The organism is Streptomyces sp. NPDC037242 (assembly GCF_055604165.1).
Genome location: NZ_JBVJUY010000008.1, coordinates 1 through 54,752 on the forward strand (window position 1 = coordinate 1; position 54,752 = coordinate 54,752).

The window sequence follows — 54,752 nt, forward strand, 5'->3', positions numbered from 1 at the left end:
AAGGCCATCGCGCAGCGACGCGACCGCAGGGAGCGCCCTTGACAGGGCGGACCGACGCGGAGAGACGATGGGACTGACGGGAAACCCCCAAACCCGTCAACGCCCCCGGGCAAGAGCACCCCCGCAAACCCACCCCCGACCCGCCCCCGACCCGCCCCCGACCCACCCCCGTCCCGCCCCACCCCTACAAGTAGTCCTCCAGCCGCCCGATCCGGTATCCCTGCTCCTGGATCCGCTGGAGCATGCGCGTCGTCATCTCCACCTCCGTCGCGCCCTTGAGTTCGGACGGGCCGCGGAAGTGGGCCAGGATGATGTCGCCCGGCTTGAGGGCGGAGCCCTCGGCGTACTGGAAGTTGTTGATCTGCATCGACACGCGCCACAGGACGAGCTGTGAGACGCCGCACTCGGAGGCGGCCTTGAGGGTGTCGTCGTTGTAGTTCCCGTACGGCGGCCGGAACCACGGCGGCTTGGTGCCGAAGCGTTTCTCCAGGCGTTCCTGCTGGCCGCATATCTCCTTCTTCTGCGCCGCGAAGGGCAGGGTCCGGAGGTTCGGGTGCGTCAGGGTGTGGTTGTTTATCGTGCTGCCCGAGCCGTTGTCGCGGAGCTTCTCGAAGTGGCCGTAGTCCGCCGAGGCGATGCTGTCCGTCAGGAACATGCTGATCGGCAGTTTGAGATCGGCCGCCATCTTGAGGAACTCGGGGCTCTTCTCGGCGCCGTCGTCGAAGGTCAGGAAGACTATTTTCTCCCCGCCCGGCATGGGTATTCGGTCCGTCACCGGGACCTTGCCCGGCTTGGCCGGCGGGAGTTGGGGTTTGGCGGCCGGCTTGGGGGCGTACTGGACGGGGGCGGTCAGGCCCCATTTCCGGTACGCCTCGTCACCCGGAGTCGACGCCCCCGTCGACCCCGGCCCCGACCCCGACGGCGAGGCGGAGGCGGACGGCGAGTCCGTCTTCTCCTCCATCGCCTTGCGGCCCAGCCTCTCGATGGGTTCGACGCTGTCCCCGCACCCCGACAGGGACAGCGCGAGCGCGCCGGCCATCAGCGTTCCGGCTACCAACCGGCGCGCGTACCTCACAAGTAGTCCTCCAGGCGAGCCACGGCATACCCCTTGTCCGTGACGGTCTTCATGACATGACGGATCATGTCAGGCATCGTGCCCTTCCAGTCCTCCCGACCCCGGAAGTGCGTGAGGATGATGTCACCGGCGTGCAGATCGCGGTCCCACTCGCGCCAGTCCATGCGGTTCGGGAAGGCCTCCGCGTTCCACAGCGGCACGGCCTTGATGCCGCAGGACTTGGCGGCCCGCAGCGTGTCCTCGTTGTAGTTGCCGTACGGCGGCCGGAACAGCGTCGGCCGCTTGCCGAACTGCTTCTGGATGGTGTCCTGCTGGCCGCAGATCTCCTGGCGCTGCTTCTCGTACGAGAGCGCCGGCATGTACCGGTGGTTGAGGGTGTGGTTGTTCAGGGAGACGCCGGCGGCCTGCATCTCCTTGAAGTACGGGTAGTTGTCCTGCACCAGGTAGTCGCTGAGGAACGCGGTGTAGGGGATCTTCAGCTCCTGCATCATCCGCAGGAACTCGGGGTCCTTCTCCGCGCCGTCGTCGATCGTCAGGAAGACGACCTTGTCCTCGGTCGGCACGGTGGTGAAGACCGGCGGGAGGTTCTCCTGGTCCTCGACCTCGAAGCCCTCGCGCGTGGTGATCTCGGGCTTCTCCTTCGGCGCCGCCGGGGCCATCAGCGGCGGCTTGACCAAGCCCCACTTCTTGGCGGCGACGACCCGCGCCGCCTGGGCGGCCTTCATCTTCTCGGCGTAGCTGCCGAGCGCACCGGCCGCGCCCGCCTCGGCGCCCTTGGCGGCCTTGGCCTTCGCCGCCTTGTCCGGCGCGGACTCCGAGGAGCCGCACGCCGTTCCGAGGGCCGCGACCAGCAGTGCGGCCAGTGCCACCCCGAACCGGCCGCGCGGACCCGCCGCGAACCGGTGACCTTGTTGCGTCTTATGTTCCTTTTGTCCGACTAGCTGCATAGCTGCGCATCCTGGCATCCGACACGCCCCCGTTACGGCCGACACCGCGAACGGAATCCGACCTTCCTCCGAGTGGCGCACAGCAGACGACAATGGAGCCGTGACCCCCGAAGACTTCGCCGCGCTCCTCACCCCCGAGGGCCTCGCCCTCCTCGACTCGCTCCGCGACTACGACCCCGCCCAGGAGCTGGCCGTCGCCACCCGGCTGCGCCGCGAGCACCCCGCCGGGCTGGTGTCCGCCGCGCTCGGCCAGGCCCGCCTGCGACAGCGCGCGGTGGCGAAGTTCGGGCCCGAGGACGCGTTCCGGATGTTCTTCACCCCCGGCGGCGGCGAGATGGCCACCCGCGCGTCCGTGGCCTCGTACCGCGCCGAGCGGCTCGCGGCCCTCGGCGTACGGAGCCTCGCGGACCTGTGCTGCGGCATCGGCGGGGACGCCCTCGCCCTGGCCCGGCTCGGCATCCGGGTGCTGGCGGTGGACCACGACCCGCTGACCGCCGCCGTCGCGCGCGCCAACGCCGAGGCGCTGGGGCTGGCGGACCTGATCGAGGTCCGGGAGGCGGACGTGACGGAGGTCGACGTGTCCTCGTACGACGCCGTCTTCATCGACCCGGCCCGGCGCGGCGGCCGGGGCCGGATCTTCGCCCCCGAGAGCTACTCCCCGCCGCTGTCCTGGGCCGTCGAGACCGCCCGTGGTGCCAAGTACGCCGCCATCAAGATCGCACCCGGGATCCCGCACGAGGCCGTCCCCGCGGAGGCCGAGGCCGAGTGGATCTCCGACCAGGGGGACGTCAAGGAGGCTGTGCTCTGGTTCGGCACCTCCCCGGGCGAGATCCGCGCCACCCTGCTGCCCGGCCCGCGGGCCCTGCACACCGCCGACCCGCTGCCCGACCCGGAGGCCGGGACCGTGGGGCGCTGGCTCTACGAGCCCGACGGCGCCGTCATCCGTGCCCACCTCGTCGCCGAGGTGGCCGAGCAGCTCGACGGCCGGCTGATCGACCCGACCATCGCCTACATCACCGCCGACGAACTGCGCGCGACGCCGTACGCGACGGCGTACGAGATCACCGACGTGCTGCCCTTCGGTCTGAAGAAGCTGAAGGCGCTCCTGCGCGAGCGCGGGGTCGGCATCCTGACCGTGAAGAAGCGCGGCTCCGCCATCGAGCCCGAGGAACTGCGCCGGAAGGTCAAGCCGCAGGGGCCCAACTCCGCGACCGTGTTCCTGACCCGGGTGGCCGGGGCGCCTTCGATGCTGATCGGCTCGCCGGCGCCGGTGTCTGCGCCTGCGCCTGCCCCTACGCCGTAGGGCGGCCGCCGCGGAAGGCGCGCACCGCCCACCGGTAGTGCGCGCCCGCCTTGCCCAGCCCCAGCAGGCCCGTGATCCACAGGATCAGGCCGAGTCCCATGTAGTACGCGACTTCGGCGTACGTCTCCTCGCCCGGCCGCGCCGACACGGCGACCCCGAAGGTCACCCAGAGCCCGAGCACGCCCAGCGCGAAGGAGGCCAGCAGCCAGGCCAGGCTCCGCCCCGGCGCGCGGACCCCGGAGTCGGCGGCCGGATCCCGGCACAACTCGGCCCAGGCGCACAGCAGTTGCCGGACCTGGCGGTCGCGCCGGGCGCCGGAGGCGAGCCAGAACCCGGCCGGGACCAGGACGCCCACGCCGAGCGTGACGAAGACGAGGCCGAGGAGGAAGGAGACCGGGTCCCCCTCCTCGAAGGCCATCAGGCCCATGCCGACGAAGGACCAGCCGAGCGCGAAGACCGCCGACACCGTCCAGAGCAGCAGCAACCGCCCGAGCCCCAGGCTGCGTTGGCCGAGCTCGCGCAGGAACCGGGCCCGGTCGGCCCGTACGGCGGCCTCGTCCATCCAGTCGCGCAGGTGCGCCGGAGGGGGCGGCGGCGGCAGGTCACGGGAAGGCATGAGCATGACCATAGCGGCAGGCGTTCGAGATTCACCTGAAGCCCAGCTCCGGACCCCGGCCCCGGGCTCCGCCCGCCCGACCGCCCGCCGCCCGTGCCACCCGGAGGCTCAGCTCCCGCCGGACTCCACCGACTCGAACCGCCAGCGGTGCACCGCCCGCGTGATCAAGTCGGCCGCGGGCTCCGGGAGTTCGGGAAGGTCCGCCGCCACTCCCTCGGGCGCCTCCCACCACGTGATCACCAGCACCCGGTCCTGCGGGGCCCGGAACACCTCGCGCCGCACCGGCTCCCGGGCGAGCACCTGCGAACGGGCCCACTCCAGCAGCTCGTTGCCCCGGCCCGGTACCGCCCGGGCCTCCCACATCAGCGCGACCGTGCTCATGAGTACAGGTTGTCCTTGCTCAACTCGTGTACGTGGTCGTGGTCGTGGCCGTGACCGTGCGAGTGGCCGTGCGCGTGGCCCGCGGCGTGCGCGGTTCCCGGCACATGCGGATCCGTCACCGGCAGCGAGGAGTCCGCCGACAGGTCCCAGTCCGAGGCCGGCCGGTTCCGCTTGACCATCTCCGCACCCAGCGCCGCGACCATCGCGCCGTTGTCGGTGCACAGCTTCGGCCGCGGCACCCGCAGGATGATCCCCGCGTCGTCGCACCGCTCCTGCGCGAGCGAGCGCAGCCGTGAATTGGCCGCCACACCGCCGCCGATCATCAGGTGGTCGACGCCCTCGTCCTTGCACGCCCGGATCGCCTTGCGCGTGAGCACGTCCACCACGGCCTCCTGGAAGGACGCCGCCACATCGCGCACCGGCACCTCCTCGCCGGCCTTGCGCTTCGCCTCGATCCAGCGGGCGACCGCCGTCTTGAGCCCGGAGAAGGAGAAGTCGTACGCCGCGTCGCGCGGCCCCGTCAGCCCGCGCGGGAAGTTGATCGCCTTCGGGTCGCCCTCGCGCGCGAGCCGGTCGATGACCGGGCCGCCCGGGAAGCCCAGCTGAAGCACCCGCGCGATCTTGTCGAAGGCCTCGCCCGCCGCGTCGTCGATGGTCGCGCCCAGCGGCCGTACGTCGCTCGTGATGTCCGGGGCCAGCAGCAGCGAGGAGTGCCCGCCCGACACCAGCAGCGCCATCGTCGGCTCGGGCAGCGGCCCGTGCTCCAGCTGGTCGACGCAGATGTGCGAGGCCAGGTGGTTGACCCCGTACAGCGGCTTGCCGAGCGCGTAGGCGTACGCCTTGGCCGCCGAGACGCCCACCAGCAGCGCCCCCGCGAGGCCCGGACCCGCGGTGACCGCGATGCCGTCGAGGTCGCGGGCGCTGACCCCGGCCTCCTTCAGGGCGCGCTCGATGGTCGGGACCATCGCCTCCAGGTGCGCGCGGGAGGCCACCTCGGGCACGACGCCGCCGAAGCGCGCGTGCTCGTCCACGCTCGACGCGATGGCGTCCGCGAGCAGGGTCGTACCGCGGACCACGCCCACGCCGGTCTCGTCGCAGGAGGTCTCGATGCCGAGGACGAGGGGTTCGTCAGCCATGGGTCTCACTTCTTACGGTGCTCAGGGAGGTGGCGGGATCGGAAAGGCGCATCACGAGCGCGTCGACGTTGCCGGGCTGGTAGTAGCCGCGCCGGAAGCCGATGGGCTCGAAGCCGAAGCGCTCGTAGAGCTTCTGGGCCCGGGTGTTGTCGACCCGTACCTCCAGCAGCACCTCGGCGCACTCGAACGCGGTGGCCGCGCGCAGCAGGTCGGTCAGCAGCCGGGCGCCGAGCCCGGTGCCCCACTGGTCGCGGGCGGCCGCGATGGTCTGTACGTCGGCCAGGTCACCGGCGGCGGCCAGCCCGGCGTAGCCCACGAGGCGGCCCGTCGGGTCCTCGGCGACGACGTAGCGACGGGTGGCCCTGGGGCCGCGGGCCTGTGCGAGCTCGGACCAGAACATGCCGGCCGACCAGGCGTCCTCGGGGAACAGCTCGTGCTCCAGCTCCAGCACCGGGTCGATGTCCCACCAGCGCATCTCGCGCAGCACCACGGTCGGGGAGGTCACTTGGGGGTGACCACCTTGTAGTTCTTGGGCACCTCGGCGTCGGGCCTGCGCAGGTAGAGCGGGCTCGGAGGCATGCCCGCGGCGTTCTCGAACTCGGCGCCGGCCGCCAGGCGCTGCGCGGCGAGGGCGGCCAGCGCCCCGGCCGACTGGTGCTCGGGGGCCCGCGCGTCCGGGAACACCTCCGGGTAGAGCAGCGCTCCCTGCCCGACGGCGGGCAGGCCGGCGACCCGTTCGGCGATCTCGGCCGGCCGGTCCACCGAGGGCCCGTCGACCCGGGTGCAGGGGTCCTCGTAGCGCGCCCAGTAGACCTCCTTGCGCCGCGCGTCGGTGGCGACGACGAAGGGGCCCTCGACTCCTGCGAGACCCGCGGCGTACGCGAGCCCGTCGAGCGTGCACAGCCCGTGGACGGGCACGCCGAGCACGGCGGCGAAGGTGGAGGCGGTCACGAGGCCGACCCGCAGCCCGGTGTAGGGGCCGGGACCGACGCCGACGACGATCCCGGTGACGGCGTCGAGTTTCAGCCCGGCCTCGGCGAGCACCTTGTCCACGGAGGGCAGCAGGAGCTCCCCGTGGCGGCGGGCGTCGACCTGGTTCGACTCGGCGACGACGGACTCCCCGTCGTGCAGGGCGACGGTGACGGCGGGCGTGGCGGTATCTACGGCAAGCAAGAGCACGCGAACAGCCTACGACTCCGGGGGCGGGCAGCCTTGCGGCCGGTGTCCGGGCGACCCGGCTGCTACCTTCGACGCAGGTGTTCCAGGGGAAGCGCGGAGAGGTGGAGCAAGGTGGCACGCAGTAGCTCGGGAATCGTGGCCGGGCTCACCGCCGCGGCAATCGCCGCCGTCGGCTTCCTCGGCTACCAGGCCTCCGCCACCGCACCCGCGCACCCGCCGAAGGCCGCCGAGCAGAGCCAGGCCCCCGCTCCCAGCCAGGCCCCCGCCAAGCAGGACCCGGCGAAGCCGGTGCCGTTGCCGGCCGGATCGGGCAGCGGGGTGCGCGTCGTGTACTCGGTGGGCCTCAAGCGGGTCTGGCTGGTCAGCGACGCCGCGGGTCAGGAGCCCAAGTCCTTCGCGGTGATGCCGAGCACGGTGCACCCGAAGCCGGGCACCTACGCGGTCGCCTCCCGCTCGGGCGCGGTCACCGGCTCGGACGGGGTGCCGATCGAGCACGTGGTCCGCTTCGCGACCCCGGAGGGCGTCGCGGTCGGCTTCAGCGCCCGGGTGGACGGCCAGTTGCCGGAGCCCGACCCGAACAAGAAGACCGGCGGCATCCGCATGGCGCGTGCGGACGGCGACGCGATGTGGAACTTCGCGACGATCAACTCGAAGGTGGTCGTCGTCCCCTGACGCCCTGACACTTCGGCGCCCTGACACCCCGGGGACCGCTCCGTGCGGACTTCACCCGGACGTGGGACCTCAGGCGGCCTCGGACTCCGAGGCCGCCTCTTGCGCGTCCGGCCCGTCCGACGGGCCCTGCACGCCCGCGAGGTCTTCCGGCTCGTCGAGGTGCCGGCGCGCGGGCGGGGTCGACACCGCGCTCGCGGCGGCGCCCGCGGCGAGCAGCGCCCCCATGGACACGGCGGACGGGCGGGGGTCGCGCTGTACTCCTGCGGCTGCCGACATGGTGTGCCTCCTGGCCCGGGCCGGCCTGTACTTAGGTAGGCCTAACCAGCCCTCGGTACCATGTCACCACGTGCGCCTCTGTCAGCGCAATATGTTGCCGACGAGTTGTCGGTACGTTCGGGGCTACTCCGCCTGCGCGGGGGCCAGGGCCGCCAGGGCGTCCGCTCCGGACCAGCGCGCTCCGACGCCGCGCACCACGACCTCGCGTACGTCGTCCAGGACCTCCTCGTGGCCGACCGCGCGCGCGATCACCACGTGCAGCCGGTCGTCGGACAGCTCCTCGACCTTGCCGTCGCCCCATTCGACGACGACCACGGACTCGGGCAGCGAGACGTCGAGGTCCAGGTCCTCCATCTCGTCCAGGCCGCCGCCCAGCCGGTAAGCGTCCACGTGCACGAGCGCCGGACCGCCGACCAGGGACGGGTGCACCCGGGCGATCACGAAGGTCGGCGAGGTCACGGCCCCGCGGACGCCGAGGCCTTCGCCGAGGCCCCGGGTCAGGGTGGTCTTGCCCGCGCCGAGCTCGCCGGTCAGCAGGACGAGGTCGCCGGGGCGCAGCACCCCGGCGATCCTGCGGCCGAGCTCCTGCATGGCTTCGGGGGAGTCGACGGTGATGTGGGTCTCGGCGTCAGGCCCCTGCGCCTGCTCCGGAGCCGGGCTGGGCTGCGCTTCCCGCGGTACTTCTTCCATGCCCGCCAACGTTAGCCGGTACGGAGACCGCCCCGGTGCGCGCCAGCAGGTCGGTCAGCAGTCCCGTCACGGTGTCGGGGTGCTCCAGCATCATCAGGTGCCCGGCGTTCTCCAGGACGACCAGTTCGGCGGAGGGCAGGGCGTCCTTGATGGCCTGGCTGTGGGCGGCCGGGGTGACCATGTCGTGGTCGGCGGCGATCACGGTGACGGGGATGTCCGCGAACCGCTGGAGCGCGGCCGTCTTGTCGTGGGCCTGGAAGGCCGGGTAGAACTCGGCGACGACGTCGATGGGGGTGGCCTCGATGAGCCGTTCGGCGAACCGGGCGACGCCGGGGTCGACGTCGCGCGAGCGGAACGAGTACATCTTGATCATGCCGGCGAAGAGGTCCGCGGTGGCCCGGCGGCCCTTCTCCACCAGCTCCACCTGCGAGCCGAGCGCCTTGAGCACGCCCGGCAGGAAGCGCCGTACCGCGCCCATCCCGACGGCGGGCAGCCCGTACGTCACTTCGCCGAGGCGGCCGCTGGAGGTGCCGACGAGCGTCACTCCGACCACGCGGTCGCGTACGAGCTCGGGGAACTGCTCGGCGAATCCCATGATGGTCATTCCGCCCATCGAGTGACCGACCAGGATCAGCGGACCCTCGGGGGCGGCGGCGTCGATGACGGCCTTCAGGTCGCGGCCCAGCAGCTCGAAGCTCACCGGTTCGCCGTCGGCCTGGCCGAGGCCGCGGGCGCTGCGGCCGTGGCTGCGCTGGTCCCAGTAGACGGCGCGGACCAGGCCGCGCATGGCCGCCCGCTGGAAGTGCCAGGAGTCCTGGCCGAGGCAGTAGCCGTGGCAGAACACCACGGTCGGCGGGACGGCGGCCTTGCGGAGCAGCCGGCGCCGCTTGCCCTCCTCGGGCAGTTCGTCGACCTCGTAGTACAGCTCGGTGCCGTCCTCGGCCCAAGCGGAGCCCTCGGCCCCGCGCAGGGACCCGTAGTCCCCGGTGGAGTCCAGTGCGAGGCGCGCCTTCATGCGCATGCCCCTTCCGACGGTGATCCGTTCGACCGCGACACCGGCGGCCGCGCCTGCGGCTATCACTCCGATGGCGGCGCCGGCCCAGCCGGCCTTGCGCCAGTTCTCGCTCACGCCGTCCTCACTCAGCCGTCGACTCGGCCATTTCACCCGTTGCGGTACACCCGGGGTACGCGGCTCCCGATACGAGTGACGATCTCATACGCGATCGTGTGTGCCGCTTGAGCCCAGTCCTCGGCGGTGGGCTCGCCGCGCAGGGCGTCGCCGAAGATGACGGCCTCGTCGCCGGCCCGCACGTGGTCGTCGCCGTCGAGGTCGACGACGAACTGGTCCATCGCCACGCGTCCGGCGGCCTGCCGGATCCTGCCGCCGACCAGGACCGGGCCGCTGCCGGAGGCGTGCCGCGGGATGCCGTCGGCGTACCCGGCGGGGATCAGCGCGAGACGGGTGTCGGACTCGGTGACGTAGTGGTGCCCGTAGCTGACGCCGTGCCCGGCGGGAACCTCCTTGACCAGGGCCACGGAGGCCTTCAGGGCCATGGCCGGGCGCAGTCCGAGCTGTTCGGGGGTGCCGAGCTCCGGGGCGGGCGAGACTCCGTAGACGGCCAGCCCGCAGCGCACCAGGTCGAAGTGGCTCTCGGGCAGGGTCAGGGTCGCGGGCGAGTTGGCGATGTGCCGGACCTCGGGCTCGACGCCCTCCTTCTCGGCGTACGCGAGCATGTCGCGGAAGGCGGCGAGCTGGAGCGTGATGGAGGGGTGGCCGGGTTCGTCGGCGCAGGCGAAGTGCGACCAGACTCCGGTGACGTTGACCGTGCCCTCGGCCTGCGCGGCGACGGCGGCGCCGACCAGCTCGGCCCAGTCGGCCGGCTGGCAGCCGTTGCGGCCGAGGCCGGTGTCGGCCTTGAGCTGGATCCTGGCCGTACGGCCCGTCGCGCGCGCGGCGGCCCGTACCTCCTCCAGGGCCCACATCCCGCTGACGGAGACGTCCAGGTCGGCCTCGACGGCCTCCCGCCAGGGCCCGCCGGGGGTCCAAAGCCAGCACATGACGCGCCCCTGGATCCCGGCGGCGCGCAGCGCGAGCGCCTCCTCGGGGGTTGCGGCTCCGAGCCAGGTGGCGCCGGCTTCGAGGGCCGCCCGGGCGCAGGGGACGGCCCCGTGCCCGTAGGCGTCCGCCTTGACGACGGCCATCACTTCGGCCCGGGGCGCCCGCTCGCGCAGTGCGCGTACGTTCCCCCGCACAGCGTCAAGATCGATCTCGGCGTACACGCGCGTCGGTGTCTCGTTCATCCCCCACAGTCTCTCAGAACCCACCGCCGGGCCCTGCGGGGCCGCGCCCCACGTACGGGGCCCGCCGCGCCCGCCGTGCGTCCCCCGCGCGCCCGCGGCCGGCGCCCGCGTCAGCGCGCGACGTCGCGCCACGCGTCCGGGAGGGCCTGCGCGACCTCGTGGGCCAGCAGGGGCGCCCCCGAGGCGCCGCGCCGGGCCGCCAGCCCGTGGAGGTACGCCGCCACCGAGGCGGCATCGGCTCCGGACAGCCCCGCCGCCAGCAGCGAGCCCCCCAGGCCGGACAGCACGTCCCCGCTGCCGGCGGTGGCCAGCCACGGCGTGCCCGTCGGGTTCACCCGCACCGCACCGGTGCCGGAGGCGACCAGCGTGGTCGACCCCTTCAGCAGCACCGTCGCGCCGTAGCGCCCGGCCAGTTCCCGTACGGCGGCCAGCCGCCCCGCCTCCACCGACTCGCGCGGGGCCCCCAGCAGCGCCGCCGCCTCGCCCGCGTGCGGGGTCAGCAGCGTCGGCGCCGCCCGCTCCCGCAGCGCCCCGGCGTCCAGGCCGCGCAGCCCGTCCGCGTCCACCAGTACCGGCACCGGCTCCGCGAGGCACCGCGCGACCTCCCCCGCACGCCCCTCGCCGAGCCCCGGCCCGACCACCCAGGACTGCACCCGCCCGGGCCCGATCAGCACCTCGGGGTAGCGGGCCAGCACCGCGTCGGCCGCCGGTCCCACGTACCGCACCGCACCCGCGCCGCCGCGCAGCGCGCCCGCCACCGCGAGCACCGCGGCCCCCGGGTACTGCGCCGACCCGGCGACGACCCCGACCACGCCCCGCCGGTACTTGTCGCTCGACGCCGTCGGCACCGGCAGCAGCCGCGCCACGTCGGCGTGCTGCAGGGCCTGCGCGTCGGGCGCGCCGAGGGTCAACCCGATGTCCACCAGCCGCAGCGCCCCGGCCCGCGACGCCCCGGGGTCGATCAGGAGTCCCGGCTTGTACGCCCCGAAGGTCACCGTGACGTCGGCCCGTACGGCCGCCCCCGACACTTCCCCGGTGTCCGCGTCCACCCCGCTCGGCAGGTCCACGGCGACCACGAGCGCGCCCGGGGGGATCTGCTCCACCAGCGCGGCCGCCGCCGGCCGCAGCCCGCCCCGGCCGCCGATCCCGACGAGCCCGTCCATCACCAGGTCCACCCTGCCGCCCGGCACCCGCTCCGCCAGTCGGCCCCCGGCGGCCCGCAGCGCCGCCAGCCCGCCGGCGTGCACGCGCTCGGGGTCCATCGCCACCGCGGTCACCCCGGCCCCGCGCCGCGCCAGGCGCGCACCGGCGTGGAGTGCGTCGCCGCCGTTGTCCCCGGGGCCGACCAGCAGCACCACCCGCGCCCCGTAGACCCGCGTCAGCAGCCCCGCGCAGACGGCGGCCAGCCCGGCCGCGGCCCGTTGCATCAGTGCCCCGTCCGGCAGCCGCCGCATCAACTCCCGCTCGGCGGCCCGGACCTTCTCCACGCTGTAAGCAGTACGCATGCCACCACCCTGCCCGCTACCCCTCCGCGATCACCACCGCGGAGGCGACCCCGGCGTCGTGGCTCAGCGACACGTGCCAGGACTTCACGCCCAGCTCCGCGGCGCGCGCCTCGACCGTGCCGGAGACCCGCAGGCGCGGCTGCCCGGTCTCCTCCAGGTACACCTCGGCGTCGGTCCACAGCATCCCGCCGGGCGCGCCGAGCGCCTTGGCCAGGGCCTCCTTGGCCGCGAACCGCGCGGCGAGCGAGGCGACTCCGCGCCGCTCGCCGCTGGGCAGCGTCAACTCGGCATCGACGAACAGCCGCCGTGCGAGGTTCGGCGTGCGCTCCAGCGCACCGGCGAACCGATCGATCTCGGCAACATCGATACCCACACCAATGATCACGACCACAAACCCGCTTCGCTCAGTCCACCGCTCACTCCACGGTGACGGACTTTGCGAGGTTACGCGGCTGGTCCACCTCGTTGCCCCGCGCCGTCGCCAGCTCGCAGGCGAACACCTGCAACGGCACCGTCGCCACCAGCGGCTGCAGCAGCGTCGGTGTCACCGGGATGCGGATCAGGTGGTCGGCGTACGGGACGACGGCCTCGTCGCCCTCCTCGGCGATGACGATCGTGCGGGCCCCGCGCGCGCGGATCTCCTGGATGTTCGACACGATCTTGTCGTGCAGCACCGACCGCCCGCGCGGCGACGGCACGACCACCACCACCGGCAGGTCCTTCTCGATCAGGGCGATCGGCCCGTGCTTGAGCTCGCCCGCCGCGAAGCCCTCGGCATGCATGTACGCGAGCTCCTTGAGCTTGAGCGCGCCCTCCAGCGCCACCGGGTAGCCCACGTGCCGCCCCAGGAACAGCACGGTGTCCTTGTCGGCGAGGGAGCGCGCCAGCTCCCGGACCGGCTCCATGGTCTCCAGTACGGTGTCCACCGCCGCGGCGATGTCCGACAGCTCCCGGATCACGGCCCGGATCTCGTCGCCCCACTTCGTACCCCGTACCTGCCCGAGGTAGAGGGCGACCAGATAGCAGGCCACCAGCTGCGTCAGGAACGCCTTGGTGGAGGCGACGGCGACCTCCGGACCGGCGTGGGTGTACAGCACCGCATCCGATTCGCGCGGGATCGTCGAGCCGTTCGTATTGCAGATGGCCAGCACCTTCGCACCCTGCTCGCGCGCGTGCCGCAGCGCCATCAGGGTGTCCATGGTCTCGCCGGACTGCGAGATCGCGACGACCAGCGTGCGCTGGTCCAGGATCGGGTCGCGGTAGCGGAACTCGCTCGCCAGCTCCGTCTCGCAGGGGATGCGGGTCCAGTGCTCGATGGCCAGCTTCGCGATCATGCCCGCGTGGTACGCCGTACCGCACGCCACGATCACGACCTTGTCGACCTCCCTGAGCACCGAGGCGGGGATGCGCACCTCGTCCAGGGTCAGCGAGCCGCTCGCGTCGATCCGGCCCAGGAGGGTGTCGGCGACGGCCTTCGGCTGCTCGGCGATCTCCTTGAGCATGAAGTAGTCGTATCCCCCCTTCTCGGCGGCCGAGGCGTCCCAGTCCACGTGGTACGCCCGCACCGACGCGGCCGAACCGTCGAAGTTGGTCACCGTGACACCGTCGCGGCGGAGCTCGACGACCTGGTCCTGCCCCAGCTCGATCGCGGACCGGGTGTGCGCGATGAAGGCGGCCACGTCCGAGGCGAGGAAGTTCTCGCCTTCTCCTACGCCCACCACCAGGGGCGAGTTGCGGCGCGCGCCGACGACCACGTCGGGCTGGTCGGCGTGCGCCGCGACCAGTGTGAACGCCCCGTCCAGGCGTCGGCACACCCGCCGCATGGCTTCCGCGAGGTCCCCGTCCGAGGACGTGAAGTGCTCGGCCAGCAGGTGCGCCACGACCTCGGTGTCCGTCTCGGACTCCAGCCGGTGCCCGCGCTCGGCCAGTTCGGCGCGCAGCGCGGCGAAGTTCTCGATGATGCCGTTGTGCACGACGGCCACGCGCCCCGAATTGTCGAGGTGGGGGTGCGCGTTGGCGTCGGTGGGCCCGCCGTGCGTCGCCCACCGGGTGTGCCCGAGCCCCGTGGAGCCCGCGGGCATCGGGTGCCCGACCAGCTCCTTCTCCAGGTTGACCAGCTTGCCGGCCTTCTTGACGGTGGCGAGCTTCCCGTCGGCGAGCACGGCGACGCCTGCCGAGTCGTAGCCGCGGTACTCCAGCCGCTTGAGTCCGGCGATGACCACATCGAGCGCCGACTGCGCTCCCACGTAACCCACAATTCCGCACATAGGCCGCAGCGTACGCCGTAGTTGGGCTCCTGCCCCGTACCCGAACAAGACGAAACCCCGCTCCGGCGAATGCGCCGGAGCGGGGTTGACGTTCGTCGGGGAAAGCTCGGAAAGCTCAGCCGAGCTTCTTCAGCTGCGCGTCGATGTAGCCCTGCGGCAGGTCGGTCTTGCCGCTGAAGCTGATCGCGTGGAAGATCACGAGGTTGTTGCCCTTGCGGATCGCGACCATCTGGCTGTTCATGCTCTCGCCCTCGGACTCGCTGTTGATCGTCCACGCCGCCGAGTCGTCGCCGCCCGTCACGGTGCTGGGCGCGATCGACGTGACCTTGGTCTTGTCGGCCTTCACGGTCGTGTTGAACCCGCCGGCGCAGGCCGTGCCGGCCGCCTTCAGCGAGGCCAGTGCCTCCTCGGCGCCCTTGCCGTCGTAGGAGGCGAGCTCGACGGAGGTCATGGTGATGCTCATCGGGTTGGTCGCGTCGGTGGGGGCGCCGGTGCCGATGCGCTCCGTGGTGGTGACGACCTTGCCCACCGGGGCCAGTCCGCCGGCCTCGGCGATCGGCTGGCACTCCGGCTTGTCCGAGCTGATCTCGGAGACCTTGGCCACGTCGTCGGCGCCGGCCTTCGTGATCTTGGTCTTCGCGACGTCGCCGTCGACCAGGCTGAGCTTCTCCAGCTCGGCGGCGCCGAGCGCCTTGGCCTCGGGAGTGGGCGAGGGCGAGGGCGCAGGCGCGCTCGCGGACGGCTTGGCATCCGCCTTGGTGTCGGTCTTCTCGGAGCCGCACGCGGTGGCCAGCAGGGCCAGGGACGCCACGGAGGCGGTCAGGACGGCACGACGGACAAGGGCGGTACGCAACGTAGATCTCCCACGGAACAGGGCAGCGGCAGGGCAGCCCGAACACCGCCCCGTCCCGCGGGGCACACGTCTGAACTGCGGTGATGAGCACTGTACGGCCGCGTCGGCCGTTCTCCAGCGGTTCTGAGGGGCAGCCACCGATTGTGACCATGGCGAGACCCCCACTGCCCCGAATCGAGACCGGCTCCCCGCCGCGGCCCCTGCCCACGTGACCGACCACACCACCCACAACCGGCCCCGACCCCCGACAATGGCCGTGTGATCACTTCGCCGCCACGAAGCACGCCGGACAGCGCAACGGAGCGCACCGACCGGGCCGCGCGTCCTGCCCACCGCCGGGCCGACGCCTCCCCGTACGTCGACCTCACCCGCGCCGAGTGGAGCGCCCTGCGCGAGCGCACGCCCCTGCCGCTGACCGCCGACGAGGTCGAGCGGCTGCGCGGCCTCGGCGACGTCATCGACCTCGACGAGGTCCGCGACGTCTACCTGCCGCTCTCGCGCCTCCTCAACCTCTACGTCGGCGCCACCAGCAACCTCCGGGGCACCCTCAACACCTTCCTCGGCGACGCCGGCAACGGCCACGGCGCCCAGCAGGGCACCCCCTTCGTCATAGGGGTCGCCGGCTCCGTCGCCGTCGGCAAGTCGACCGTGGCCCGTCTGCTCCAGGCCCTCCTCGCCCGCTGGCCCGAGCACCCCCGCGTGGAGCTGGTCACCACCGACGGCTTCCTCTACCCGATGAAGGAGCTCCAGCGTCGCGGGCTCACCTCCCGCAAGGGCTTCCCGGAGTCCTACGACCGCCGCGCGCTCACCCGGTTCGTCGCCGACATCAAGGCGGGCAAGGACGAGGTCACCGCGCCCGTCTACTCGCACCTGATCTACGACATCGTCCCGGGCGAGCAGCTCGTCGTACGCCGCCCGGACATCCTGATCGTCGAGGGCCTCAACGTCCTGCAGCCCGCCATGCCCGGCAAGGACGGCCGTACCCGCGTCGGGCTCGCCGACTACTTCGACTTCAGCGTGTACGTGGACGCGCGCCCCGAGGACATCGAGCGCTGGTACCTCAACCGGTTCCGGAAGCTGCGCGAGACGGCGTTCCAGAACCCCTTCTCCTACTTCCGCAAGTACACCCAGGTCTCCGAGGAGGAGGCCCTGGAGTACGCGCAGACGATGTGGCGGACCATCAACAAGCCCAACCTCCTGGAGAACGTGGCCCCCACCCGCGGCCGCGCCACGCTCGTCGTCCGCAAGGGCCCGGACCACAAGGTGCAGAAGCTGAGCCTGCGCAAGCTCTAGGGCGCGCAAGCTCTAGGGTGCGGGCATGCTGCATCTGCGGATCATCACCCCGCACCACCTCACGGACCAGGTGGTGTCGCTGATCGACCAGACGGTCGGAACCACCCACCTGGTCGTACTGCCCGGCGTCGCCCGCAATCCCGAGGGCGACGTCGTGCTGTGCGACGTGGCCCGCGAGGCGGCGGACGAGCTGCTGCAGGAGCTGCGGTCCCTCGGCATCGACAAGAGCGGGTCGATCGCGGTCGAGAACATCGACCTCTCCATCTCCAAGCGCGCCGACGAGGCGGAGGAGGAGGCCCCGGGCGAGGCCGCCGACGCGGTCATCTGGGAGCAGCTCGCCGAGTCGACCCACGAGGAGTCGACCCTCACGATCACCTACAGCGCCTTCCTGATCATCGCGACGATGATCGCGGCCTGCGGTGTGGCCCTGGACAACGCGATCCTGATCGTGGGCGCCATGGCGGTCGGCCCGGAGTTCGGCCCGCTCGCCGGCATCTGTACGGGCCTGGTGCAGCGCGAGCCGCGGCTCGCCGCGCGCTCTCTGGTCGCCCTGCTGGTCGGGTTCGCCGCGGCCATCGTGGCGACGACCGTGTTCAGCCTGGTGATGGACGCGATCGGCCAGTTCCAGCCGGGGATGCTCGACAAGCCCCGGCCGAACACCAGCTTCATCTGGCAGCCGGACCCGTTCTCGTTCGTCGTGGCGGTGCTCGCCGGCATGGCGGGCATGCTGTCGCTGACGTCGGCGAAGTCGGGCGCGCTGGTCGGCGTGGCGATCTCCGTGACGACCGTCCCGGCGGCCGCCAACGCCGCCATCGCCCTCAGTTACGGCGAGTTCGGCCAGATGTGGGGCTCGGCCGAGCAGTTGCTGCTCAACCTGTTCGGCATCATCATCGCCGGGACGCTCACCCTCGTCGCCTGGAAACTGCTGTGGCGCACCCAGCAGAGCCGGATGATCCGGAAGCCGGGCGCGCCACGGGGCGGTACCAACGGGTAGGGCCGGCGGGGCCCGGGGGACGACCTAGCCGAGGGCCGATTTCACGACGTCCGCGAGCCGCCCGGCCACCGCGCGGGCCTGCTCGATGTCGGCGGCCTCGACCATCACCCGAACGAGCGGCTCCGTACCGGACGGACGGAGCAGCACCCGGCCGGTGGTGCCGAGCTCGCGCTCCGCGTCGGCGACCGCCGCGGCCAGCTCGCCCGAGGTCGCGACCCGGGACTTGTCGACGTCGGGGACGTTGATCAGCACCTGCGGCAGCCGCCGCATGACCCCGGCCAGCTCCGCCAGCGACTTGCCGGTCGCCGCGACCCGCGCCGCCAGCAGCAGGCCGGTCAGCGTGCCGTCACCGGTGGTCGCGTGGTCGAGGATGATCACGTGGCCGGACTGCTCGCCGCCCAGCGCGTAGCCGTTCTCCTTCATCGACTCCAGCACGTAGCGGTCGCCGACCCCGGTCTGCACGACCTGGATGCCCTCGGCCTCCATGGCCAGCTTGAAGCCCAGGTTCGACATCACGGTGCCGACCACGGTGTTCTCGCGCAGCTGCCCGGCCTCGCGCATGGCCAGGGCCAGCACCGCGAGGATCTGGTCGCCGTCGACCTCGGCGCCGGTGGCGTCCACGGCCAGGCAGCGGTCGGCGTCGCCGTCGTGCGCGATGCCGAAGTCGGCGCCGTGCTCGACCACGGCCGACTTGAGCAGCCCGAGGTGGGTGGAGCCGCAGCCGTCGTTGATGTTGAGGCCGTCCGGCTCCGCGCCGATCGTGACGATCTCGGCGCCGGCCCGGGCGAAGGCCTCGGGCGAGACGTACGCGGCGGCGCCGTGCGCCTCGTCCAGGACGACCTTGAGGCCTTCGAGGCGGTTGGGGAGGACCCCGATGAGGTGGGCGACGTACCGCTCGAAGCCCTCGGTGTAGTCGGAGACGCGGCCTACGCCCGATCCGGTGGGCCGGTCCCAGGGAGCTCCGGTGCGGTGCTCCTCGTAGACGGACTCGATCCGGTCCTCCAGCTCGTCGGCGAGCTTGTGGCCGCCGCGCGCGAAGAACTTGATGCCGTTGTCGGGCATGGCGTTGTGGCTGGCCGAGAGCATCACGCCGAGGTCGGCGCCCAGCGCACCGGTGAGATACGCCACCGCCGGGGTGGGCAGCACACCGACGCGCAGGACGTCCACGCCCGCGCTCGCGAGGCCCGCGACGACCGCGGCCTCCAGGAACTCGCCGGAGGCCCGGGGATCTCGGCCGACCACGGCGGTCGCGCGGTGGCCCGCGAAGGTTCCCGCCTCGGCCAGTACGTGTGCGGCCGCCACGGAGAGGCCGAGCGCGAGCTCAGCCGTCAGATCCGCGTTGGCGACGCCTCGTACACCGTCCGTCCCGAAGAGTCGTCCCACTGTTGTCCTCCCGAGTTCACGCTTCGCTTGTGACCGCTTGTGACAGTAATTTGCCGCTTGTGGCGGTAAACGAACCGCCCCGACAGCACGGAGAGTGCTGCCGGGGCGGTTTGTTGCAGAACAGCAGGCGCAGATTAACGCTTGCTGTACTGCGGAGCCTTACGGGCCTTCTTGAGACCGGCCTTCTTGCGCTCGACCGCACGGTCGTCGCGGGAAAGGAAGCCGGCCTTCTTCAGCGCCGGGCGGTTGTTGTCCACGTCCGCCTCGTTCAGCGCACGGGCCACACCGAGGCGCAGGGCGCCGGCCTGGCCGGAGACGCCGCCACCCGAGATGCGGGCGATGACGTCGTAACGGCCGTCAAGCTCCAGGAGCTTGAAGGGCTCGTTGACTTCCTGCTGGTGCACCTTGTTGGGGAAGTAGTCCTCAAGGGTGCGACCGTTGATCTTCCACTTGCCGGTGCCCGGAACGATCCGGACGCGGGCGATGGCGTTCTTGCGACGGCCCAGGCCGGCGGCCGGCTGGGGGTCGCCGAAGCGACCGGCAAGGGACTCGGAGGTGTAGTCACCCTCGACTACGGACTCGCTGGTGTACTCCTCGACGTTGCCCTCGAACTCTTCGACGGTCGTCTCGGCGGTGGTCTCGGCCACGATGCTCCTCAGAATTTTCTACGTCTTAGGGGGTGGCCGGAACTACTGCGCGACCTGGGTGATCTCGAACGGCACCGGCTGCTGGGCAGCGTGGGGGTGCTGGTCGCCCGAGTAGACCTTCAGCTTCGAGAGCATCTGACGGCCCAGGGTGTTCTTGGGGAGCATGCCCTTGATGGCCTTCTCGACGGCCTTCTCCGGGTTGTTCGCCAGGAGGTCGTCGTAACGCACGGAGCGGAGACCACCCGGGTAGCCGGAGTGGCGGTACGCCATCTTCTGGGACGCCTTGTTGCCGGACAGGTGAACCTTGTCGGCGTTGACGATGATGACGAAGTCGCCCATGTCCATGTGGGGGGCGTAGGTCGGCTTGTGCTTACCCCGCAGGAGGGCAGCGGCCTGGGTCGCCAGACGGCCGAGGACAACGTCCTGGGCGTCGATGACGAGCCACTGGCGCGAGATGTCGCCGGGCTTGGGGCTGAACGTACGCACGCGTATGCCTTCGCTTCTTCAGTGGTGGTATCCCATAGGGCACAAGCCCAGCGGGAAGGTCCTGACAGGGTCACCACGGACGATCACGACAGCCCTCATACACGGGGACGCAACCCGTGTGAACTGCTGGTCATCGGTCCGGTGGACCGGCGCAAGGCCCTTTCACGTGAGAATGAGAAAGCCAATACGCATAACAAACCAGCAGGATACCCAAGCAGACCCATACGGGTCAAAACGCGGTCCGCGATGCCGGTTCTACTGGCTTCGTGGCGCACTCCGGTTCGGTCCTGGGTGGGGACCCCGCAGTTGTTACCGGGTCCAGAGTAACCCGACCTGAGCGCAGTGCACGACGCGCCAGCACAATCGTGAGCCCGCACAGGGTGGCGCAGTCCTTGAAGGCCCGCCGCTTCTGGGCCAGCTCCGAGGGCCACGGGACCAGGGCCATCTGGGGCGTCAGGGCCAGCCAGAACCAGGGCGAGCGCGGCATCGAGCCCGCCCGCACCCCCGACGCCAGCAGCAGCGGAAGCACCACCAGCAGGTAGTGGTCGAAGGACGGCCGCGACACCAGGAATGCGGCGAGCATCACCATGCAGGCCGTCTCCACGAGCCTCAGCTCGCCCCCGTCGGTGTCCTCGTCCGTACGCCGCCACCGCCGCCAGGCCCCCCACAGCGCGACCGAGGCCCCGCCGAAGGCGAGCAGCACCGCCGGCAGCCCGGCCATCCCCAGCCGGGGCAGCACCGCGATCGGCGAGGCGTCCCAGGGCAGGGCGTAGTCGTCCTGCCCCTGGAGCAGGAAGGGCAGCGTCTTGGTGAAGAACAGCGTCGGGCTCGGCATCAGCAGCGCCCCGGCCAGCGACAGCCCCACGGGCACCAGCACCGTCGCGGCCAGCCCCCGCCACTGCCGCGCCAGCAGGAACAGCAGTGCGATCGGCACCAGCATCGGCTTGCAGGCGATGGCCAGCCCCACCACCAGCCCGGCCACCCCCCACTGCCGCCGGTGCGCCAGCAGCAGGGCCACCGGCAGCGCGGCCGCCGAGATGGCCGTCCAGTTCCCGATCAGCACGAGGTTCAGGTACGGCTTGTAGAGCAGGGCGAACAGCGCGAGGCCGCCGACCGCGAAGCGCGAGCACACCGGCACCGAGAACAGCTTCAGCGCGGCCCACCAGCCGGTGCCCACGAGCCCGGTCATCCCCAGCGGAAGCAGCCACCGCAGCAGGGTCCGCGGCAGCAGCGCCTCCGGGATCGCCATGATCACGGCGCTGGGCAGGTAGAGGAAGCGCTTGTCGTCGTACGGCGAGACGCCCGCCAGCAGCGCGTCCGCGGCCTTCACGACGAAGGCGTTGTCCGAGCCCCAGTTCGCCCGCAGGCTCACGGAGACGGCGATGGAGACCAGGATCGTCAGGGACACCGCCCGCCACACCCGCGACGCCGGCCGCAGCAGCCACTCCACCAGCCGGTCCCCGCGGGACCGGCCGTCCCACCTCATGAGCCAGATACTCGGCCGCAGCCCCACGACGCCTCCCCCTCGGCATGCTCGCCGGGGCGGTCTCCCCTAGCGCTTGCGCTCGACCCTACGTTCGTCCCAGACGGGTTCCTGAGTCTCCCGCACAACACCGTCCGAACCGAAGACCAGGTAACGGTCAAAAGTGCGCGCGAACCAGCGGTCGTGCGTGACGCACAGCACAGTGCCCTCGTACGCCTCCAGCCCGTCCTGCAGCGCCTCCGCCGATTCCAGGTCCAGGTTGTCCGTCGGCTCGTCCAGCAGCAGCGCCGTGGTCCCTGCCAGTTCCAGCAGCAGGATCTGGAATCGCGCCTGCTGGCCGCCCGACAGCCTCTCGAAGGGCTGGTCGCCCTGTCGCTCCAGCTCGTAGCGGCGCAGCGCGCCCATCGCCGCGCCGAGCGGCTTCGCGGCCTCCGTCCACAGGATGTCGACGAGGGTGCGCCCGAACAGCTCCGGGTGGGCGTGGGTCTGCGCGAAATGGCCGGGAACCACCCGGGCGCCCAGCTTCCACGTGCCGGTGTGCTTGACGTCCTCGCCCGCCAGCATCCGCAGGAAATGCGACTTGCCGGAGCCGTTCGAGCCGAGGACCGCGACCCGCTCCCCGTAGAAGACCTCCAGCGAGAAGGGCTTCATCAGGCCCGTGAGCTCCAGGTTCTCCACGGTCAGCGCGCGCACTCCGGTACGGCCGCCCTTGAGCCGCATCCGGATGTCCTGCTCCCGCGGCGGCTCCGGCGGCGGGCCGGCCTCCTCGAACTTCTGGAAGCGGGTCTGCATCGCCTTGTACCGCGAGGCCATGTCGGGGCTGCTCGCGGCCTGGCCGCGCAGCCGCAGCACCAGGGCCTTCAGCCGGGCGTGCTCCTCGTCCCAGCGCCGCTTGAGCTCCTCGAAGCGCGCGAAGCGCTCCTTGCGGGCGTCGTGGTAGGTGTCGAAGCCCGCGCCGTGCACCCAGACGTCGGAGCCCGTCGGGCTCGCTTCCAGGCTGATGATCTTCTCGGCCGCCTGGGTCAGCAGCTCCCGGTCGTGCGAGACGAAGAGCACCGTCTTGCGCGTCGCCTTCAGCTGGTCCTCCAGCCACCGCTTGCCCGGGACGTCCAGGTAGTTGTCCGGCTCGTCGAGCAGCAGCACCTCGTCCGGCCCGCGCAGCAGCGCCTCCAGCACGAGCCGCTTCTGCTCACCGCCCGACAGCGTGCGCACCTCGCGGAACTGCGCGCTGTCGTACGGGATGGCCAGCGCGGCCATCGTGCACACGTCCCACAGGGTCTCCGCCTCGTAGCCCTGTACGTCGGCCCAGTCGCTGAGCGCCTGCGCGTACGCCATCTGCGCGGCCTCGTCGTCCACCGTCAGGATCAGCTGCTCGGCCGCGTCCACGGCCTTCGCGGCCGCCCGGATCCGCGGCTGCGCGACCGAGACCAGCAGGTCCCGTACGGTCGTCTCGTCCCGGACCGAGCCCACGAACTGCGACATCACGCCGAGCCCGCCGCTGACCGTGACCGCGCCGCCGTGCGGCTGGAGCTCGCCGGAGATCATCTTGAGCAGGGTGGTCTTGCCGGCCCCGTTCGCCCCGACCAGGGCGACGACCGACCCCTCCCCCACGCGGAAGGAGACGTCGGGGAGCAGGACCCGCCCGTCGGGAAGGTAGTACTCCAGGTGGCTGGCTTCGAGATGTCCCATGCGGGGCATTGTCCAGGCCCGGCGGCGATACGCCCAAACCGGTTTCCCGGAGGTCAGCAGCAGCCGGCTCCGGGCAGGGTGCGCATGTTGCGCGCCTCCTTGCTGCGGGCGGCCAGCAGCTCGTCGGCCGGGTAGCCGACCTCCTCCAGGGTCAGCCCGTGCGGCTTGACCACGTGCACCGAGGAATCCCGTACGCCCGCGGCCAGCACCTTCCCGGGCCAGTCGGTCGGCCGGTGGCCGTCCCCGACGTGCAGCAGGGCCCCGACGAGCGAGCGGACCATGTTGTGGCAGAAGGCGTCGGCGCGGACGGTCGCGGTGATGATCCCGTCCTCGGCGCGCTCCCAGCTGAGCTGCTGGAGCGTACGGATGGTCGTGGCGCCCTCGCGCTTCTTGCAGTACGCGGCGAAGTCGTGCTCCCCCACGAGTGCGGCGGCGGCCTCGTTCATGGCGTCCACGTCCAGCGGCCACTGGTGCCAGAGAACGTGCCCGCGGCGCAGCGGATCCACGCCGGCCTGGTGGTCGCCGACGCGGTAGGCGTAGCGGCGCCAGATCGCGGAGAACCGCGCGTTGAAGCCCTCGGGGGCCTCGGCGGCCTTCCACACCCGTACGTCGTGCGGCAGCCTGCCCGCGAGCCGGCGCAGCAGCTTGTCTTGGTGCTCGGCCCAGACCTCCTCGGCCAGGTCGAACTGTGCGACCTGCCCGCGCGCGTGCACACCGGCGTCGGTGCGCCCGGCGACGGTCAGCTCGACGGGGTCCGGCAGCCGCATCACGGTCTGCAGGGCCGACTCCAGCTCCCCCTGCACGGTCCGCAGCACGCGCTGCTTGGCCCAGCCGGAGAAGTCCTTGCCGTCGTAGCTCAGGTCCAGCCGCACCCGGACGTGCCCGGGCTCCACCTCGTCACTCACGTGACAGATCCTCTCAGCTGCGTCTTGCGGACGAACGGCAAACGGGCCCGCCCCGGAAGGGGGCGGGCCCGTTCAGAGCCGTTCAGCGTGATCCCGAAGCGGGATCAGGCCTCCTTGGTCTCCTCGGCGGCGGGAGCCTCGGTGGCCTCCGCCTCCTTCACGGCGCGCTTGGTGGCGGCCTCGGCCTCACCAGTGGCCTGCTGGGCGACCGTAAGGGCCTCGACCAGCTCGATCACGGCCATCGGGGCGTTGTCGCCACGACGGTTGCCGATCTTGGTGATGCGCGTGTAACCACCGGGGCGGTTCTCGTAGCGCGGGGCGATCTCGGTGAACAGCGTGTGCACGATGCTCTTGTCCGTGATCGTCTGCAGCACCAGGCGACGGTTGTGGATGTCGCCCTTCTTCGCCTTGGTGACCAGACGCTCGGCGTAGGGACGCAGGCGACGGGCCTTGGCCTCGGTCGTGGTGATGCGGCCGTGCTCGAAGAGCGCCTTCGCGAGGTTCGCGAGAAGGTGCTTCTCGTGCGCGGCGGAGCCGCCCAGACGGGCACCCTTTGCGGGACGCGGCATGGTGTTACTCCTTCATATCTGCACCGGCCGTGTCAGGTACCGGTGTCAGTTCCCCCGAGGCGGATGCCGCGGGAAAGATCTACGGGTGCTGCTTAGTACTGCTCGGTCTCGACGAAGCCGGCGTCGGCATCGTCATCGGCGCCGAAGGCGTCAGCCGCGGCGGTCGGGTCGAATCCGGGCGGGCTGTCCTTGAGCGCCAGGCCCATGCCGGCCAGCTTCGCCTTGACCTCGTCGATCGACTTCGCACCGAAGTTGCGGATGTCGAGCAGGTCGGCCTCGGAGCGGGCCACGAGCTCACCCACGGAGTGGATGCCCTCGCGCTTGAGGCAGTTGTACGAGCGGACCGTGAGCTCGAGCTCCTCGATCGGCAGCGCCAGGTCGGCGGCCAGGGCCGCGTCCGTCGGCGAGGGGCCCATGTCGATGCCCTCGGCGTCGATGTTGAGCTCGCGCGCCAGACCGAACAGCTCGACCAGGGTCTTACCGGCGGACGCCATGGCGTCGCGCGGGCGCATGGCCTGCTTGGTCTCGACGTCGACGATCAGCTTGTCGAAGTCGGTGCGCTGCTCGACTCGGGTCGCCTCGACCTTGTAGGTGACCTTGAGGACCGGGCTGTAGATGGAGTCGACCGGGATGCGGCCGATCTCCTGGCCCAGCTGCTTGTTCTGGACGGCGGAGACGTAGCCGCGACCGCGCTCGACGGTCAGCTCCATCTCCAGCTTGCCCTTGCCGTTGAGCGTGGCGAGGACCAGGTCCGGGTTGTGCACCTCGACACCGGCCGGGGGCGCGATGTCAGCAGCGGTGACCAGGCCGGGACCCTGCTTGCGCAGGTACATCACGACCGGCTCGTCGTGCTCCGAGGAGACGACCAGCTGCTTGATGTTGAGGATGATGTCGGTGACGTCTTCCTTGACGCCCGGCACGGTGGTGAACTCGTGCAGGACGCCGTCCACGCGGATGCTGGTGACAGCGGCACCCGGGATGGACGACAGGAGCGTACGGCGCAGGGAGTTGCCGAGGGTGTAGCCGAAGCCCGGCTCCAGCGGCTCGATCACGAACCGCGAGCGGTACTCGTCGACGACCTCTTCGGTCAGCGAAGGACGCTGAGCGATAAGCATGTCTGTGTTCCTTCATTCGTGGACGCCCACTATTTGACGCCCGACGGGATGCCGTACCGGAGTACGGCTACTGCAAGGGTACGGGCGGCACGGCCCCCGAAGGGGTCGTACCGCCCGGACACTCAAGAACGCACAGGTGCGTCCGCTGCGTCAGACGCGGCGGCGCTTCGGCGGGCGGCAGCCGTTGTGCGGGGTGGGGGTGACGTCCTGGATCGAGCCGACCTCGAGGCCAGTGGCCTGGAGGGAGCGGATCGCGGTCTCGCGGCCGGAGCCCGGACCCTTGACGAAGACGTCAACCTTGCGCATGCCGTGCTCCTGCGCGCGACGGGCGGCCGACTCGGCGGCCATCTGCGCGGCGAAGGGGGTGGACTTGCGCGAGCCCTTGAAGCCGACGTGGCCGGCGGAGGCCCAGGAGATCACGTTGCCCGAGGGGTCCGTGATCGAGACGATGGTGTTGTTGAACGTGCTCTTGATGTGGGCGTGCCCGTGAGCGACGTTCTTCTTTTCCTTGCGGCGCACCTTCTTGGCAGCGCCCTGACGACCCTTGGGGGGCATCTAAATCTCCTACGGGAGGTGGTCGGTCCTACAGCGCAAGACCGCTGAACAGGACTACTTCTTGCCCGGCTTCTTCTTACCGGCGATCGCGCGACGCGGGCCCTTGCGGGTACGCGCGTTCGTGCTGGTGCGCTGACCGTGCACCGGGAGGCCGCGACGGTGGCGGATACCCTGGTAGCACTGGATCTCGACCTTGCGACGGATGTCGGCCTGGATCTCGCGGCGGAGGTCACCCTCGGTGCGGAGGTTGGCGTCCACGTACTCGCGGATCTTGACCAGGTCCTCTTCGGCCAGGTCACGAACGCGGGTGTTCGGGTTCACGCCGGTGGAGGCGAGGATCTCCTTGGACCGGGTGCGCCCGATACCGAAGACGTAGGTGAGTGCGATCTCCACACGCTTTTCGCGCGGGATGTCAACACCGGAAACGCGTGCCATTCAATGGCTCCTGTGTGTTCGGGGGTCTTCCGCAGAACCGACCCCGACCGCCGACCACACCTGATGGGTGGTGGTACGTCCGGGTCCCCGGCCCCCGCCGGAGGTGCCGCCGGCCCTTCTCAGGGCTGGGCGGGTTCTGCGTATGTACGTTTTCTTACGTCGCGCGAAGAACTGCGTAGTGCAGGTCGGTCGGCGTGCGTCAGCCCTGGCGCTGCTTGTGGCGCAGGTTGTCGCAGATGACCATGACCCGGCCGTGACGGCGGATCACCTTGCACTTGTCGCAGATCTTCTTGACGCTCGGCTTGACCTTCATGTTGGTGAGGTTCTCCGGGTCAGTGCCACCACCCGCGCCGGACAAGACGCCCGGACGGAGTGAAAGCAAGATCTACTTGTATCGGTAGACGATCCGGCCACGCGTCAGGTCGTACGGGGAGAGCTCCACGACAACCCGGTCATCGGGCAGGATGCGGATGTAGTGCATGCGCATCTTGCCGCTGATGTGCGCGAGGACCTTGTGACCGTTCTGGAGTTCCACCTTGAACATCGCGTTCGGGAGGGACTCGATCACGGTGCCCTCGATTTCGATGGCACCTTGCTTCTTGGCCACGCTTCGCCTTTCGAATCGGCTACCTTGATCAGCTCCCTGCTTCACATGAGGACATGCGGGTGCAAAGGAGCCGACGAGTCAGTCTACGTCAGGGCACCCAGAAAGACGAATCCGGAAAGTTTGCCCCACAGACTAGATCATTAACCAAGCGGGTCGGGCGCGGTGGACACGCCGTACTCCGCCAGCTTCGCCTTGCCGCAGTCCGGGCTGGTCAGGACGATCGGGCCCGCCTCGGTCAGCGCGATGGAGTGCTCCCAGTGCGAGGACCAGGTGCCGTCGGTCGTGATGACCGTCCAGTCGTCCGCCAGGACCTCGGTCTGCGCCGTGCCCAGGGAGACCATCGGCTCGATCGCCAGGCAGACGCCCGGGACGAGCTTGATCCCCTTGCCCCGCTTGCGCGAGACGTAGTTCAGCAGGTGGGGGTCCATGTGCATCTCGGATCCGATGCCGTGGCCGCCGTAGTCCTCGATGATCCCGAACTTGCCGAGGCTGTGCTCACCGGTCGTCGGCCGCGGCTGGCGCTTGATGTACGTCTCGATCGCCTTCGAGATGTCCACGAGGCGGTTGCCGAGCTTCATGGCGGCGATGCCGGCCCACATGGACTCCTCGGTCACCCGGGAGAGCTCCAGGAGCTCAGGCGCGTGCCCAGTGCCCACGAAGGCGGTGTACGCGGCGTCGCCGTGCCAGCCGTCGACGATCGCGCCGGCGTCGATCGAGATGATGTCGCCGTCCTTGAGGACCGTCTTGTCGTCCGGGATGCCGTGGACGACGACCTCGTTCACCGAGGTGCAGATGGTCGCGGGGAAACCGCCGTACCCGAGGAAGTTCGACTTGGCGCCGGCGTCCGCGATGACCTTGCGGGCCACCATGTCCAGATCGCGCGTCGTGGCGCCGGGGACGGCCGCCTCACGGGTCGCCGCGTGGATCGCCGCGACGACCAGCCCCGCCTCGCGCATCTTCGCGATCTGCTCGGGGGTCTTGATCTGCACCATGCCGTGCCTTCCACCTTCTGAACCGGGGTCTGCTGGGTCTGCTGGGTCTTCTCAACAGTACGGCCGCGGCGCCCGAAGGACACCGCGGCCGTACTTTCACAGCAAGGGAACTACTTGTTGAGGGCGTCCATCGCGCGCTGCGTCACGTCCGCGACCTCACCGAGCGCCGGGATCGTCGACACGAGGCCCTGGGCCTTGTAGTAGTCGATGATCGGCTCGGTCTGCGTGTGGTACACGTCCAGACGGTTGCGGACCGCGTCCTCGGACTGGTCCTCACGCACGTACAGCTCGCCGCCGCAGATGTCACAGACACCCTCGGTCTTCGGCGGGTGGTACGCGACGTGGAAGACGTGCGCGCCGTCGTTGCGGCAGGTGCGCCGGCCGGCGAGGCGCTTGACGACCTCGTCCTCCTCGACCTCCAGGTCGAGGACGGCGTCGAGGTTCATGCCCTCGGCCTTCAGCATCACGTCGAGGGCCTCGGCCTGCGACACGTTGCGCGGGAAGCCGTCGAGCAGGAAGCCGTTCGCGGCGTCCGGCTGCTCCATGCGGTCCTTGGCCATGCCGATGGTGATCTCGTCGGGGACGAGGTCGCCGGCGTCCATGAACGCCTTCGCACGCTGGCCGAGCTCGGTGCCCTGGCTGATGTTGGCCCGGAACAGGTCGCCCGTGGAGATGTGCGGGATGGACAGGGTCTTGGCAAGGACGGTGGCCTGCGTTCCCTTGCCCGCACCGGGCGGTCCGACGAGGACGATTCGCATCAGCGGAGGAACCCTTCGTAATTACGCTGCTGGAGCTGGCTCTCGATCTGCTTCACGGTTTCCAGACCCACACCCACGATGATCAGGATGCTCGTCCCGCCGAACGGGAAGTTCTGGTTCGCTCCGAAGCCGGCCAACGCCATCGTCGGCACAAGAGCGATCAGACCCAGGTACAGCGACCCCGGCCAGGTGATCCGGTTGAGTACGTAGCTCAGGTACTCGGCGGTAGGTCGACCGGCGCGGATACCCGGGATGAACCCACCATACTTCTTCATGTTGTCTGCAACTTCCTCGGGGTTGAAGGAAATCGCCACGTAGAAGAACGCGAAGAAGACGATCAGGAGGAAGTAGGCCGCGATGTAGTACGGGTGGTCGCCCTTGACGAAGTGCTTCTGGATCCAGGTGGCCCAGCCGGCCTGCGAACCGCTGAACTGAACGATCAGCGCCGGGATGTACAGCAGCGACGAGGCGAAGATGACGGGGATGATGCCCGCCTGGTTCACCTTGAGCGGGATGTAGGTGGACGTACCGCCGTAGGCACGGCGGCCGATCATGCGCTTCGCGTACTGGACCGGAATCCGGCGTTGCGCCTGCTCGACGAAGACCACCAGGCCGACCATCGCGAGGCCGACCAGCATGACCACGCCGAACTCGACCCAACCGTCGGCGATCTTGCCCTGGAGCTTGATCTGCCAGAGGGCGCCGATGAAGCCGGCGGCGATCGAGATGAACATGAGGATCGACATGCCGTTGCCGATGCCGCGGTCGGTGATGAGCTCACCGAGCCACATGACGACACAGGTACCGGCGGTCATGGTGACGACCATGACGACGGTGGTGAAGATCGATCGGTCCGGAACGATCTCGCGCGCGGCGGGGCAACCCGCGAACAGGGCGCCGCTGCGGGCCGTGGCGACGAGGCCGGTGCCCTGCAGGATCGCGAGCGCGACCGTCAAATAGCGCGTGTACTGCGTGATCTTCGCCGTGCCGGACTGACCCTCTTTTTTGAGGGTCTCCAGCTTCGGGATGACCACGGTCAGCAGCTGCAGGATGATGCTGGCCGTGATGTACGGCATGATGCCGAGCGCGAAGATCGTGATCTGCAGCAGCGCACCGCCACTGAACATGTTGACGAGCCCGAACAGGCTGTTGCTGCTGCCCATCGAGTCGACACAGATCTGAACGTTCTTGTAGCTCACGCCGGGAACCGGGATGTGGGACCCGAGCCGATACAGCACGATGATGCCGAGCGTAAAGAGCAGCTTGTTGCGCAGGTCGGGCGTCTTGAACGCCCGGGCGAACGCGGTGAGCACGGTGCCTCCTGCGACCCCCGCGCTACTGCGTCAGAGGTGACGGTCTGAGGGATCGACGTATACGACAAAGCTAAAGGTGCAGGCCACCTTACCGGCGATACTGCCCCCCGTGGAACGACCAACCGGGGATGCCCCAAATGTGAGGCATCCCCGGTCGGGTTTCAGCTATTAATCACTGAGTTCGTCTTAGACGAGCTCGGTGACGGTGCCGCCTGCGGCAGCAATCTTCTCCTTGGCGGAGCCGGAGACGGCGTCAACCGAAACCTGCAGCGCAACGGAGATCTCGCCCTGGCCCAGGACCTTGACGAGGCTGTTCTTGCGAACCGCGCCCTTGGCGACCAGGTCGGCCACCGTGACTTCTCCACCCTCGGGGTAGAGAGCGCCGAGCTTGTCCAGGTTCACGACCTGGAACTCGGTGCGGAACGGGTTCTTGAAGCCCTTGAGCTTCGGCAGACGCATGTGGAGGGGCATCTGCCCACCCTCGAAGCGCTGCGGGATCTGGTAACGGGCCTTCTGGCCCTTCGTACCACGACCGGCCGTCTTACCCTTCGACGCCTCACCACGACCGACACGGGTCTTCGCGGTCTTGGCGCCGGGGGCGGGACGGAGGTTGTGGGCCTTCAGCGGGCTGCTCTCAGCCATGTTAGTCAACCTCCTCAACCGTCACGAGGTGGCGGACGGTGTGCACCATTCCGCGGAACTCGGGGCGGTCCTCCTTGACGACGACGTCGTTCAGGCGCTTGAGCCCGAGCGAACGCAGCGTGTCGCGGTGGTTCTGCTTGCTGCCGATGTACGACTTCGTCTGCGTGATCTTGAGGCGAGCCATTACGCACCCGCCCCAGCACGTGCACGAAGCAGAGCCGCGGGGGCGACGTCCTCGAGGGGCAGACCACGGCGAGCCGCGATCTCCTCGGGACGCTGCAGGCCCTGGAGGGCCGCCACGGTCGCGTGCACGATGTTGATCGCGTTGTCGGAGCCCAGGGACTTCGACAGGATGTCGTGAACGCCGGCGCACTCCAGAACGGCGCGCACCGGGCCACCGGCGATAACACCGGTACCGGGGGAAGCAGGCTTCAGCAGGACAACGCCGGCCGCCTTCTCGCCCTGGATCGGGTGCGGGATGGTGCCCTGGATGCGCGGAACCTTGAAGAAGTTCTTCTTGGCTTCCTCGACACCCTTGGCGATGGCCGCGGGAACTTCCTTGGCCTTGCCGTAACCGACACCTACGGTGCCGTCACCGTCGCCCACCACGACCAGCGCGGTGAAGCTGAAGCGGCGACCACCCTTGACAACCTTGGCGACGCGGTTGATCGCGACAACGCGCTCAACGTAAGCGGTCTTCTCGGCGGCAGGGCCACCGTCGCGACCCTTCCGGTCCCGCCGCTCGCCGCCACCGGCACCGCTTCCGCGGCGCTGGGGTCCAGCCATTGGATTACCTCTCTCTGTTACGTCCGTGAGTCCCGGAACCGGGGCTTAGAACTTCAGCCCGGCTTCGCGGGCGGCGTCAGCCAGAGCGGCAATGCGCCCGGCGTATCGGTTGCCACCGCGGTCGAACACGACGGTCTCGACACCCGCAGCCTTGGCACGCTCGGCGACGAGCGCGCCGACAGCCTGGGCCTGGGCGCTCTTGTCGCCTTCGCCACCGCGGATCGAAGCGTCCAGGGTCGACGCCGACGCCAGGGTGTGACCCTGGAGGTCGTCGATGACCTGAGCAACGATGTTGCGGTTGGAACGCGTCACGACGAGGCGCGGACGCTCCGCCGTACCCGAGACGTTCTTGCGGATGCGGATGTGGCGGCGAGCCTTGGCAGCGCGCTTGTACGCGTCGCCCTTGGCGATCTTCACACCGTATGCCATGGCTACTTACCAGCCTTTCCGACCTTGCGGCGGATGACCTCGCCGGCGTACTTGACACCCTTGGCCTTGTACGGGTCGGGCTTCCGCAGCTTGCGGATGTTGGCGGCGACCTCGCCGACCTTCTGCTTGTCGATGCCCTCGACCGAGAACTTGGTGGGCGACTCGACCTTGAAGGAGATGCCCTCGGGCGCCTCGATCAGGATCGGGTGGCTGTAGCCAAGCTGGAACTCCAGGTCGGAGCCCTTCGCGGCGACGCGGTAACCAACACCGCTGATCTCGAGAGCCTTGACGTATCCCGTGGTCACACCGGTGATCATGTTCGCCACCAGCGTGCGGGACAGGCCGTGCAGGGCCTTGTTCTGACGCTCGTCGTTCGGGCGGGTGACGTTCAGAACGCCGTCCTCACCCTTGACGATCTCGATCGGCGCCTTGACGACGTGCGTGAGGGAACCCTTGGGGCCCTTCACGGCGACCGTCTGGCCGTCGATGGTGACGTCCACACCGGCGGGAACCTGGATGGGGAGCTTGCCGATTCGCGACATTGCTTTTCCTCCGTTCCCGACTACCAGACGTAGGCGAGGACTTCCCCACCTACGCCCTTCTTGCCTGCCTGCTGGCCGGTCAGGAGACCGTGGGACGTGGAGATGATCGCCACGCCCAGGCCGCCGAGGACCTTCGGCAGGTTGGTGGACTTTGCGTACACGCGCAGACCGGGCTTCGAGATCCGCTTGATGCCCGCGATGGAGCGCTCACGGTTCGGCCCGAACTTCAGCTCGAGGACGAGGTTCTTGCCGACCTCGGCGTCCTCGACCTTCCAGCCGGTGATGAAACCCTCCTGCTTGAGGATCTCCGCGATGTGCGACTTGATCTTGCTGTGCGGCATCACGACAGTGTCGTGGTACGCCGAGTTAGCGTTACGCAGACGGGTCAGCATGTCTGCGATCGGGTCAGTCATGGTCATGAAGTGGCCTTCGGCCTCTCTCGCCGGGGTTTCCTGTATGCGCCATCCCTCTCCCCACTCAGTGGCGGGACGGGTGCGGTGCGGGGACCTACGGCGTAGTAAGTCGTTATGGGCGGCGGACGCCCAACCACACAAGCCTAAGGCATGCGCGGCCGGGCATCCGCCGACCAGATGCTTACCGAGAGTGCCTGGTACTTCCCAAGTCCTTGCGGACGAGGGGGATTTACCAGGAGCTCTTGGTCACGCCCGGCAGCTCGCCACGGTGAGCCATCTCACGAAGGCACACGCGGCACAGGCCGAACTTGCGGTACACGGAGTGGGGACGACCGCAGCGCTGGCAGCGGGTGTACGCACGCACACCGAACTTGGGCTTGCGGGCAGCCTTCGCGATGAGAGCCTTCTTCGCCATCTCGCTTACGCCTCCTTGAAGGGGAAGCCGAGGTGACGAAGGAGCGCGCGGCCCTCAGCGTCGTTGGTCGCCGTGGTGACCACGGTGATGTCCATACCCCGGGTACGGTCGATCTTGTCCTGGTCGATCTCGTGGAACATGACCTGCTCCGTGAGACCGAAGGTGTAGTTGCCACGGCCGTCGAACTGCTTCGGCGACAGACCACGGAAGTCACGGATACGCGGCAGCGCGAGCGACAGCGTACGGTCCAGGAACTCCCACATGCGGTCACCACGGAGGGTGACGTGGCAGCCGATCGGCTGACCCTCGCGAAGCTTGAACTGCGCGATGGACTTGCGGGCCTTCGTGACGGCCGGCTTCTGACCGGTGATCGTCGTCAGGTCCTTGATGGCGCCGTCGATCAGCTTGGAGTCGCGGGCGGCGTCGCCCACACCCATGTTGACCACGATCTTCACGAGGCCGGGGATCTGCATGACGTTCTCGTAGGAGAACTCCTCACGCAGCTTGCCCGCGATGTCCTCGCGGTACTTCGTCTTGAGACGCGGAGTGGTAGCCATCAGATGTCCTCACCCGTCCGCTTGGCAACGCGGATCTTGTTGCCCTCGTCGTCGAAGCGGTAGCCGACGCGGGTGACGACCTTCTTGCCGTCCTTCTCCACAACCAGCTGAACGTTGCTGACGTGGACCGGGGCCTCGGTGATCACAATGCCACCGGCCTGGTTCTGCGCAGCCTTGGTGTGCTTCTTGACCCGGTTGACACCCTCGACGAGGACGCGGTTGTCAGCGGGGAAGGCAACGATGACCTTGCCCTGCTTGCCCTTGTCCTTACCGGTGATGACCTGAACCAGGTCGCCCTTCTTGATCTTCATGCTTACAGCACCTCCGGCGCGAGCGAGATGATCTTCATGAACTTCTTCTCGCGCAGCTCACGGCCCACCGGGCCGAAGATACGGGTGCCGCGAGGGTCGCCGTCGTTCTTCAGAATGACGGCGGCGTTCTCGTCAAAGCGGATGTACGAGCCGTCCTGGCGGCGACGCTCCTTGACGGTGCGAACGATGACCGCCTTGACGACGTCACCCTTCTTCACGTTGCCACCGGGGATCGCGTCCTTGACGGTGGCGACGATGACGTCACCGATGCCCGCGTAGCGGCGACCGGAACCACCGAGAACACGGATGCAAAGGATTTCCTTGGCACCAGTGTTGTCGGCGATACGCAGTCGCGACTCCTGCTGGATCACGTGTATCTCCTGTTTGTCTGCCGGTTCCCGGCGGGGGCCTCACTCCGAAGAGCTACCGCCCCCACCGAGCCTGGCGGAACGAACCTAAGGGAAACCCCTCAGGTGCTTACTTGGCCTTCTCGAGGATCTCGACGATGCGCCAGCGCTTGCTCGCCGACAGCGGACGCGTCTCCATGATGAGGACGCGGTCGCCGACGCCGGCAGCGTTCTGCTCGTCGTGCGCCTTGAGCTTGTTCGTACGGCGGATGACCTTGCCGTACAGGGCGTGCTTGACGCGGTCCTCGACAGCGACGACGACGGTCTTGTCCATCTTGTCGCTGACAACCAGACCCTCACGGGTCTTGCGGAAACCGCGCGCGGTGTTCTCAGTCACGTTGTTCTCGCTCATCAGGCGCTCTCCACCGTCTCGATACCGAGCTCACGCTCGTGCATCAGGGTGTAGATGCGAGCGATGTCCTTACGGACGGACTTGAGCCGGCCGTTGTTCTCCAGCTGACCCGTGGCCGCCTGGAAGCGGAGCTTGAACAGCTCCTCCTTGGCCTCGCGCAGCTTGCCAACGAGCTCCTCGTTGCCGAGCTCACGCAGCTCGGACGCCTTGGTTCCCGTCGCCATCACGACTCACCTGCCTCGCGCCGAACAATCCGGCACTTCATCGGAAGCTTGTGAGCAGCGCGGGTGAGCGCCTCACGAGCAATCTTCTCGTTCGGGTAGGACAGCTCGAACATGACCCGGCCCGGGTGCACGTTGGCGATCCACCACTCGGGAGAACCCTTACCGGAACCCATGCGGGTCTCGGCAGGCTTCTTGGTGAGCGGGCGGTCCGGGTAGATGTTGATCCAGACCTTGCCGCCACGCTTGATGTGGCGGGTCATCGCAATACGAGCCGCCTCGATCTGGCGGTTCGTCACGTAAGCCGGGGTCAGCGCCTGGATGCCGTACTCGCCGAACGTGACCTCAGTACCGCCCTTGGCCATACCGCGGCGCTTCGGGTGGTGCTGCTTGCGGTGCTTGACCCTACGAGGGATCAGCATGTCGGTCAGGCCTCCGTTCCGGTGCTCTCAGCCGGAGCGGCGGCGGGAGCGTCGGCCTTGGGGGCCTCGACACCAGCAGCCTGCTGCGGCTTGCGGCCACCACGGCCGCCGCGCTCGCCACCACGGCCACCACGGCCGGCGGGACGGTCGCCAGCGCCCTGCGCGCCACGGGCCGGGCGGTTACCCGCACGGGCCGCAGCGTTCTCGGCGCGAACCTCGGCGATGTTCTTGACGTCGCCCTTGTAGATCCAGACCTTCACACCGATACGGCCGAAGGTGGTCTTGGCCTCGAAGAAGCCGTAGTCCACGTTCGCGCGGAGGGTGTGCAGCGGCACACGGCCTTCGCGGTAGAACTCGGAGCGGGACATCTCGGCGCCGCCGAGACGGCCGCCACACTGGATCTTGATGCCCTTGGCGCCGGCCTTCATCGTGCCCTGCATGCTCTTACGCATGGCGCGACGGAAGGAGACGCGGGAGGAGAGCTGCTCGGCAACGGCCTGAGCGACCAGCTGGGCATCGAGCTCGGGGTTCTTGACCTCGAGGATGTTCAGCTGGACCTGCTTGCCCGTGAGCTTCTCGAGGTCACCGCGGATGCGGTCGGCCTCGGCGCCACGGCGGCCGATGACGATGCCCGGACGAGCGGTGTGGATGTCCACACGCACGCGGTCACGGGTGCGCTCGATCTCAACCTTCGAGATGCCGGCGCGCTCCATGCCGGACGTCATCATCCGACGGATGGCGACGTCTTCCTTGACGTAGTCCTTGTACAGCTTGTCGGCGTACCAACGCGACTTGAAGTCGGTGGTAATGCCGAGTCGGAACCCGTGCGGGTTTACCTTCTGGCCCATTACCGGGAACCTTCCTTGCTGCTGACGACCACGGTGATGTGGCTGGTCCGCTTGCGGATCCGGTAGGCACGGCCCTGGGCACGCGGACGGAACCGCTTCAGGGTCGGGCCCTCGTCCACGTACGCCTCGCTGATGACCAGCGTGGAGGCGTCCGGGTGGTTGTAGTTGTGTGCTGCGTTGGCGATGGCGCTGTCAAGCACCTTGCCAACCGGCACGCTCGCGGCCTGCGGGGCGAAACGCAGGACCGCCTGAGCCTCCGTGGCATCCATGCCACGGATAAGGTCCACCACTCGGCGGGCCTTCATGGGCGTGACGCGGATGTACCGCGCCTGGGCCCTGGCTTCCATGGTTGTCCCTTCGGTGTAAGTCATAGTCGTAACCACCCCGCCTTTAGCGGCGCTTCGACTTCCGGTCGTCCTTGACGTGGCCGCGGAAGGTGCGAGTCGGCGAGAACTCGCCGAGCTTGTGGCCGACCATCGACTCGGTGACGAACACCGGGACGTGGGTCTTGCCGTTGTGCACCGCGATGGTGTGACCCAGCATGCTGGGGATGATCATCGAGCGACGGGACCAGGTCTTGATGACGTTCTTGGTGCCGGCTTCGTTCTGGACATCCACCTTCTTTACGAGGTGGTCGTCGACGAAGGGCCCCTTCTTGAGACTGCGCGGCATCTAAACCCGCTCCTAGCGCTTCTTGTTCGTCTTGCGGCGGCGGACGATGTACTTGCTCGAAGCCTTCTTCGGCGAGCGAGTACGACCCTCCTTCTGACCCCACGGGGAGACCGGGTGGCGACCACCACTGGTCTTGCCCTCACCACCACCGTGCGGGTGGTCAACCGGGTTCATCGCGACACCGCGGACGGACGGGCGAACGCCCTTCCAGCGCATACGGCCGGCCTTGCCCCAGTTGATGTTCGACTGCTCGGCGTTGCCGACCTCGCCGACCGTGGCGCGGCAGCGCGCGTCGACGAGACGGATCTCACCGGACGGCATACGAAGGTGGGCCATGGTGCCCTCCTTCGCCAGCAGCTGCACGGAGGCACCGGCCGAACGGGCGAACTTCGCGCCGCCACCGGGACGGAGCTCGATCGCGTGGATCGTGGTACCGACCGGGATGTTGCGGAGCGCGAGGTTGTTGCCCGGCTTGATGTCGGCCGTGGGGCCGTTCTCAATCCGGTCGCCCTGCTTCAGGCTCTTCGGCGCGATGATGTAGCGCTTCTCGCCGTCCGCGTAGTGCAGGAGCGCGATGCGCGCGGTGCGGTTGGGGTCGTACTCGATGTGCGCGACCTTGGCCGGCACGCCGTCCTTGTCGTGACGACGGAAGTCGATCACACGGTAGGCGCGCTTGTGTCCACCACCCTGGTGGCGAACGGTGATCCGGCCGGTGTTGTTACGGCCGCCCTTGCTGTGCAGAGGGCGAACCAGCGACTTCTCCGGCGTGGACCGCGTGATCTCGACAAAGTCGGCGACGCTGGAGCCACGACGGCCCGGGGTCGTCGGCTTGTACTTGCGGATACCCATTTCTCAGTCCTCGTCCGATTCCGGACGACTAGACCTCCGTTAGGAGGCCTGGCCGCCGAAGATGTCGATTCGGTCGCCCTCAGCGAGGGTCACGATGGCGCGCTTGGTGTCAGCGCGCTTGCCGAAACCGGTCTTGGTGCGCTTGCGCTTACCCTGACGGTTGATCGTGTTGACCCCGGTGACCTTGACCCCGAAGACCGCTTCCACGGCCTGCTTGATCTGGGTCTTGTTGGAGCCGGGCGCGACGATGAACGTGTACTTGTTCTCGTCCAGCAGCGCGTAGCTCTTCTCCGAGACAACCGGCTTGATCAGCAGGTCGCGCGGGTCGGTGAAGGTCTTGCTGGTAACGGTCGCCTCAGACATCAGGCGTCGCTCCCTTCGGTCTCGTCGGCCTTGGGGCCAGACACGAAGGACTCGAAAGCGGTCTGAGTGAAGACCACGTCGTCAGAGACGATCACGTCGTACGTGTTCAGCTGGCCCGGCTCCAGGATGTGAACCTGGGGCAGGTTGCGGGCGGACAGCCACGCGGCCTCTTCGGAGCGGTCGACGACCAGGAGCAGGTTCTTGCGCTCCGAGATCTTGCCGAACAGCGTCTTGGCGGCCTTCGTGGAGGCGGCACCCTCGACCACGCCGGTGACGACGTGGATGCGGGAGTGACGCGCACGGTCCGAGAGGGCACCGCGGAGGGCGGCGGCCTTCATCTTCTTCGGGGTCCGCTGCGAGTAGTCACGCGGCTGCGGGCCGTGGACAACGCCACCGCCGGCGAACTGCGGAGCGCGGGTCGAACCCTGACGGGCGCGGCCGGTGCCCTTCTGGCGGTACGGCTTGCGGCCACCACCACGGACTTCGCCACGGGTCTTGGTCTTGTGCGTGCCCTGACGGGCAGCAGCCAGCTGAGCGACAACGACCTGGTGGATCAGCGGAACGCTGGTCTTGGCGTCGAAGATCTCCGCGGGGAGCTCGACGGTACCGGCCTTGTCGCCTGCCGGCGAAAGGATGTCAATGGTGCTCATTACCTCAAGCCCCCTTGGCCGCGGTACGGACCAGGACGAGGCCGCCGTTCGGACCGGGGACCGCACCCTTGATCAGGAGCAGACCCTTCTCCGCGTCAACCGCGTGGATGGTCAGGTTCTGGGTGGTGACACGCTCGTTACCCATGCGACCGGCCATGCGCATGCCCTTGAAGACACGCCCAGGGGTGGCGCAGCCACCGATCGAACCGGGGGAGCGGTGCTTGCGCTGCACACCGTGACCGGCGCCGAGGCCCCGGAAGTTGTGCCGCTTCATGACACCGGCGAAGCCCTTGCCCTTGCTGTTGCCCGTGACGTCAACCTTGACGCCGGACTCGAACACCTCAGCAGTGATCTCCTGGCCGAGCGTGTACTCGCTGGCGTCGGAGGTGCGGAGCTCCACCAGGTGGCGGCGGGGGGTCACGTCGGCCTTGGCGAAGTGGCCCTTGAGGGGCTTGTTCACCTTGCGCGGGTCGATCTCGCCGAAGGCGATCTGGACCGACTCGTAGCCGTCGATGTCGTTCGTACGGACCTGGGTAACGACGCAGGGCCCGGCCTTGACAACGGTCACCGGGACGACACGGTTGTTCTCGTCCCAGACCTGGGTCATGCCGAGCTTCTCGCCCAGGACGCCCTTGATCTGCTTTGCCATCTTCTCGACGCCTCTCAGAGCTTGATCTCGATGTCAACGCCGGCCGGAAGGTCCAGGCGCATCAGCGAGTCAACGGTCTTGGGCGTCGGGTCGAGGATGTCGATCAGGCGCTTGTGCGTGCGCATCTCGAAGTGCTCGCGCGAGTCCTTGTACTTGTGCGGCGACTTGATGACGCAGTACACGTTCTTCTCAGTGGGCAGCGGCACCGGGCCCGCGACCGACGCACCAGTGCGCGTCACCGTCTCGACGATCTTCTTCGCCGAGGAATCGATGACCTCGTGGTCGTAGGCCTTGAGCCGGATGCGGATCTTCTGTCCCGCCATGGCTACTCCGTAGTCCTGTCTGTTGTGGAAACGCTCTGGCTCTCGGTCGGCTGCGGATGACTCCGCGGCTTTCCTCCGACCCACGCGGTCGGGCGTGTCGCACTCCCTCTAGAAAAAATTCCCATACGGAAATTCCCTCATCCAAGGGGGTGCGGTCCCAAGACCGCGCATCGGGGGAAAACACCCACCGAGTGCCTGGCCGGGACCGTGCTGACGCTTCCCAGAAGATTCCCGTACGTCCGCCCCATTGCTGCCCCGAGGGGCAGGTAGAGCGACGAGTACTGTGGGACTCGCTTCCGGTCCTCCCGGCGGGAGGCGCGCAGCATCGGCACTCAGCCGAGCAACTTGAGTAGTCTGCCATACGAGGCACGTACCTGGCCAATCGGGCCGAAGAGAATACCCCGCCACGCTGAGTGGTCAAACTGCCGCACCCGTGTCCCCCGGTCAGGATCGCGTGATGTGCCTGCACCCTTCGCCCTTGATGTCCTGGCTCCGGTCATACGGGTCCGACGCGGGCCCCGTGGGCTCCGGTCCGTCCGCCACGTCCTGCGCGAAGTACGGGTGCAGGAATCCATCGGCCGCCTCGCACTCCACGTTCGACCACTCCGCGGTGTAGCTCCGCGCCTGCAGGCGGCCCCGGGTGGTCTCCCAGCGCGCCGGGTCGAGCAGCGCCAGGGTCACCTGCCGGCGCACGATGGTCCGCTGCACGCTCACGCCCCCCTTGGTCAATGGGTGGACGAAGGTGTAGTCCGCCACCACCAGCAGTTCCCCCCGGTCCCCCGGCTCCGCGCGCATGCTCCCCCGCACCTTGACGACGTCGCCCACCGGCGTGACCTCGGCCGGGTCGAAGCGGGTGAAGAGCTCCACCGGGGTGTCCTCCGCGCTCGGATGCGTCAGCGACCGCTCCAGCCGCTCCGGAACCTCCGGCTGCCGGGGGTCCAGCAGGGCGAGGGCCGCGGCCGGACGCTCCCCGCGCAGGGTGGCCGCGTCCAGGTTGGCCGCGATCAGGAACTGCCGGGTCTTCGCCAGCGCGTCGGCGACCTGCTCCTTGGACATTCCCCCGACGGCCGTCGCCTCGGGCAGCTCAATCCCCGCCGCCCCGTCTGCCCACTGGAGCGCCGGGGAGCCCTTGAAGGGGTCCTGGAGCGTCGGGCGGTCCGGGTACTGCTCCGGGGGTGCGGCCGTCGGCCGCGCGGTCTCGGGGGCCAGCGGAACGCTGACCTTGGCGTCCTGCTCGGCCTTGCCCGTGACCTTGTCGATCAGCAGCTCGGGCCGTACGACGATCAGCGCCAGCCCCGCGATGAAGACGACGGCCAGGGTGGCCTTGAACCGCCGCTTCGCCCTGCCGCGGCCCTCCATCTCCTGCCAGGCGGGACCCGTGCGCCACCCCGGGGGCTCGGTGGGCACGGGCTGCGCCCTGCCGAAACGCTTCTTCTGCCCCGCGGCGCGCTGCTCGTCCTCGCGCCGCAACCGCTCGGTCACCATCCGCGCCCGCGCGGACGGCTCCTCGGGGGCCTCCCCCGCACCCCCCTCCGCCTCCTCGACGAACCGCGCCCACTCCTCGTCGGAGACGCCCGGTCTGCCGTCGTCGTTCTGTGCCATGTTCCCCACCCTGAGATGTCCCGTCACACCATGCGGAGCGGAGCTTCTCACAGCCCTCCGACAGCCGGCGCACAGCCCCCCACCTGGGGATACGGCCCGCCCGGACCGGGTCGCGACAGCCGCGTCGCGGTGGACCGCGAAGCGGTCGCGGGGGACGTATTGGTTCAAGTACCGGGGAACCAAAGAACCCTTGCCAGACCCCTCCAGCCTCCCGTCGGCGGCCGGTACCTCACATGGGTGAACTACGCCAACTCGGCTGGCTTTCAAGGGGGTTCGCTGGCATATGCTCGCCGCGACCACCCCAGAAATACGTCGGCCCCCGACGGGACTCGCAATCCCGGCCGAGGGCCTACCAGCCAGGAAGCAAGACCTTCCCGATGGATGCTGCACAGCCTAGCGCCCACGCGCGCGCCTCGGTCCTGAATCCCGCCGAGACCCCCCGATCCGGTGTAGTCCACGTCAACGTGAAGCACGCCCGTAGCTTCACGGTGATCGGCAACCACCTCGCCCAGCACCCCGAGCTGTCGCTCACCGCCCGCGGGCTGGCCCTGTACATCCAGTCCGTCCCGGCCGGCACCCGCATCGGCATCAAGGACCTGGCCCCCCACTTCGCCGAGAGCGAGCACCGCATCGCCGGCGCCCTGCGCGAGCTGGAGGTCCACGGCTACCTCAAGCGCACCCGCGAACGGCTGCCCGGCGGCCAGGTCGTCACCCACACGGTCTCGTACAACCGCCCGGGCCACGCTTCGGCCGCCGCCGGGGGCGCCACGGATCCCGGGGCGCGCGGGGCTCCCAAGGGGCCCATGGTGCGCGGCGCACCCGGATCCGGCGCTCCCAGCACTGCCGGGACTTCCCTGGCCGCCGGGAGTCCTGCGCCTTCCGGGGCTGCCGGGGGCCCTACGAATCCCAGGTCGCCCGGGACCAGAGACCTCGGGGCTTCCGGCGCTGCCGGGGTGTCCGGGGCTCACGGCCACCACGCACCCGCGGATCCCGCTCCGGCCCCGGCCTGGAGCCCCGACGAGGACGTCGCCCCGGCTCCACCAGCGGCCCCCGCCGCGGCCGCCCGGGACGCGGCGGCGGGTTGCGACCCGGACCCCGAACCGCCCCCGGCGCAGGACCCGTACGGCGGCCTGCCGCGGCCCCGGAACGGTGGGAACCACTGGCGGGTGGCCGCCGCCGGAGGCATCCTCGGCGAGCTGCGCGGCATCGACCCGCGCCTCGTGCTCGGCCCCCGGGACATCGAGCGGCTCACCCCCGCCGCGGAGGCCTGGCTGGAGCGCGGGGTGAGCCCCGCCGCCGTCATCGCGGCGCTGACCTCGAACCTTCCGCCACAGCCCCGCAATCCCGCCGGCCTCATCGCGTACCGGCTCACCGTCGGGCTGCCGCCCGAGCTGGTCCCCGTACCGCCCAGAGCCGCCTTCGTGCCGCCGGATCCGTTCCAGAACTGCGAGGGCTGCGGCCGCGCCTTCCGCTCCCCCACCCCCGGGGGCCACTGCCTCGACTGCGGGGACGGCGGCGGCCGGCCCGCCGGAGCCGCCGCCTGACACGACGAAGGGCCCCTGCCCGGCCGCCGAAGCGACAGGACAGGGGCCCCTCTGTCAAACATGGTGCCCGCTCGCGCGAGCTACCAGGTCAGAGCACGAAATTACTTCGTGATCTTGGTGACCTGGCCGGCGCCCACGGTACGACCACCCTCACGGATGGCGAACTTCAGGCCCTCCTCCATGGCGACCGGCTGGATCAGCTCGACCGTCATCTCGGTGTTGTCGCCCGGCATGACCATCTCCGTGCCGGCCGGCAGGGTGACGACACCCGTGACGTCCGTGGTACGGAAGTAGAACTGCGGGCGGTAGTTGTTGAAGAACGGGGTGTGACGGCCACCCTCGTCCTTCGACAGGATGTAGGCCTGGGCCTCGAACTGGGTGTGCGGCGTGACCGAACCCGGCTTGATGATGACCTGGCCGCGCTCGACGTCCTCGCGCTTGATGCCACGGAGGAGCAGACCGACGTTCTCGCCCGCCTGGCCCTCGTCGAGCAGCTTGCGGAACATCTCGATGCCGGTGACCGTGGTGGTGGTCTTGGCTTCCTTGATGCCGATGATGTCGACGGTCTCGTTGACCTTCAGGACACCACGCTCGATACGGCCGGTGACGACCGTACCGCGACCGGTGATCGTGAAGACGTCCTCGACGGGCATGAGGAACGGCATCTCGGTGTCACGCGGCGGGGTCGGGATGGCCTCGTCGACGGCGTCCATCAGGCCGAGGAGCTTGTCGCCCCACTCCTTGTCGCCCTCGAGCGCCTTCAGCGCGGAGACGCGGACGACCGGCAGGTCGTCGCCCGGGAACTCGTACTCGGAGAGCAGCTCACGGACCTCGAGCTCGACGAGCTCCAGGATCTCCTCGTCGTCCACCATGTCGGCCTTGTTCAGGGCGACAACGATGTACGGAACGCCGACCTGGCGGGCCAGGAGCACGTGCTCCTTGGTCTGCGGCATCGGGCCGTCGGTGGCGGCGACCACGAGGATCGCGCCGTCCATCTGCGCGGCACCGGTGATCATGTTCTTGATGTAGTCCGCGTGACCCGGGCAGTCGACGTGGGCGTAGTGACGCGCCTCGGTCTGGTACTCGACGTGCGCGATGGAGATGGTGATACCGCGCTGGCGCTCCTCAGGAGCCTTGTCGATCTGATCGAAGGCCGAAGCCGCGTTCAGGTCCGGGTACTTGTCGTGCAGCACCTTGGTAATGGCGGCCGTGAGGGTCGTCTTACCGTGGTCAATGTGACCGATGGTGCCGATGTTGACGTGCGGCTTAGTCCGCTCGAACTTCGCCTTCGCCACGGGGGTCCTCCTGAGAGTGGTTCTGTACGCCTTACAGATCGGCGCCAGGTGATCTTTGCTGGAAAGCCGGCCGGTCCCCGGGGCAACGGGAGTGTTGCTCCTGTTGCCCCAGAGGCTGCCGGTGACAAGCCTAAAGCGTGTACTCCGAAGAGTTACTCGCCCTTGGCCTTCGCGATGATCTCCTCGGCGACGTTCCGGGGAACCTCGGCGTAGGAGTCGAACTGCATCGAGTAGCTGGCGCGACCCGAGGTCTTGCTGCGGAGGTCTCCGACGTAGCCGAACATCTCCGAAAGCGGCACGAGGCCCTTCACGATGCGAGCACCGTGACGCTCCTCCATGGCCTGGATCTGGCCACGGCGAGAGTTGATGTCGCCGATGACCTCACCCATGTAGTCCTCGGGCGTGGTGACCTCAACGGCCATCATCGGCTCAAGGAGCACGGGGGAAGCCTTGCGCGCGGCCTCCTTGAAGGCCTGCGAACCGGCGATCTTGAACGCGAGCTCGGAGGAGTCGACCTCGTGGTAGCCACCGTCGAGAAGGATGACGCGGACGCCAGTCATCTCGTAGCCGGCGAGGATGCCGAACTTCATGGCTTCCTGCGCACCGGCGTCGACCGACGGGATGTACTCCCGCGGGATACGACCACCGGTGACCTTGTTCACGAACTCGTACGCCGCTTCGCCGCCCTCGATGGGCTCGATCGCGATCTGCACCTTGGCGAACTGACCGGTACCACCGGTCTGCTTCTTGTGGGTGTAGTCGTGACGCTCGACGGCCTTACGGATCGTCTCGCGGTACGCGACCTGCGGCTTGCCGACGTTCGCCTCGACCTTGAACTCGCGACGCATGCGGTCGACGAGGATGTCGAGGTGAAGCTCGCCCATACCACCGATGATGGTCTGGCCGGTCTCCTCGTCCGAGTGAACCTGGAAGGAGGGGTCCTCCTCCGCGAGACGCTGGATGGCAACACCCAGCTTCTCCTGGTCACCCTTGGACTTGGGCTCGATGGCGACCTGAATAACCGGGGCCGGGAAGTCCATGGACTCCAGGATGACCGGGTTCTTCTCGTCACACAGCGTCTCACCGGTGGTGGTCTGCTTGAGGCCCATGACGGCGACGATGTCGCCGGCGCCCACCGACTCGATCTCCTCACGCTTGTTCGCGTGCATGCGGTAGATCTTGCCGATGCGCTCCTTCTTGCCCTTGACGGAGTTCAGCACCGCGGTGCCGGCCTCCAGGCGACCGGAGTAGATCCGGACGAAGGTGAGCTTGCCGAGGTGCGGGTCGCTCGCGATCTTGAACGCGAGGGCCGACAGCGGCTCGGCGTCGGACGGCTTGCGCTTCACGACCACCTCGGCGTCCTTGACGTCGTGGCCCTCGATGGCCTCGACGTCCAGGGGGGAGGGGAGGTAGCGCACGACGGCGTCGAGCAGGGGCTGAACGCCCTTGTTCTTGAACGCGGTGCCGCAGAACACGGGGGTGACAGTGGTGTCGCCGCCCTTGCCGGACGCGATGGTGATACGACGAACAGCGGCGTAGAGCTGCTCCTCGGTGGGCTCGACGCCCTCCAGGAACAGTTCCATGATCTCTTCGTCGTTCTCCGCGACGGCCTCGACGAGCTTGCCGCGCCATTCCTCGGCGAGCTCGGTGTGCGAGGCCGGGATGTCGACGACGTCGTACATCTCGCCCTTGGAGGCTTCGGCGGACCAGACGAGCGCCTTCATGCGGACCAGGTCGACAACGCCCTGGAAGTCCATCTCGGCACCGATCGGCAGCTGCATGACGATCGGGGTCGCGCCGAGGCGGTCCGTGATCATGTCAACGCAGCGGAAGAACTCGGCGCCGGTACGGTCCAGCTTGTTCACGAAGCAGATGCGCGGCACGCCGTAACGGTCGGCCTGACGCCAGACCGTCTCGGACTGCGGCTCCACACCGGCGACACCGTCGAAAACGGTGACGGCACCGTCGAGGACGCGGAGCGAACGCTCCACCTCGACCGTGAAGTCAACGTGACCCGGGGTGTCGATGATGTTGATGGTGTGGTCGACCTCTTCAAGAGGCCAGTGGCAGGTGGTCGCGGCAGACGTGATGGTGATACCACGCTCCTGCTCCTGCTCCATCCAGTCCATCGTGGCGGCGCCGTCGTGGACCTCACCGATCTTGTACGACACACCGGTGTAGAACAGGATGCGCTCGGTGGTGGTCGTCTTGCCCGCGTCGATGTGGGCCATGATCCCGATGTTGCGGACCTTGGCCAGGTCAAGCGAAGTGGTAGCCATAAGGCTTCGGTCTTCTCTCGGTCTCGATGTGGGGTGGGACTACCAGCGGTAGTGCGCGAAGGCCTTGTTGGACTCGGCCATCTTGTGCGTGTCCTCGCGCTTCTTGACGGCAGCGCCAAGACCGTTGGAGGCGTCGAGCAGCTCGTTCATGAGGCGCTCGGTCATGGTCTTCTCGCGGCGGGCGCGGGAGTAACCCACGAGCCAGCGCAGCGCGAGGGTCGACTGGCGGCCCGGCTTGACCTCAACCGGAACCTGGTAGGTCGCGCCACCGACACGGCGGGACTTGACCTCGAGGGACGGCTTGACGTTCTCCAGCGCGCGCTTCAGCGTGATGACCGGGTCGTTGCCGGTCTTCTCGCGGAGGCCTTCCATGGCGCCGTAAACGATGCGCTCGGCGGTGGAGCGCTTGCCGTTCAGGAGGATCTTGTTGATGAGCGAGGTCACCAGAGGAGATGCGTAGACCGGGTCGATGATGACCGGGCGCTTCGGGGCGGGGCCCTTACGAGGCATTCTTACTTCTCCTTCTTGGCGCCGTAGCGGCTGCGGGCCTGCTTGCGGTTCTTGACAGCCTGGGTGTCAAGCGCACCGCGGATGATCTTGTAACGAACACCCGGCAGGTCCTTCACACGGCCACCACGCACGAGCACGATCGAGTGCTCCTGCAGGTTGTGTCCCTCACCCGGAATGTAAGCGGTGACCTCGATGCCAGAGGTCAGACGCACACGCGCGACCTTACGCAGCGCCGAGTTCGGCTTCTTCGGGGTGGTCGTGAACACACGCGTGCAGACGCCGCGACGCTGGGGCGAAGCCTCAAGCGCGGGGGTCTTTGTCTTCTCGACCTTGTCCTGCCGGCCCTTACGGACCAGCTGCTGGATCGTAGGCACTACTTCTCCGGTTTCTGTGTGCCGTGTAGTGAAGCTAACCTGGAACTTTGCCGACCCACGCGGTCGGGTGTGTCGGATCCGGCGGACCTCCGCGCAAGCACGGAGACGCATGGATCGCGGTGGCGGATACGGGCTCCAGTGCGGTTGGTGGACACGCACGTGAGCCCAGGCACACCCCAGGCACAAGGTCTGAGCGTACCTACCGCATCCACTCCGGTCAAAACAAAAGCCCCGGCCCCGGGCCCGGCGGACCCCCACAGCCCATGCGCCGCACGGGCGAGGCCCCCCTTCGGCCCCGCCGATGTCGCGGCGACGCGCAGATGTGGTACGGACGCCTCCGCAACCCGGCCGCGAACCCGGCCCGGACCCCCCGCCCGAAGCGCCCGAGCGGGAATGCGCGGGCGCCCCGGCCACTAAACTGCCCTGCGATTCAGCCCACGATTCGACCCAAAGGGCACGACCACATCAGGGAGCGGGACATTGGGGACGGCCACGACCGATCCGACGGACACGGACGCCCCGCCCCACCCCTCAGCAGGGCGCCGCCGCCTCTCCGGGCTCACCCGGCTCCCGCGGCTGCTCCCCCGGCCCTCCCGGCTGTACGGGCCCCTGCTCGCCTTCCTGGTCACCTCGGGCGCCTTCTGTACCTCCTGGGTGCTGCGCGGCACCTTCCCCTTCGGCAACACCGGCCGGGCCGTCAACGACCAGGCCAACCAGTACGTGCCCTTCCACCGGGCCCTGTGGGACCTGGTCCACGGCCAGGCCGCCGGCGACGTGCTCTTCACCTGGCGCGGCGGCTTCGGACAGCAGTTCCTGTCCGACTACTACACGTACCTCGGCAACCCCTTCTCCTGGCTCGCCGTGCTCGTCCCCCGCGCCCGCGTCGACCTCGCGGTCTTCGCCATCACCCCGATCACCATGGGCACCGCCGCCGCCCTGATGACCGTGTACCTCGGGAAGCTGAAACCCGGCCCGTGGTGGCAGCGCGGCGTGCTCGGGGCCACGTACGGCCTCTGCGGCTGGGCGCTCAGCGACGCCTCGTACATTCCGATGTGGCTGTGGGGCCTCGTCGCCCTCCCCCTCCTCGGCATCGCCGTCGAGTGGTGCCTGGAGGAGCGTCGCTGGCCCGGTGTGGCCGCGCTCGTCGCGCTCGCGTGGTTCGGGAACTTCTACACCGCGATGATGGCCACGATGGCCGCCTGCGTCCTCCTCGCCATCCGCCTCGTCACCCGTGACATGACCGGCGCGCAGCGGCTGCGGGCGCTGTGGCGGGCCGCCACCGCCGCGACGACGGGCATCCTCCTCACGCTGCCGCTCCTGCTGCCGTCGTTCCTGTCCAGCGGCTCCGCGCAGCCCACCCAGGCCGGCGCCTTCGACCCGGTGCGCATCGAGGTCTTCCTGACCGGCATGCTCCCGGCGACCTACCTGTGGGGCGGCCGGCCGCGGCTGTACGTGGCCTCGCTCGGGCTGATCCTGGCCGGCGCCTTCGTGCTGAACTCGGGCATCGCGAAGCGGACCCGCCTGGTGTGGGCGGCGGCGACGCTGCTGGTCGTGGCCTCGTTCCAGTTCCCGCCGACCCAGTACGCGTGGCACGGGCTGGCGGTGCCGAACGGCAACCCCTACCGCGAGGCCTTCGTCTTCAGCGGGATGGTCGTCGTCGTCGCCTGGCTCTCGCTCGCCCATCGCCCGCGTCCGCTGCACCTGGCCCTGGTCGCCGCGCTGCTCGTCGCAGCCACCTTCGTGCTCCGGCACACCGACGACTTCGGCGGCTGGACCTGGCCCGCCGTGCTCGGCGGCGGATCGGTCTCGCTGCTGGCGCTGGTGCTGCTGGCGCTGGGCGAGAAGCGCCGCGCACTGATTCCCGTGGCGGCCGTACTGATGATCGGCGTCGTCTTCGCGGAATCCACGGTCGCGGCGCTCAACGCGGACTCCCGGCGGGCCCGCGAACGCTGGGCGAAGCCGGCCGCCACCTCGAACCAGTCGATCACCAACCAGTTCGCCGCCGTCCGGGGCGTGGACGGCTGGCCCGCGTACCGGACCGACTCGGGCGCGCCGCAGACCTCGTACAACGACGCCCTCGCCCTGCGCGCGGAGGGCCCGCAGTACTACAGCAGCTACCTGCCCGAGGTCACCTACCGGGCGCTGGAGCCGCTCGGCTACGGCTTCAAGAACGACGGCCGGACCTTCTTCGGCGCCGACAACCCGGTGCTCGACGCGATCTTCTCCATCGGCGCCCGGGTCGAGCCGGGCCCGGCGAAGAACAGCTGGGCGGCCCGCCTCTTCCCCGCCCCTCCCCTGGTGACGGTCCGCCCGGGCCCGTACACCTCCCCCAACCCCGCCGACAGCGTCTACGCCCGCCAGGAGAGCGTCCTGGGCGCCACCGTCTACGGGGTCCCGCCCGTCACCCGCGGCGGCACCCCCACGGAGCAGACGTACGCCGCCCAGTGCGCCCCCGGCTCCGAGGCGTTCTGGTTCTCCCCCGAGATCTACGGCAGCCTCCGCACCGGCGGCGGCGCCGAGCAGGCCCTCCAGGACCGCATGTCCGGCGTCCTGCGCCTCGGCCCGGTCCCGGCGTCGGGCCGGCTCGACATCACGGTCAGGACCGCCACCCAGGGCGCCACGGCCGGCGAGCACCCCATCGGCTGCCTGGACCCCGCCAAGCTGGACGCGGCGGTGACCCACCTCAAGACCACGGGCGCCACCCACGTCGACGCGGGCGGCCACACCATCGGGGCCACCCTCCCCCAGGGCTCCCGGGGCACGGCGGTCGTCGCCACGACGGCCGTCCCCGGCTGGCAGTGCTCGGCCCCGACGAAGGACTTCCACGGCCTGCTCGCCCTGGACCTGCAACCGGGCACGGACAAGATCTCCTGCACCTTCACCCCGAAGGGCCTCAAGCCCGGCCTCGCCGGCGGCGCCCTGGGCCTGCTGATCCTGACCGCCGCCTCAATCCCCCCCCTCCTCCGCCGCCGCCGCGCCTGAGGCGGGCCCGCCCGGGCCCGCCCCGGACACGAAGAAGCCCCCCGCCGCTCCTCTCGGAGCCGCGGGGGGCTTCTTGCTTGCTACCTGTGACCTCAGCCGTTGTACGGGCCGTAGTCGTAGTCCTCCAGCGGGACAGCCTGGCCGGAGCCGGTGCCGAAGGGCGAGTAGTCGATGTCGTCGTAGCCGACGGCCGAGTACATCGCGGCCTTGGCTTCCTCGGTGGGCTCCACCCGGATGTTGCGGTAGCGGGCGAGGCCCGTACCGGCCGGGATGAGCTTACCGATGATGACGTTCTCCTTGAGGCCGATCAGGGAGTCGGACTTGGCGTTGATCGCCGCGTCCGTCAGAACCCTGGTCGTCTCCTGGAAGGACGCCGCCGACAGCCAGGACTCGGTCGCGAGCGAGGCCTTGGTGATACCCATCAGCTGCGGACGGCCGGAGGCGGGGTGACCGCCCTCGGTGACCACACGACGGTTCTCGGTCTCGAACTTCGACCGCTCGACGAGCTCGCCCGGCAGGAGCTCCGCGTCGCCGGACTCGATGATCGTCACGCGGCGCAGCATCTGCCGGATGATGATCTCGATGTGCTTGTCGTGGATCGACACGCCCTGCGAGTTGTAGACCTTCTGGACTTCGCCGACCAGGTGGACCTGGACGGCACGCTGGCCGAGGATGCGCAGCACGTCGTGCGGGTTGGTGGCACCCATGGTGAGCTTCTGGCCCACCTCGACGTGGTCGCCCTCGCCGACGATGACCTTGGCGCGCTTGGAGATCGGGAAGGCCGTCTCCTCGCTGCCGTCGTCGGGCGTGATGACGATCTTCTTCGTCTTCTCGGTCTCCTCGATCCGCACGCGGCCGGCGGCCTCGGAGATCGGGGCGACACCCTTCGGGGTACGGGCCTCGAAGAGCTCGACGACACGCGGCAGACCCTGCGTGATGTCGTCACCGGCCACACCACCGGTGTGGAAGGTACGCATCGTCAGCTGGGTACCGGGCTCACCGATGGACTGGGCGGCGATGATGCCGACCGCCTCACCGATGTCGACCAGCTTGCCGGTGGCGAGCGAGCGTCCGTAGCAGAAGGCACAGGTGCCGACCGCGGACTCACAGGTCAGGACCGAGCGGGTCTTGACCTCCTCGACGCCGTTGGCGACCAGGGCGTCGATCAGGACGTCACCGAGGTCGACGTTGGCCGGCGCGATGACCTTGCCGTCGATGACGACGTCCTCGGCCAGCATGCGGGCGTAGATCGAGGTCTCGACGTCGTCGGCCTTGCGCAGCACGCCGGTCTCGTCGCGAACGGCGATCTTCAGCTTCAGACCGCGCTCGGTGCCGCAGTCCTCCTCGCGGATGATGACGTCCTGCGAGACGTCCACCAGACGACGGGTCAGGTAACCCGAGTCGGCGGTACGCAGGGCGGTGTCCGCCAGACCCTTACGGGCACCGTGCGTGGAGATGAAGTACTCCAGAACGGTGAGGCCCTCACGGAAGGACGCCTTGATCGGACGCGGGATGGTCTCGTTCTTCGCGTTCGACACCAGACCACGCATACCGGCGATCTGTCGCATCTGCATCATGTTTCCTCGGGCACCCGAGTCAACCATCATGAAGATGGGGTTCGTCTTGGGGAAGTTCGCGTTCATCGCCTCGGCAACCTCGTTGGTCGCCTTGGTCCAGATCGCGATGAGCTCCTGCGTGCGCTCGTCCTTGGTGATCAGACCGCGCTCGTACTGCTTCTGGACCTTCTCGTCCTGCGCCTCGTAGCCCGCGACGATGGCCTTCTTGGCCTCGGGCACGACGACGTCGGAGATGGCCACGGTGACGCCCGAACGGGTCGCCCAGTGGAAGCCGGCCGCCTTCAGGTTGTCGAGCGTCGCCGCCACGATGACCTTGGGGTAGCGCTCCGCCAGGTCGTTGACGATCTCGGAGAGCTGCTTCTTGCCCACCGAGTAGTCGACGAACGGGTAGTCCTCGGGCAGCAGCTCGTTGAAGAGCGCGCGGCCCAGGGAGGTGCGCAGACGGAAGCTGTCGCCCGGCTGGAACTCCTGCTCGCCCTCTTCGGCGACGGGCGCGACCCAGCCACGCGGCGGGATGGTGCCCACCGGGAAGCGGATGTCGACCTGCGACTGGAGCGCGAGCTCGCCGTTGTCGAACGCCATGGTCGCCTCGGCCGTGGAGCCGAACGCGCGGCCCTCGCCCTTGGTGTCACGGAGCTCACCGTCGGTGGTCAGGAAGAACAGACCGAGGACCATGTCCTGGGTCGGCATCGTGACCGGACGGCCGTCGGCCGGCTTGAGGATGTTGTTCGAGGACAGCATCAGGATGCGGGCCTCGGCCTGCGCCTCCGCGGAGAGCGGCAGGTGCACGGCCATCTGGTCACCGTCGAAGTCCGCGTTGAACGCGGTGCAGACGAGCGGGTGGATCTGGATGGCCTTGCCTTCGACCAGCTGGGGCTCGAAGGCCTGGATGCCGAGGCGGTGCAGCGTGGGCGCACGGTTCAGCAGAACCGGGTGCTCGGCGATGACCTCTTCGAGCACGTCGTAGACGACCGTGCGGCCGCGCTCGACCATGCGCTTCGCCGACTTGATGTTCTGCGCGTGGTTCAGGTCCACCAGGCGCTTCATCACGAACGGCTTGAAGAGCTCCAGCGCCATGGCCTTGGGCAGGCCGCACTGGTGCAGCTTCAGCTGCGGGCCGACGACGATCACGGAACGCGCGGAGTAGTCCACGCGCTTGCCGAGCAGGTTCTGACGGAATCGACCCTGCTTGCCCTTGAGCATGTCGCTCAGGGACTTCAGCGGACGGTTGCCGGGACCGGTCACCGGACGACCACGACGACCGTTGTCGAAGAGGGCGTCCACGGCCTCCTGGAGCATGCGCTTCTCGTTGTTCACGATGATCTCGGGGGCACCGAGGTCGAGAAGGCGCTTCAGGCGGTTGTTGCGGTTGATCACGCGGCGGTACAGGTCGTTCAGGTCGGAGGTCGCGAAGCGGCCACCGTCCAGCTGCACCATCGGACGCAGGTCCGGCGGGATCACCGGCACGCAGTCCAGAACCATGCCCTTGGGGCTGTTGCTGGTCTGCAGGAACGCGGAGACGACCTTGAGGCGCTTGAGCGCACGGGTCTTCTTCTGGCCCTTGCCGGTACGGATGATCTCGCGGAGGCGCTCGGCCTCCTCCTCGAGGTCGAAGGACTCCAGGCGCTTCTGCAGCGCCGCGGCACCCATCGAACCGTCGAAGTACGTGCCGAAGCGGTCACGCAGCTCGCGGTAGAGCAGCTCGTCGCCCTCGAGGTCCTGGACCTTGAGGTTCTTGAAGCGGTTCCACACCTCGTCGAGGCGGTCGATCTCGCGCTGGGCGCGGTCACGGAGCTGCTTCATCTCGCGCTCGGCACCTTCGCGCACCTTGCGGCGTACGTCGGCCTTCGCGCCCTCGGCCTCGAGCTCGGCCAGGTCGGTCTCGAGCTTCTTGGCACGGCCTTCGAGGTCCGCGTCACGGCGGTTCTCGATCTGCTGGCGCTCGACGGAGACGTGGGCCTCCAGCGACGGGAGGTCGCGGGTGCGGCGCTCGTCGTCCACGAACGTGATCATGTACGCGGCGAAGTAGATGACCTTCTCGAGGTCCTTCGGCGCGAGGTCCAGCAGGTAGCCCAGGCGCGACGGGACGCCCTTGAAGTACCAGATGTGGGTGACGGGAGCGGCAAGCTCGATGTGGCCCATCCGCTCACGACGCACCTTGGCGCGCGTGACCTCGACGCCACAGCGCTCACAGATGATGCCCTTGAAGCGGACACGCTTGTACTTGCCGCAGTAGCACTCCCAGTCCCGGGTCGGACCGAAGATCTTCTCGCAGAAGAGTCCGTCCTTCTCGGGCTTGAGGGTGCGGTAGTT

At 69.2% G+C, this 54,752-nt stretch carries 63 protein-coding genes (1 of these 63 running past the window's edge); 6 read left to right on the top strand and 57 right to left on the bottom strand.

All coding sequences use genetic code 11. The annotated features are described in order from the left end of the window. Positions 1-184: 184 nt before the first annotated feature. Both ACZ7GJ_RS11700 and ACZ7GJ_RS11705 read right to left on the bottom strand, forming a co-directional pair. Entirely contained in the window at positions 185-1,075 is an 891-nt protein-coding gene (locus ACZ7GJ_RS11700) for a polysaccharide deacetylase family protein (RefSeq protein ID WP_470751074.1), read from the bottom strand. Further along, positions 1,072-1,944, bottom strand: a complete 873-nt coding sequence (locus tag ACZ7GJ_RS11705; protein WP_470751075.1) for a polysaccharide deacetylase family protein — start codon at positions 1,942-1,944, stop codon at positions 1,072-1,074. Before ACZ7GJ_RS11705 ends, ACZ7GJ_RS11700 begins: the two co-directional genes overlap by 4 nt. 178 nt (positions 1,945-2,122) lie before the next feature. Between ACZ7GJ_RS11705 and ACZ7GJ_RS11710 the strand changes: the two genes are divergently transcribed. Continuing rightward, positions 2,123-3,325 carry a THUMP-like domain-containing protein gene (locus ACZ7GJ_RS11710; protein WP_470751076.1) on the top strand — a complete coding sequence of 401 codons (1,203 nt, stop codon included), beginning with the start codon at positions 2,123-2,125 and terminating at the stop codon, positions 3,323-3,325. Here the strand turns inward: ACZ7GJ_RS11710 and ACZ7GJ_RS11715 are convergent. From ACZ7GJ_RS11715 to tsaB, 5 genes are all read right to left on the bottom strand, one after another. Next, entirely contained in the window at positions 3,315-3,941 is a 627-nt protein-coding gene (locus tag ACZ7GJ_RS11715) for a hypothetical protein (RefSeq protein WP_470751077.1), read from the bottom strand. The two genes, ACZ7GJ_RS11710 and ACZ7GJ_RS11715, sit on opposite strands and share 11 nt — an antisense overlap. 108 nt (positions 3,942-4,049) lie before the next feature. Beyond that, complete coding sequence (locus ACZ7GJ_RS11720; protein WP_470751078.1) at positions 4,050-4,322, bottom strand: hypothetical protein; 273 nt, start codon at positions 4,320-4,322, stop codon at positions 4,050-4,052. Next, the gene (gene tsaD / locus ACZ7GJ_RS11725; protein WP_470751079.1) at positions 4,319-5,458 is read right to left on the bottom strand and encodes a tRNA (adenosine(37)-N6)-threonylcarbamoyltransferase complex transferase subunit TsaD; all 1,140 of its coding nucleotides are present in this window, start codon (positions 5,456-5,458) and stop codon (positions 4,319-4,321) included. The genes ACZ7GJ_RS11720 and tsaD overlap by 4 nt, the downstream gene beginning before the upstream one ends. Next, positions 5,451-5,963 carry a ribosomal protein S18-alanine N-acetyltransferase gene (gene rimI, locus ACZ7GJ_RS11730; RefSeq protein ID WP_470751080.1) on the bottom strand — a complete coding sequence of 171 codons (513 nt, stop codon included), beginning with the start codon at positions 5,961-5,963 and terminating at the stop codon, positions 5,451-5,453. Before rimI ends, tsaD begins: the two co-directional genes overlap by 8 nt. Further along, positions 5,960-6,637 (bottom strand): tRNA (adenosine(37)-N6)-threonylcarbamoyltransferase complex dimerization subunit type 1 TsaB, encoded by a 678-nt coding sequence (tsaB, locus tag ACZ7GJ_RS11735; protein WP_470751082.1) that lies wholly within the window; start codon positions 6,635-6,637, stop codon positions 5,960-5,962. The genes rimI and tsaB overlap by 4 nt, the downstream gene beginning before the upstream one ends. Positions 6,638-6,748: 111 nt before the next feature. Between tsaB and ACZ7GJ_RS11740 the strand changes: the two genes are divergently transcribed. After that, on the top strand, positions 6,749-7,309 hold the full coding sequence (locus tag ACZ7GJ_RS11740) for a hypothetical protein (RefSeq protein WP_470751084.1): 561 nt from the start codon (positions 6,749-6,751) through the stop codon (positions 7,307-7,309). A 69-nt stretch (positions 7,310-7,378) separates the two neighbouring features. Here the strand turns inward: ACZ7GJ_RS11740 and ACZ7GJ_RS11745 are convergent, their stop codons facing one another. From ACZ7GJ_RS11745 to ACZ7GJ_RS11780, 8 genes are all read right to left on the bottom strand, one after another. Next, entirely contained in the window at positions 7,379-7,585 is a 207-nt protein-coding gene (locus tag ACZ7GJ_RS11745) for a hypothetical protein (protein WP_470751085.1), read from the bottom strand. 123 nt (positions 7,586-7,708) lie between these two features. Continuing rightward, positions 7,709-8,275: a tRNA (adenosine(37)-N6)-threonylcarbamoyltransferase complex ATPase subunit type 1 TsaE gene (gene tsaE / locus ACZ7GJ_RS11750; protein ID WP_470751086.1), complete on the bottom strand. Its 567-nt coding sequence runs from the start codon at positions 8,273-8,275 to the stop codon at positions 7,709-7,711. Then, on the bottom strand, positions 8,214-9,404 hold the full coding sequence (locus ACZ7GJ_RS11755) for an alpha/beta fold hydrolase (RefSeq protein ID WP_470751087.1): 1,191 nt from the start codon (positions 9,402-9,404) through the stop codon (positions 8,214-8,216). The genes tsaE and ACZ7GJ_RS11755 overlap by 62 nt, the downstream gene beginning before the upstream one ends. 32 nt (positions 9,405-9,436) lie before the next feature. Beyond that, positions 9,437-10,576 (bottom strand): alanine racemase, encoded by a 1,140-nt coding sequence (gene alr, locus ACZ7GJ_RS11760; RefSeq protein WP_470751088.1) that lies wholly within the window; start codon positions 10,574-10,576, stop codon positions 9,437-9,439. Between the two features lie 110 nt (positions 10,577-10,686). Then, a complete protein-coding gene (locus tag ACZ7GJ_RS11765; protein ID WP_470751089.1) occupies positions 10,687-12,081 on the bottom strand; it encodes an NAD(P)H-hydrate dehydratase in 1,395 nt (464 codons plus the stop codon). 16 nt (positions 12,082-12,097) lie between these two features. Next, positions 12,098-12,466, bottom strand: coding sequence for a holo-ACP synthase (locus tag ACZ7GJ_RS11770; protein ID WP_365919427.1), 369 nt, complete (start codon positions 12,464-12,466; stop codon positions 12,098-12,100). 31 nt (positions 12,467-12,497) lie between these two features. Next, positions 12,498-14,348, bottom strand: a complete 1,851-nt coding sequence (gene glmS / locus ACZ7GJ_RS11775; protein ID WP_470751090.1) for a glutamine--fructose-6-phosphate transaminase (isomerizing) — start codon at positions 14,346-14,348, stop codon at positions 12,498-12,500. A 115-nt stretch (positions 14,349-14,463) separates the two neighbouring features. Continuing rightward, the gene (locus ACZ7GJ_RS11780) at positions 14,464-15,201 is read right to left on the bottom strand and encodes a hypothetical protein (RefSeq protein WP_470751091.1); all 738 of its coding nucleotides are present in this window, start codon (positions 15,199-15,201) and stop codon (positions 14,464-14,466) included. 258 nt (positions 15,202-15,459) lie between these two features. Between ACZ7GJ_RS11780 and coaA the strand changes: the two genes are divergently transcribed. Both coaA and ACZ7GJ_RS11790 read left to right on the top strand, forming a co-directional pair. Further along, entirely contained in the window at positions 15,460-16,494 is a 1,035-nt protein-coding gene (gene coaA / locus ACZ7GJ_RS11785) for a type I pantothenate kinase (protein ID WP_470751093.1), read from the top strand. A gap of 25 nt (positions 16,495-16,519) precedes the next feature. Continuing rightward, the gene (locus ACZ7GJ_RS11790; RefSeq protein ID WP_470751094.1) at positions 16,520-17,488 is read left to right on the top strand and encodes a DUF389 domain-containing protein; all 969 of its coding nucleotides are present in this window, start codon (positions 16,520-16,522) and stop codon (positions 17,486-17,488) included. 24 nt (positions 17,489-17,512) lie between these two features. Here ACZ7GJ_RS11790 and glmM read toward each other — a convergent pair whose 3' ends face one another. The 37 genes from glmM to ACZ7GJ_RS11975 all read right to left on the bottom strand — a co-directional run bounded on the left by glmM (position 17,513) and on the right by ACZ7GJ_RS11975 (position 41,878). Then, positions 17,513-18,871, bottom strand: a complete 1,359-nt coding sequence (gene glmM / locus ACZ7GJ_RS11795) for a phosphoglucosamine mutase (RefSeq protein WP_470751096.1) — start codon at positions 18,869-18,871, stop codon at positions 17,513-17,515. 134 nt (positions 18,872-19,005) lie between these two features. After that, positions 19,006-19,518, bottom strand: coding sequence for a 30S ribosomal protein S9 (gene rpsI / locus ACZ7GJ_RS11800; RefSeq protein WP_470751097.1), 513 nt, complete (start codon positions 19,516-19,518; stop codon positions 19,006-19,008). Positions 19,519-19,560: 42 nt separating this feature from the next. Continuing rightward, positions 19,561-20,004, bottom strand: a complete 444-nt coding sequence (gene rplM, locus ACZ7GJ_RS11805; protein WP_008739660.1) for a 50S ribosomal protein L13 — start codon at positions 20,002-20,004, stop codon at positions 19,561-19,563. Between the two features lie 229 nt (positions 20,005-20,233). Beyond that, the gene (locus ACZ7GJ_RS11810) at positions 20,234-21,490 is read right to left on the bottom strand and encodes a glycosyltransferase family 87 protein (RefSeq protein ID WP_470751099.1); all 1,257 of its coding nucleotides are present in this window, start codon (positions 21,488-21,490) and stop codon (positions 20,234-20,236) included. 66 nt (positions 21,491-21,556) lie between these two features. Then, positions 21,557-23,176, bottom strand: a complete 1,620-nt coding sequence (locus tag ACZ7GJ_RS11815; protein WP_470751101.1) for an ABC-F family ATP-binding cassette domain-containing protein — start codon at positions 23,174-23,176, stop codon at positions 21,557-21,559. Between the two features lie 53 nt (positions 23,177-23,229). Beyond that, positions 23,230-24,081 (bottom strand): tRNA pseudouridine(38-40) synthase TruA, encoded by an 852-nt coding sequence (truA, locus tag ACZ7GJ_RS11820; protein WP_470751102.1) that lies wholly within the window; start codon positions 24,079-24,081, stop codon positions 23,230-23,232. A gap of 104 nt (positions 24,082-24,185) precedes the next feature. Beyond that, on the bottom strand, positions 24,186-24,650 hold the full coding sequence (gene rplQ / locus ACZ7GJ_RS11825; RefSeq protein WP_069921530.1) for a 50S ribosomal protein L17: 465 nt from the start codon (positions 24,648-24,650) through the stop codon (positions 24,186-24,188). 92 nt (positions 24,651-24,742) lie between these two features. Further along, on the bottom strand, positions 24,743-25,765 hold the full coding sequence (locus tag ACZ7GJ_RS11830; RefSeq protein ID WP_007265920.1) for a DNA-directed RNA polymerase subunit alpha: 1,023 nt from the start codon (positions 25,763-25,765) through the stop codon (positions 24,743-24,745). A 150-nt stretch (positions 25,766-25,915) separates the two neighbouring features. Beyond that, positions 25,916-26,320, bottom strand: a complete 405-nt coding sequence (gene rpsK / locus ACZ7GJ_RS11835) for a 30S ribosomal protein S11 (RefSeq protein WP_003956432.1) — start codon at positions 26,318-26,320, stop codon at positions 25,916-25,918. A 54-nt stretch (positions 26,321-26,374) separates the two neighbouring features. Further along, positions 26,375-26,755, bottom strand: coding sequence for a 30S ribosomal protein S13 (gene rpsM / locus ACZ7GJ_RS11840; protein ID WP_030710357.1), 381 nt, complete (start codon positions 26,753-26,755; stop codon positions 26,375-26,377). Positions 26,756-26,954: 199 nt separating this feature from the next. After that, the gene (rpmJ, locus tag ACZ7GJ_RS11845) at positions 26,955-27,068 is read right to left on the bottom strand and encodes a 50S ribosomal protein L36 (RefSeq protein WP_003956441.1); all 114 of its coding nucleotides are present in this window, start codon (positions 27,066-27,068) and stop codon (positions 26,955-26,957) included. Between the two features lie 72 nt (positions 27,069-27,140). After that, positions 27,141-27,362: a translation initiation factor IF-1 gene (gene infA / locus ACZ7GJ_RS11850; RefSeq protein WP_003956442.1), complete on the bottom strand. Its 222-nt coding sequence runs from the start codon at positions 27,360-27,362 to the stop codon at positions 27,141-27,143. A 140-nt stretch (positions 27,363-27,502) separates the two neighbouring features. Further along, positions 27,503-28,354: a type I methionyl aminopeptidase gene (gene map, locus ACZ7GJ_RS11855; protein WP_365919407.1), complete on the bottom strand. Its 852-nt coding sequence runs from the start codon at positions 28,352-28,354 to the stop codon at positions 27,503-27,505. Between the two features lie 110 nt (positions 28,355-28,464). Next, positions 28,465-29,112, bottom strand: a complete 648-nt coding sequence (locus ACZ7GJ_RS11860; protein WP_470751103.1) for an adenylate kinase — start codon at positions 29,110-29,112, stop codon at positions 28,465-28,467. Continuing rightward, positions 29,112-30,425, bottom strand: coding sequence for a preprotein translocase subunit SecY (secY, locus tag ACZ7GJ_RS11865; protein WP_470751104.1), 1,314 nt, complete (start codon positions 30,423-30,425; stop codon positions 29,112-29,114). The genes ACZ7GJ_RS11860 and secY overlap by 1 nt, the downstream gene beginning before the upstream one ends. Before the next feature lie 186 nt (positions 30,426-30,611). Continuing rightward, complete coding sequence (rplO, locus tag ACZ7GJ_RS11870) at positions 30,612-31,067, bottom strand: 50S ribosomal protein L15 (protein WP_330298080.1); 456 nt, start codon at positions 31,065-31,067, stop codon at positions 30,612-30,614. Position 31,068: 1 nt separating this feature from the next. Further along, a complete protein-coding gene (gene rpmD, locus ACZ7GJ_RS11875) occupies positions 31,069-31,251 on the bottom strand; it encodes a 50S ribosomal protein L30 (RefSeq protein ID WP_005313525.1) in 183 nt (60 codons plus the stop codon). After that, a complete protein-coding gene (gene rpsE, locus ACZ7GJ_RS11880; protein ID WP_030388857.1) occupies positions 31,251-31,853 on the bottom strand; it encodes a 30S ribosomal protein S5 in 603 nt (200 codons plus the stop codon). Before rpsE ends, rpmD begins: the two co-directional genes overlap by 1 nt. A 45-nt stretch (positions 31,854-31,898) precedes the next feature. Continuing rightward, positions 31,899-32,282 (bottom strand): 50S ribosomal protein L18, encoded by a 384-nt coding sequence (rplR, locus tag ACZ7GJ_RS11885; protein WP_030026334.1) that lies wholly within the window; start codon positions 32,280-32,282, stop codon positions 31,899-31,901. A 2-nt stretch (positions 32,283-32,284) separates the two neighbouring features. Continuing rightward, complete coding sequence (gene rplF, locus ACZ7GJ_RS11890; protein ID WP_365919400.1) at positions 32,285-32,824, bottom strand: 50S ribosomal protein L6; 540 nt, start codon at positions 32,822-32,824, stop codon at positions 32,285-32,287. 20 nt (positions 32,825-32,844) lie between these two features. Further along, positions 32,845-33,243: a 30S ribosomal protein S8 gene (gene rpsH / locus ACZ7GJ_RS11895; protein WP_007265911.1), complete on the bottom strand. Its 399-nt coding sequence runs from the start codon at positions 33,241-33,243 to the stop codon at positions 32,845-32,847. A 223-nt stretch (positions 33,244-33,466) separates the two neighbouring features. Then, positions 33,467-33,652: a type Z 30S ribosomal protein S14 gene (locus ACZ7GJ_RS11900; protein WP_003956452.1), complete on the bottom strand. Its 186-nt coding sequence runs from the start codon at positions 33,650-33,652 to the stop codon at positions 33,467-33,469. A gap of 5 nt (positions 33,653-33,657) precedes the next feature. Beyond that, entirely contained in the window at positions 33,658-34,209 is a 552-nt protein-coding gene (gene rplE / locus ACZ7GJ_RS11905) for a 50S ribosomal protein L5 (protein WP_030008469.1), read from the bottom strand. Next, on the bottom strand, positions 34,209-34,520 hold the full coding sequence (gene rplX / locus ACZ7GJ_RS11910; RefSeq protein ID WP_030008468.1) for a 50S ribosomal protein L24: 312 nt from the start codon (positions 34,518-34,520) through the stop codon (positions 34,209-34,211). The genes rplE and rplX overlap by 1 nt, the downstream gene beginning before the upstream one ends. Positions 34,521-34,522: 2 nt before the next feature. Then, complete coding sequence (gene rplN, locus ACZ7GJ_RS11915) at positions 34,523-34,891, bottom strand: 50S ribosomal protein L14 (RefSeq protein ID WP_008739701.1); 369 nt, start codon at positions 34,889-34,891, stop codon at positions 34,523-34,525. 106 nt (positions 34,892-34,997) lie between these two features. Continuing rightward, positions 34,998-35,279, bottom strand: coding sequence for a 30S ribosomal protein S17 (rpsQ, locus tag ACZ7GJ_RS11920; protein ID WP_470751108.1), 282 nt, complete (start codon positions 35,277-35,279; stop codon positions 34,998-35,000). After that, positions 35,279-35,503 (bottom strand): 50S ribosomal protein L29, encoded by a 225-nt coding sequence (gene rpmC, locus ACZ7GJ_RS11925; protein ID WP_008739703.1) that lies wholly within the window; start codon positions 35,501-35,503, stop codon positions 35,279-35,281. Before rpmC ends, rpsQ begins: the two co-directional genes overlap by 1 nt. Beyond that, positions 35,503-35,922 carry a 50S ribosomal protein L16 gene (gene rplP / locus ACZ7GJ_RS11930; protein WP_243629930.1) on the bottom strand — a complete coding sequence of 140 codons (420 nt, stop codon included), beginning with the start codon at positions 35,920-35,922 and terminating at the stop codon, positions 35,503-35,505. Before rplP ends, rpmC begins: the two co-directional genes overlap by 1 nt. A gap of 5 nt (positions 35,923-35,927) precedes the next feature. Further along, complete coding sequence (gene rpsC / locus ACZ7GJ_RS11935; protein WP_030230639.1) at positions 35,928-36,770, bottom strand: 30S ribosomal protein S3; 843 nt, start codon at positions 36,768-36,770, stop codon at positions 35,928-35,930. Beyond that, positions 36,770-37,117: a 50S ribosomal protein L22 gene (gene rplV, locus ACZ7GJ_RS11940; protein ID WP_007265904.1), complete on the bottom strand. Its 348-nt coding sequence runs from the start codon at positions 37,115-37,117 to the stop codon at positions 36,770-36,772. The genes rpsC and rplV overlap by 1 nt, the downstream gene beginning before the upstream one ends. Before the next feature lie 43 nt (positions 37,118-37,160). Beyond that, positions 37,161-37,442 (bottom strand): 30S ribosomal protein S19, encoded by a 282-nt coding sequence (gene rpsS / locus ACZ7GJ_RS11945; protein ID WP_008739713.1) that lies wholly within the window; start codon positions 37,440-37,442, stop codon positions 37,161-37,163. A gap of 12 nt (positions 37,443-37,454) precedes the next feature. Continuing rightward, positions 37,455-38,291 (bottom strand): 50S ribosomal protein L2, encoded by an 837-nt coding sequence (rplB, locus tag ACZ7GJ_RS11950; RefSeq protein WP_069921522.1) that lies wholly within the window; start codon positions 38,289-38,291, stop codon positions 37,455-37,457. Between the two features lie 39 nt (positions 38,292-38,330). Further along, the gene (gene rplW, locus ACZ7GJ_RS11955) at positions 38,331-38,654 is read right to left on the bottom strand and encodes a 50S ribosomal protein L23 (protein WP_030154694.1); all 324 of its coding nucleotides are present in this window, start codon (positions 38,652-38,654) and stop codon (positions 38,331-38,333) included. After that, positions 38,654-39,304, bottom strand: a complete 651-nt coding sequence (gene rplD / locus ACZ7GJ_RS11960; RefSeq protein ID WP_373914420.1) for a 50S ribosomal protein L4 — start codon at positions 39,302-39,304, stop codon at positions 38,654-38,656. Before rplD ends, rplW begins: the two co-directional genes overlap by 1 nt. 4 nt (positions 39,305-39,308) lie before the next feature. Further along, complete coding sequence (gene rplC / locus ACZ7GJ_RS11965; RefSeq protein ID WP_007265899.1) at positions 39,309-39,953, bottom strand: 50S ribosomal protein L3; 645 nt, start codon at positions 39,951-39,953, stop codon at positions 39,309-39,311. Positions 39,954-39,967: 14 nt separating this feature from the next. Then, on the bottom strand, positions 39,968-40,276 hold the full coding sequence (gene rpsJ / locus ACZ7GJ_RS11970; protein WP_003948644.1) for a 30S ribosomal protein S10: 309 nt from the start codon (positions 40,274-40,276) through the stop codon (positions 39,968-39,970). A gap of 444 nt (positions 40,277-40,720) precedes the next feature. Then, positions 40,721-41,878, bottom strand: coding sequence for a hypothetical protein (locus ACZ7GJ_RS11975; RefSeq protein WP_470751112.1), 1,158 nt, complete (start codon positions 41,876-41,878; stop codon positions 40,721-40,723). Positions 41,879-42,342: 464 nt separating this feature from the next. On the opposite strand from ACZ7GJ_RS11975, the gene ACZ7GJ_RS11980 reads away from it, so the two are divergent. Next, on the top strand, positions 42,343-43,422 hold the full coding sequence (locus ACZ7GJ_RS11980; protein WP_470751113.1) for a helix-turn-helix domain-containing protein: 1,080 nt from the start codon (positions 42,343-42,345) through the stop codon (positions 43,420-43,422). Between the two features lie 101 nt (positions 43,423-43,523). On the opposite strand, the gene tuf is transcribed toward ACZ7GJ_RS11980, so the two are convergent. The 4 genes from tuf to rpsL all read right to left on the bottom strand — a co-directional run bounded on the left by tuf (position 43,524) and on the right by rpsL (position 47,880). Next, positions 43,524-44,717, bottom strand: coding sequence for an elongation factor Tu (gene tuf / locus ACZ7GJ_RS11985; RefSeq protein ID WP_365919388.1), 1,194 nt, complete (start codon positions 44,715-44,717; stop codon positions 43,524-43,526). 152 nt (positions 44,718-44,869) lie between these two features. Then, positions 44,870-46,996: an elongation factor G gene (fusA, locus tag ACZ7GJ_RS11990; protein ID WP_365919386.1), complete on the bottom strand. Its 2,127-nt coding sequence runs from the start codon at positions 46,994-46,996 to the stop codon at positions 44,870-44,872. Between the two features lie 39 nt (positions 46,997-47,035). Further along, on the bottom strand, positions 47,036-47,506 hold the full coding sequence (gene rpsG, locus ACZ7GJ_RS11995) for a 30S ribosomal protein S7 (RefSeq protein WP_007265894.1): 471 nt from the start codon (positions 47,504-47,506) through the stop codon (positions 47,036-47,038). Between the two features lie 2 nt (positions 47,507-47,508). Then, complete coding sequence (gene rpsL, locus ACZ7GJ_RS12000; protein ID WP_007265893.1) at positions 47,509-47,880, bottom strand: 30S ribosomal protein S12; 372 nt, start codon at positions 47,878-47,880, stop codon at positions 47,509-47,511. A gap of 480 nt (positions 47,881-48,360) precedes the next feature. Between rpsL and ACZ7GJ_RS12005 the strand changes: the two genes are divergently transcribed. After that, positions 48,361-50,862: a YfhO family protein gene (locus ACZ7GJ_RS12005; RefSeq protein ID WP_470751116.1), complete on the top strand. Its 2,502-nt coding sequence runs from the start codon at positions 48,361-48,363 to the stop codon at positions 50,860-50,862. A 92-nt stretch (positions 50,863-50,954) separates the two neighbouring features. Here the strand turns inward: ACZ7GJ_RS12005 and ACZ7GJ_RS12010 are convergent, their stop codons facing one another. Next, positions 50,955-54,752, bottom strand: the 3' portion of a protein-coding gene (locus tag ACZ7GJ_RS12010; protein WP_365919381.1) for a DNA-directed RNA polymerase subunit beta'. The gene runs 102 nt beyond the window's last position; the window shows 3,798 of its 3,900 coding nt (coding positions 103-3,900); its start codon lies beyond the right edge, outside the window; it ends in the stop codon at positions 50,955-50,957.

Excerpts from the sequence above, each read along its gene's own strand:
- ACZ7GJ_RS11715 (WP_470751077.1), bottom strand. The coding sequence starts at position 3,941 with ATGCCTTCCCGTGACCTGCCGCCGCCGCCCCCTCCGGCGCACCTGCGC.
- ACZ7GJ_RS11720 (WP_470751078.1), bottom strand. The coding sequence starts at position 4,322 with ATGAGCACGGTCGCGCTGATGTGGGAGGCCCGGGCGGTACCGGGCCGG.
- tsaD (WP_470751079.1), bottom strand. The coding sequence starts at position 5,458 with ATGGCTGACGAACCCCTCGTCCTCGGCATCGAGACCTCCTGCGACGAG.
- ACZ7GJ_RS11745 (WP_470751085.1), bottom strand. The coding sequence starts at position 7,585 with ATGTCGGCAGCCGCAGGAGTACAGCGCGACCCCCGCCCGTCCGCCGTG.
- tsaE (WP_470751086.1), bottom strand. The coding sequence starts at position 8,275 with ATGGAAGAAGTACCGCGGGAAGCGCAGCCCAGCCCGGCTCCGGAGCAG.
- alr (WP_470751088.1), bottom strand. The coding sequence starts at position 10,576 with ATGAACGAGACACCGACGCGCGTGTACGCCGAGATCGATCTTGACGCT.
- ACZ7GJ_RS11765 (WP_470751089.1), bottom strand. The coding sequence starts at position 12,081 with ATGCGTACTGCTTACAGCGTGGAGAAGGTCCGGGCCGCCGAGCGGGAG.
- glmS (WP_470751090.1), bottom strand. The coding sequence starts at position 14,348 with ATGTGCGGAATTGTGGGTTACGTGGGAGCGCAGTCGGCGCTCGATGTG.
- ACZ7GJ_RS11790 (WP_470751094.1), top strand. The coding sequence starts at position 16,520 with ATGCTGCATCTGCGGATCATCACCCCGCACCACCTCACGGACCAGGTG.
- ACZ7GJ_RS11810 (WP_470751099.1), bottom strand. The coding sequence starts at position 21,490 with ATGAGGTGGGACGGCCGGTCCCGCGGGGACCGGCTGGTGGAGTGGCTG.
- ACZ7GJ_RS11815 (WP_470751101.1), bottom strand. The coding sequence starts at position 23,176 with ATGGGACATCTCGAAGCCAGCCACCTGGAGTACTACCTTCCCGACGGG.
- rplQ (WP_069921530.1), bottom strand. The coding sequence starts at position 24,650 with ATGCCGCGTCCCGCAAAGGGTGCCCGTCTGGGCGGCTCCGCCGCGCAC.
- ACZ7GJ_RS11830 (WP_007265920.1), bottom strand. The coding sequence starts at position 25,765 with ATGCTTATCGCTCAGCGTCCTTCGCTGACCGAAGAGGTCGTCGACGAG.
- rpsK (WP_003956432.1), bottom strand. The coding sequence starts at position 26,320 with ATGCCCCCCAAGGGTCGTCAGGGCGCTGCCAAGAAGGTGCGCCGCAAG.
- rpsM (WP_030710357.1), bottom strand. The coding sequence starts at position 26,755 with ATGGCACGCGTTTCCGGTGTTGACATCCCGCGCGAAAAGCGTGTGGAG.
- rpmJ (WP_003956441.1), bottom strand. The coding sequence starts at position 27,068 with ATGAAGGTCAAGCCGAGCGTCAAGAAGATCTGCGACAAGTGCAAGGTG.
- map (WP_365919407.1), bottom strand. The coding sequence starts at position 28,354 with ATGGTGCAGATCAAGACCCCCGAGCAGATCGCGAAGATGCGCGAGGCG.
- ACZ7GJ_RS11860 (WP_470751103.1), bottom strand. The coding sequence starts at position 29,112 with ATGCGAATCGTCCTCGTCGGACCGCCCGGTGCGGGCAAGGGAACGCAG.
- rplO (WP_330298080.1), bottom strand. The coding sequence starts at position 31,067 with ATGGCTGAGAGCAGCCCGCTGAAGGCCCACAACCTCCGTCCCGCCCCC.
- rpmD (WP_005313525.1), bottom strand. The coding sequence starts at position 31,251 with ATGGCTCGCCTCAAGATCACGCAGACGAAGTCGTACATCGGCAGCAAG.
- rpsE (WP_030388857.1), bottom strand. The coding sequence starts at position 31,853 with ATGGCTGGACCCCAGCGCCGCGGAAGCGGTGCCGGTGGCGGCGAGCGG.
- rplR (WP_030026334.1), bottom strand. The coding sequence starts at position 32,282 with ATGGCATACGGTGTGAAGATCGCCAAGGGCGACGCGTACAAGCGCGCT.
- rplF (WP_365919400.1), bottom strand. The coding sequence starts at position 32,824 with ATGTCGCGAATCGGCAAGCTCCCCATCCAGGTTCCCGCCGGTGTGGAC.
- rpsH (WP_007265911.1), bottom strand. The coding sequence starts at position 33,243 with ATGACCATGACTGACCCGATCGCAGACATGCTGACCCGTCTGCGTAAC.
- ACZ7GJ_RS11900 (WP_003956452.1), bottom strand. The coding sequence starts at position 33,652 with ATGGCGAAGAAGGCTCTCATCGCGAAGGCTGCCCGCAAGCCCAAGTTC.
- rplE (WP_030008469.1), bottom strand. The coding sequence starts at position 34,209 with ATGGCTACCACTCCGCGTCTCAAGACGAAGTACCGCGAGGACATCGCG.
- rplX (WP_030008468.1), bottom strand. The coding sequence starts at position 34,520 with ATGAAGATCAAGAAGGGCGACCTGGTTCAGGTCATCACCGGTAAGGAC.
- rpsQ (WP_470751108.1), bottom strand. The coding sequence starts at position 35,279 with ATGAGCGAGAACAACGTGACTGAGAACACCGCGCGCGGTTTCCGCAAG.
- rpmC (WP_008739703.1), bottom strand. The coding sequence starts at position 35,503 with ATGGCGACGGGAACCAAGGCGTCCGAGCTGCGTGAGCTCGGCAACGAG.
- rplP (WP_243629930.1), bottom strand. The coding sequence starts at position 35,922 with ATGCTGATCCCTCGTAGGGTCAAGCACCGCAAGCAGCACCACCCGAAG.
- rpsC (WP_030230639.1), bottom strand. The coding sequence starts at position 36,770 with ATGGGCCAGAAGGTAAACCCGCACGGGTTCCGACTCGGCATTACCACC.
- rplV (WP_007265904.1), bottom strand. The coding sequence starts at position 37,117 with ATGGAAGCCAGGGCCCAGGCGCGGTACATCCGCGTCACGCCCATGAAG.
- rpsS (WP_008739713.1), bottom strand. The coding sequence starts at position 37,442 with ATGCCGCGCAGTCTCAAGAAGGGGCCCTTCGTCGACGACCACCTCGTA.
- rplB (WP_069921522.1), bottom strand. The coding sequence starts at position 38,291 with ATGGGTATCCGCAAGTACAAGCCGACGACCCCGGGCCGTCGTGGCTCC.
- rplW (WP_030154694.1), bottom strand. The coding sequence starts at position 38,654 with ATGTCTGAGGCGACCGTTACCAGCAAGACCTTCACCGACCCGCGCGAC.
- rplD (WP_373914420.1), bottom strand. The coding sequence starts at position 39,304 with ATGAGCACCATTGACATCCTTTCGCCGGCAGGCGACAAGGCCGGTACC.
- rplC (WP_007265899.1), bottom strand. The coding sequence starts at position 39,953 with ATGGCAAAGCAGATCAAGGGCGTCCTGGGCGAGAAGCTCGGCATGACC.
- rpsJ (WP_003948644.1), bottom strand. The coding sequence starts at position 40,276 with ATGGCGGGACAGAAGATCCGCATCCGGCTCAAGGCCTACGACCACGAG.
- ACZ7GJ_RS11975 (WP_470751112.1), bottom strand. The coding sequence starts at position 41,878 with ATGGCACAGAACGACGACGGCAGACCGGGCGTCTCCGACGAGGAGTGG.
- fusA (WP_365919386.1), bottom strand. The coding sequence starts at position 46,996 with ATGGCTACCACTTCGCTTGACCTGGCCAAGGTCCGCAACATCGGGATC.
- rpsG (WP_007265894.1), bottom strand. The coding sequence starts at position 47,506 with ATGCCTCGTAAGGGCCCCGCCCCGAAGCGCCCGGTCATCATCGACCCG.